Raw genomic sequence first — 57671 nt, 5'->3', positions numbered from 1 at the left:
ACGAGCAGCTCACCGCCAAGGGCTACACCGGTTCGGTGGTGGCCATCGAGCCGAGCACCGGGCGCATTCTCACCATGGTGTCCACCCCCAGTTACGATCCGAATCAGCTGTCCAGCCATGATGGCGCGGCAGTCACTCGCACCTGGAACGAACAGTTGCAGGACCCGCGGCAGCCGATGCTCAATCGCGCTGTCTCGCAGACCTATCCGCCCGGTTCCACCTTCAAGGTGGTGGTCACGGCGGCCGCGCTGTCGGCGGGTATCGCGAGCCCGAATGACCAGTTCACCGCCCAGTCGAGGATCACCCTGCCCGATACCGCCACCACGCTGGAGAATTACAACGGCAGCCACTGCGGTTCCAGCGACAGTCAAACCGTCACGCTGACAGAAGCATTCAAGTACTCGTGTAACACCGCCTTCGTGGAGCTCGGTATCAAGGTAGGTGCGGCGAACCTCAAGGACGAGGCCGCCGCGTTCGGTATCGGCCAGCACGACGGTATTCCGATTCCGGTACAGGACAGCACCGTCGGCACCATCCCCGACGGCGCGGCGCTCGGCCAGAGCAGCATCGGCCAGCGCGACGTATCGGTGACGCCGCTGGATAATGCGGTCATCGCGGCAACCATCGCCAACGGTGGAGTCCGGATGCGGCCTTATCTGGTCGACCAGCTGCAAGGCCCCGATCTGAGCGTTCTCAGCACGACCAAACCGATGTCGGTGGGTCAGGCGGTCAACGCCCAGGTGGCATCCCAACTGACCAACCTGATGATCGAATCGGAGAAGAACACCCAGGGTGGGGGTCAGCGCCCCTACTCGATCGCCTCCAAGACCGGCACCGCCGAACACGGCACCGACCCGCGCAATACCCCGCCGCACGCCTGGTACATCGCCTTCGCCCCGGCGCAGAACCCGAAGATCGCGATCGCCGTGGTCGTGGAGAACGGCGGTGACCGCGCCCTGGCCGCGACCGGCGGATCCGTCGCAGCGCCCGTCGCGCGCGCGGTGCTCGACGCCGGATTGCAGGGGGGCTGAAGAATATGAACGTGCTAGCTAGACGGGGGCTGGAATGCTGACCAACGGTGCATTGATCGCCGACCGGTACCGGCTGCACCGACTGATCGCCACCGGCGGTATGGGCCAGGTCTGGGAGGCACTGGACACCCGGCTCGATCGCCGGGTCGCGGTGAAGGTGCTCAAGGCGGAATTCTCGGCGGATCCGACCTTCCGCCACCGGTTCCGCACCGAGGCCAAGACGACCGCTCAGCTGAACCATCCCGGTATCGCCGGAATCTACGACTACGGCGAGACCATGGACCCGGCCGGCGGCGAAACCGCCTACCTGGTCATGGAATTGGTTTCGGGCGAACCGCTCAACGCGGTCCTCAACCGGATGACCCGACTGTCGGTGGTCCAGGGTCTCGACATGCTCGAGCAGACCGCGCGCGCCCTCCAGGTCGCACATGCCGCGGGCGTGGTGCACCGCGATGTGAAACCCGGCAATATCCTGGTCACCCCGACCGGACAGGTGAAAATCACCGACTTCGGCATCGCCAAGGCCGTGGACGCCTCACCGGTCACCAAGACCGGCATGGTGATGGGCACCGCCCAGTACATCGCGCCCGAACAGGCCACCGGCGAGGACGCCACCGCCGCCTCCGATGTGTATTCGCTCGCCGTGGTCGGCTACGAGGCCTTCGCCGGAACACGGCCGTTCACCGGTGACGGCGCGCTCACCGTCGCCATGAAGCATGTGCGGGAGACCCCGCCGCCGCTGCCCGCCGACCTGCCGCCGAACGTGCGGGAACTCATCGAGATCACGCTGGCCAAGGAGCCGACGCAGCGCTACACCAATGGCGGCGAATTCGCCGACGCGGTGGCCGCCGTACGCGCCGGAAGGCGTCCGCCGCCACCCAACGGACTCGCCACCACCGCAATGACATCCGGGGCCGGACGCATCATGCCGCCGCCCGGGCCGACCATGGTCATCCCCACCCCGCTCGCCGATCAGGCGACGGTGCGCTACCCGTCGAATCCGGCACGGCCGCAACAGCCGCCGCCCACTTCCGCCACCGCCATCATGGCGGGTCCGGCCACACCGCCCCCGGGTCTACCGCCGACGGGTGCCCATACCGCGAACTCCGGCGGCAGCCGCTTCACCAATGGCCAGAAGGCCCTCGCCGGTCTCGGCGTCGGCGCGCTGATCCTGGGTAGCGCGGCGGCTTTCGCGCTGCTGGGCGGCGATCCGCCGGAACCCCCGGTGCCGACCAAGACCAGCGCGGTCGTGGTACCGCCGCCGGTTCCGTCGACCAGCGACACCACCACGGAAGCGCCGACGACCACGCAGTACGTACCGCCGCCGCCGACGGTCGCGCCCACCATCGAGCCGGAACCGACCACCACCGAGCCGGAACCGACGACGACCACACCGCCACCGACCACCACCTCGCAGAAGCCGACGGTGACGGCGACGACCAAGCCGGAACAACCGACCACCACGGCACAGAAGCCGACCAAAACCACGCCGGGACTGCCAGGGATTCCAGGGGTGGAAATACCATCGACATGGACGCCGGGACAGCTTCCCGGAGTCCGCGGGAATACGACCAGCAACGCCTCAGCAGCCATCCCCCAGCAAGGACTGCCATGACGACCCCGAAGAACCTGTCCTCTCGTTACGAGTTGGGCGAGATCATCGGGTTCGGCGGCATGTCCGAAGTCCACAAGGCACGGGACGCCCGGCTGGGCCGCGATGTGGCGATCAAGGTGTTGCGCGCCGACCTGGCCCGCGACCCCACCTTCTACCTGCGGTTCAAGCGCGAGGCGCAGAATGCCGCCGCACTGAACCATCCCGCTATCGTGGCCGTCTACGACACCGGTGAGGCCGAGGTGGACGGCGGTCCGCTGCCGTACATCGTCATGGAGTACGTCGAGGGCGACACGCTGCGCGATATCGTGCGCGGCAAGGGCCCGCTGCCGCCCAGGCGCGCCATGGAGGTCATTGCCGACGTCTGCGCGGCACTGGATTTCAGCCATCGCAATGGCATCGTGCACCGCGATATGAAGCCCGCCAACATCATGATCAATACCGCGGGTGCGGTGAAGGTGATGGACTTCGGCATCGCGCGCGCTATCGCCGATAGCGCCAACCCGATGACCCAGACCGCGGCGGTTATCGGTACCGCCCAGTACCTGTCCCCCGAACAGGCCCGCGGCGAACAGGTGGACGCCCGCTCCGACGTGTACTCGGTCGGCTGTGTGCTCTACGAAATCCTCACCGGGGAGCCGCCTTTCACCGGCGATTCGCCGGTCGCGGTGGCCTATCAGCATGTGCGGGAGGATCCGCGGCTGCCCTCGCACGTCCATTCGGGCGTACCGCGCGAACTCGACTCCGTCATTCTCAAGGCCATGAGCAAGAACCCGGCCAACCGGTATCAGAGCGCCGCCGAGATGCGGGCCGACCTGATCCGGGTGCTGGGCGGGCAGAAGCCGACCGCGCCCATGGTCATGACCGAGGAGGAGAGCACCAACTTCCTCGACGACGAACCCACCCCGCGCTACCGCACGGTGGAACGTCGCGACGACACCACCGAACAGGAGATCGTCGAACCCGGCGGTTCGCGGCGCACCGTCTATGTCGCGCTCGCCACGGCGGCCGCGGTCGCGGTGGCCTTCGCGCTCTTCTGGGTACTGGTCGGTCCCGGCGCCCGCCCCGATCAGGTGGCGGTGCCGGATCTGTCCAATAAGTCGGCGCAGCTCGCCCAGCGGGAGCTGGAGCGGCTCGATTTCTCGGTGGGTATTCAGGAGAAGCCGGACAGCAAGGTGGCGGCGGGCAATGTCATCGCCACCCAGCCGCTCGGCGGCTCCCGCGTCGACAAGGGCAGCACCGTCACCCTGCAGGTATCCACCGGACCGGCGCAGGTATCGGTACCGCGACTGGCCGGACTCACCCAGCAGCAGGCCGAACAAAAGCTCAATGCCATAGGGCTGCGGCTGAATTCGGATGTCAACCACGATGCGTCCAGCGTCGAGGAGAAGGACAAGGTCATCGCGCATAGCCCGGTCGAAGGTGCGAAGGTCGACGCGAACGGCACCGTCACCATCACCCTCGGCAAAGGACCGGAGCAGGTGCGCGTCCCCAACGTGGTGGGGCAACCGCTGGATGTCGCCGAACCGAACCTGGTCGAGAGCGCCGGATTCAAGATCACCATCCAGGAAGTGGAGAACTCACAGCCCAAGAACACCGTAATCGGCACCAATCCGGCGGGCGGCAGTATGGCCGACAAGGGCTCCACGGTCATTGTGCAGGTCTCCACCGGCGACGCCATCGCCATGCCCGACCTGCGCGGTATGACATCCGCGCAGGCGGCGGATATGTTGCGACAGCGCGGCTGGAACGGGCAGATCAGCCAGAACACGCAGGCCACCCTGGACGCCGGCAGCGTCGGACGCGTCATCGCGCAGCAACCGGCGGTGGGATCGTCGCTGGGGAAATCCGCCACCGTGACGATTACGACCGGAGTGCTGTCGCTCGGGCCGCCATGATCGGTCGTCTCCCTCGTCTTCCGACGTGGACCGGATAATTAGCCCTAAGCGGTAAGTGGACCGGTCGATCACGGGATCGAGCAGTGAACGCCACCTACGAATCCGGTCTGCACTATCTCGGTCCCCCAAAGCTCGATGGCACGCTGATCGAACCGCTCGTGGCGTATACGAAGCCATTGTTCACCGTATTGCCCCGAAGCGCTGGGGGATGTGTCTGTTAGCGTGTTCTGAAGTTTGGGTTTGATGGCCCCGCGTAACAGGGGGCGAGGGGGTAGTCGTGTTAGTAGATCCGGCCATTCTGCGTTCGTTCGCCACTTCAATCGGTACGGCGTCACAGAGCATCGGCGATGTCAATCTTGCGGGGAAGATCGCCGCAGTCTTCGACGGACTACCCGGTTCCCAAGCTCAATGGGCGGCCCGTCGGGCCGGAAACGTGGTGAGAACCCCACTCGACACCTTCGCGAGCGATATCTCGGCCATCGGTGATGTGGTTCGGGGCGCCGCGGGGACCTACGAGGTGACCGACGCCGATATCGCGGAGGACTTCCGAAAGCTGCAGACCGAAGACCCCCGCGCGCAAGGGCGGGGGGCGGACAAATGAGCCAAATGCAGTACATCCCAACACGATCGGTATTCGCCACCTGGGATATCAGCAGTCTGCCCGACAAGGCCAAGGAAGTCTTGCAGGCGGGACAGGATATCGAGATGGCAGTGCACACCTTGCGTGACAACTGCACGAACATGCCGGAGATGCGGGCCTGGGAGGGTGAGGGGCACACGGCGGCAGTGGACATGCTGACGCGCACCGCGAACCACGCTGGCGAGTTCGCCGATATCGCCTACGACAGAAACACTTTCGGTCATCAAGGCGTGGGGAACATCGTCGACCTGGCGTTTCATTCGCTGTCGTCGGTGAAGACCCGGTTGGACTCTATGGTCGAGACTATCGAGAAGGGACCGCTCGAGGTCGATGACCTCTGGGTTGTGGTCCTCAAGTCCGCATCGATGGATGATGCCCGCTTTCAGGTACTGAAACAGGCCCAGACGGCGATGCAAAACCAACTCAATCCTTTGGTTACCGAGCTTGGGGCGGCCGACTCCAAGGTGCGAAGCATGCTGGCATACCTTGTCGGGCAGATCAACAAAGATGTTGAGATGGATCCTACGAGGGTCACCTTTGGCCCTGACTTCCTGCAGCCCAGCGGTGTACCGGACCCGAGCACGGAGCAGGGGCGTGCTGACCAAGAGCTACTTCAACAGCAAGCGGCAGCGACTACGGTCAGTGATACCCAGGTCAGCGGACCTGATGAGAACTACATGACCACTACGAAGCTGACCATGCAGGACGGCAGTGTGATGGTTGTAGAGCACACGCCGTCATATTGGGATACCACTGTTGTCCGCCAATACGATCCGACTGGAAAGCTCGTGTCAACGTCGACCACGAGCAGGGAGACTACTGGCAGCGGAATCGTGCGGACTACAAACGAGATTCCAGGTGAGATGAAGGTCGAAGTCTGGCAACGTGGCGATCAGACGGGCGGCACAGTTACTGACCTGGCTACAGGAAAGACATATCCAATACCGGATAGCAAAGCGATCTTCGATCCGAGTAGCGGTAATAGTGAATTCTTCACGCACCCATATCTGACGTCACTTGGCGGCGGGATGAGTGCGCTTGAAACCTACTCCGGCGAGGCCCTCAAGAACGGTCGTGGTGTCCCAATGTTGGATGCTTCACAAACCGGTAAGCTTCACATCGGAGCGAAGGCAGTAGGGCCGGGATTGAGTCTAGCTGTGACCGGATGGGATGTGATCAACGCCGGAACTGCGCATGAGAAGTGTGTCGCTGGAACGTCTGGGCTCGCTGGCACTGCAGGCGGTTCACTGGGCGGTTTCGTGGGCGGAAAGTATGCTGCATGGCCGGGTGCGCTTATTGGTGCCGCGTTTGGCACGTGGACATTCGGCGCTGCCGGGACATATCTTGGAGAGAATGTGGTATGCAAATGAGCGATAGTAAGAGTTCGGAATATCCGATACCTTACCAGTGGCAATCGTCCCGCTGGGTCTTCTACCTGGGCGGATTTGCCTTCGGCGGCTTCGGGTCCTTTCTCTGGCTCCAGCTCCCGAATTCCATTGCCAACAATGAATGGTTACGATCCTCCTTCTTTTTGTTCGCCGGGTTGTCCGCATGGTTCCTGGGCCTACTGGGCGCTGCTTCTATATTCCAAGCCAAGCAGACGCAGGTTCATTCTTCCAGTATGAAAAACGCTGACGGAAGGACAGTCATCAACGCCGCGCTAGGGATGAGACTGTCCCAGTATATTTTCACGATATCGACTGTAATTGGCGGATCAATTTTCTGCCTCGGATTATGGTCCAATACACTCGATCTTCCACTCAGTGGCGGCCAGCGCGTTTTCTTTCCGCTGGTGATATTGATCGCCGTAATTTTCTCATTGGTCGACACTGTGCGGATTGTCGTCCAAGCTCCCATCGGAAACCTGGTCCTTGCTCCGGATAGCCTGTCATTCAAGCAGACCTTCAAAGGGAAATCGACGGTGGCCTGGCGAGACATCGTTGACGTCGCTATCGCCTCTCACAAATCAAGTAAAGACCGGTGCGACGTACTTGTGACGTTCCGAACCGATGAGTCCGTTACGCGAACAGTCAGTCTCGATGCCCATTGGCCGTCGATTGGTGGCGCCGCAACTTACTGGCTGGTCCGATTCTATTTCACGCACCCGGAGTTGCGCGAAGAGCTGTCCGACCATCGGGCGATCGACCGCATACGCTCTTATCGCGTGCTGGACCCGAACGAGCCGATTGTGCGCAGGATGGGAGGTGATCGAGCATGAGCGATCCGTATGCTGACCTTCCACCGGAGTATCTCGAGGCGATGGGCCTCCCGTCGCCGGGAGGCGACGTGGACAGCACGGCCCAGCAGGACCAGTCGGAGTTCAGCGGTTCCGAGAGCTACGAGGACTGGCAGCGGGAGGCATCAGGCCCGACCATTACCTTCACGCTCTACGGCGATAGCTGACTCGCTCGACGAGCTTAGCTCCTCAAACGCCACCTCGCGTAACTGTTCCGGGCACGGATTTGCTCTTGGAACCATTCCCGGCGTAGTGGTTTCGCTGTCGGTCCGCGTAGTTGGTCCGGTCGGCTGCTTGTTCCGTGTGAGCGCGCGTCGTTTCCTTCTGCTGGGGAGCGCGTTCTCGCTGGTGTGTGGTGGACCCCGTGAGAAGTCCATGAAATTCTCCTGACAATCGGTCTTGTCGCCGCAGTGGTTTTCGGAGTCAGCAAACTGCGCCAGCGCAGTGACACGGACCTCTGGCACGATGACTGTGGGGTGATGAATGGGCAACGTGCCGGGGACCTTCCCGTGCTCCCGTCGGATCTGAGTGTCCAGTACATCGAACTTCCGCAGCAATGCAACGCCGTCCAGTGCGGTCTGGCGGTGGTCCTCAAGGCCACTTGGTACTACACGACGGTGAGCCCTGTGCGACGGCGGCGCTTGAGCGCGAAGCCGATGCGTTCGCCTCGGAGTTCCTCATACCGACCGCGAGCCTGGTCGAGTATCTGTCACCGACCCCGTCGTCCCGGCTGACAAAGCAGTTCGTTCACGCAGTTGCCGGACGGTCAGCCCTTCGGTAGGTGTCAATCCGGCGAGCGCGCCGAGCACCTTGGCTTCGGATTCGGTGAATGCCATCTGATCCCCGTTCGCCGTCGTCGCCGTTGCTGAGAGGTTTGGGCGTTGTCGGCTGCACCGGCTTCGAACGCCTGGACTTGACGCTAGGGAAGCCGCAGCCCAGTCCACAGCCTGATTGCAGGAGATTGCGCGCGGATCTCTAACGTCGAGAGGGCGATTGCAGCAATAATTGCAATACTCACGTTTCTCTCAAAGCAATAGGAGAGCTCCATGACGATCTTGCGATTGCTCGGGTCAGGTTCGGAGAACGGCGGATGTCCAGCCCTCTATGTCACAGAAGCGAATGGGCTTATTGCCCAGGGGGATTCGCTCCGTAACGGTACTGCGGTGCTCGTTCCTCACGAGCTGCTGAACTGGGCTGAGCCTGGTATGCAGCTGATGGTGGAGACCACCGAAGTTCCTGGAATGGTGGTGATCACGGGTGAGCCTGTTTCGGACGAGGTTCGAATGCAACTCACCTTGGATCCAACCGAAACCGCGGTGGAGGTGCCCGCGTGCGTGCGTTGAGTGGCCCCGGCATCTTTGATGACTTCTTCCGTACTGCGAAGAAGTCGGCGTTCCACGTCGAAACGAAGGACTCCTACTCGGTGTCGAGCGAGGATGATGCATTGCGCCGATTTGCAGCCGGTGAACCACCACCGACTGAGCGGCCAGCGGCCTTTCATGCCTGGAATGGGTTGATCCAGGAAACGACCGGCCGGGGCGTATCCGTAGCGCGCGTGCGCGTGGTGTCGGTTCCGCACACCACCTACGTTCGCTGGCTGATGTCCGTGACGGATCGGACGATCGCCAACGGTGAGCAGGTGCGCTGGTTACCTCGGAACCTCGCCGCTGACAGCGGACACGTGCCGATGGATGATTACTGGGTGTTCGATCGCGAGATGGTGGTCTTCAACACCACCGACCCCGCCGGGGGTACCACAGGAGTGGCCGTTACCACTGACCCCGAAATAGTTGCGCTGTGCGCTGGGTCGTGGGATCGGTTGTGGGGACTGGGTATCGACCATTCCGAGTACATCGAGTCGGAGTTCGCTGCCAGGTGAGTAGCAGCGCTGGACAGGCAAGGGCAGCTCTCGGAGTTCGGTTGCGTGAACTCCGCAGGGACGCCCACCTGTCCGGTAAGGAACTCGCTGCCGTCTGCGGATGGCATCCATCAAAGGTCTCGCGGATCGAATGGGCCAAGCAGCAGCCCACCGAAGACGACCTGCTTGCCTGGTGCCGTGCGGTCGGCAAGCAAGCGGCCTATGACGACCTGGTCGCGGCGTTGCGCAATCTCCGGTCGATGTACCTCGAATGGCGGCGGATCACCGCAGGAGGACACGCGCCGAGGCAACGACGGTCCATCGAGATCGAATCTGTCGTGAAGGGCCTGCGCTGGCATGAGGTCAATGTCATTCCAGGTCTGTTGCAAACCGCTGACTACGCCCGAGGCATCCTGCGCGCCTGTATCGACATGACCGGAGGCCGCAACGATCTGGACGATGCCGTCGCTGTCCGCATGGCGCGCAAGAAGGTGCTGCACAGCGGTGCCAGACGCTTCACGTTCCTGATCGAGGCAGCAGCGCTGTACCGCACCGTCGCCTCTCCCGAGGTGATGGTTACCCAGATGGACACCTTGCTGGACGCGAGCCATAACCCTCGCGTGAGCCTGGGCATAATTCCGCTGACGGCGCTGTATCGGTGCCCAGCGCGAGGGTTCATAGTGTTTGACGACGCGATGGTGATGGTCGAGACACCGAGCGCTGAGCTGACAGTTACCAGTCCGTCTGAAATACGCACGTACGAACGGACTTTTGAACTGCTGGCCAAGTCGGCGGTGTTCGGCGACTCTGCCAGGGACTTGATTGCTGAAGCGCGGTCGGTTCACGCCGGTTCGCTAGATATGGGGGATGGGACCATCTAGCCGTGCTGTGCCCTACGGTCAGGCACAGCGGCCAGTATCCATCCGAATCGACCCCGGCCTGTTGACCACCGATGATTGGTGGTTGATGGACGATGAAACCCGCGTTCACCGTGTTCGAGCCGACCGGCCGATTCGTCGGTGGCGCTGTCGCCACCGTTGCCTCAGAGCTTCAGGTGCCGATTCATCGACATGGCCTCATCGGCCAAATCGGGTAGTTCGACCACCTCGATGCCGCGTTCGCGCAGCTTCTCCACTCCTACACAGTTCTCCACAAAGGTGCCGGGTTCGCGCCAGGCAATGACCACCTGCCGAATTCCGGACCGCAGAATGCGATCGGTGCAGGGCGCCCGGTCCACGCTGGCGCGTTGGGAACACGGCTCCAGCGTGCTGTAGAGGGTGGCGTGCGGCAGCCGCGGATCGTCCGGGTCGAGTTTGTTCAGCGCCGATTCCTCGGCGTGCACCTTCTCATCGGTCTCCCGCGACCAGCCGTGCGTGATCTCCACGCCGTCCGCGCCGACAATGACCGCGCCCACCGAGAACGCGGTGGGACTGATCGGGCACAACCGGGCCAGACCGATGGCATGGCGCATCCATTGACGGTGCAGGCGGTGCTCATCCATCTTCGTCGACCTCCTCCTGTGGCAGGTAGCGCAGGAGCGCCATATCACCGACCCGGCCGACCTCGGCCAATCGCATCCGACGTTGCGGGCCACCGGGATACGCGGCGGGCCCGAGGAAGCTGGGTGCGGCCGGATCGCCGATCAGGATGGGCGCGACGGCCATCAGGATCTCGTCGGCCAGGCCCCCGGACAGGAAGGCGGTGTGGATGGTGCCGCCGCCCTCCACCATCAGGTGCTCGATACCGCGCGCGCCGAGCTCGCCCAGCAGCGTCGCGAAATCGACCGCACCGCCGAGAGATACGACGTCGGCCAGACCGGTCAACGAATTCCCGATACGTTCCGCTCCGGCATCGGTCGTATAGACGAGCCGATCGCCGCCGTGGTGCCAGAACCGCAGGGCGGGATCGAGCTCACCCTTGGCGGAAACGATTGCCCGAACCGGATTTTCGGGTTTCCCGGCGGCCACCCGGGCCGCCCGGCGTGCGGCGTTGTTGACCAGCAGCCGCGGATTGTCCCGCCGCAGGGTCTCGGCACCGATGAGAATGGCATCGGAATCGGCGCGCAGCTGATCCACTCGATCGAAATCGGCGTCATTGGACAGCAGCAGCCGATTCGGCCCCGCATCATCCAGGTAGCCGTCGATGCTCACCGCCACCGACAGCACTACCCGCGGTCGGCGGTTCGGCGCACCGTCGGCGTGGCTCACACCAGCGCCGCGACTTCCGCTTCGAGCGTCCGCACCAGGCCCTCCGCGGGACGTGCACCGCATACCCCGAGCCAGTTGGCCAACATGCGGTGCCCACCCTCGGTGAGTACCGATTCGGGATGGAACTGCACCCCGTGGATGGGCAGCGTGCGATGCCGCATCGCCATCACGATTCCGGTTTCGGTGCGGCCGAGCACCTCCAGCTCTGGCGGGATGGTCTCTTCGAGCACGGTCAGCGAGTGGTAGCGCGTCGCGATGAACGGATCCGGCAGACCCGCCAACACGCCCGCGCCGATATGGAAAACCTCCGAAGTCTTACCGTGCAGCAGCTCCGGCGCGCGCGTCACGGTCGCGCCGAACGCCGACCCGATAGCCTGATGCCCCAGGCACACCCCGAGCAGCGGCACCTCGTGTCGCGCACAGGCGTGCACCAGATCGATACTGGCTCCGGCCCGCTCCGGCGTCCCCGGACCGGGGCTGATCAGCAGTCCGTCGAATTCGGTGACCACGGCGTCGACGTCGGCGAGCTGCGGATCGTCATTGCGCCAGACGGTCGCGTCCACACCGAGTTGCCCGAGATACTGCACCAGGTTGAATACGAAGCTGTCGTAATTGTCGACGACCAGAACACGCATGCATCGAGAGTACGTGCCCGCTGGTCAGCCTGTCGCACGCAATACCCTGCCCCTGACTCACCTGGGCTAACCTTTACCCAGACCTGCACGCCGAAATCGAGGACGTCATGCCCAAGTCGAAGGTCCGGAAAAAGTCCGATTACACGATCAATCCAACCAATCGCACCCCGGTGCGGGTGAAGTCGGCTGGTCCGTCGCCGGTCTGGTACGTCTCCGTCATGCTCGGTTTCATGCTGGCCGGTCTGGTGTGGCTGCTGGTGTACTACCTGGCGGCTGAGGAGATCAGCTGGATGAGCGAGCTGGGTCCGTGGAACTTCTTGATCGGGTTCGGCCTCATGGTCGTGGGCCTGATCATGACCATGCGCTGGAGGTAGTCGGGCCGGGGCACCTGCCCCGCCCCGGAGGAGATCATCTCCCGCTTGGCAAGCTCTGCGAAGTTCATCCCCAGCCCACACAAGATGAGCGGGGTTCGGACCGGGGCTACCGCTACATATTGCGGCCGACAGTGAGCTTGATCGCCTTACAAACGTGTTATTCATACACACCTGTGGATGAGCCTGTGGACAACTCGAGGAGGGTTTGGGGAATGACACCGACCGACTCCCGCGCACTGACGTGGTCCACCCCGCCGGCGGCCCTGGCCGTCTGTGCCGCGGGCGGCATTGTGCTCGCGGTCGCGGCGGTGCTGTCGAAGGATTCCGCTGGGCGGCTGCTCATCGGGTTGGCCGCACTCGCACTGCTGGTCATGGCCGGTGTGGGGCTGCGACAGCGTCCCCGGCTGGCCATCGAACCGGGAACCGCGGACCCCATCGTGGTACGCGGTGTGTCCGGTCCCAAGCGGTACACACCGCAGCAGGTGATTCGAGCCCGCGTGGTGAATTACCGGCGTCTCGGACGCAAGATGCCCATGCTCGAGTTGGACGTGAACGACGACGGCGATGAGCGCCTTTTGATCTTCGGGCGCTGGGATCTGGGCGCACATCCCGAGGATGTGCTCGAGTCTTTGCGTACCCATCTCGCCCGATAGCGCGATTCTGCTAACAGCCCTGTGGAATGTGGATAAGCGGCGGTTGAACCGCCGCCATCCGGCTCAGTACATGATCGTCGGCGCGGCTACCACGGTGATGGCGAGCGCGGCCAGGGCGACCACGGCCACCGAACCCCAACCGATCGCCGAGGCGGCGGATTGGTTCTTCGCACGCAGCCAGCGGGGCAGGTACAGAATGCCCGCAGCGGCGATGGTTCCGGCCGTCAGACCACCGAGGTGTCCCCAGACCGAGATTCCCGGCACCGACACACTGATGAACAGGTTGATCGCCAGCAGTACGGCGATCTGGGTCATGTTCTGCCGGGTACGCAGCATGATCACCGCGACCGCGCCGAACAGGCCGTAGATCGCGCCGGAGGCACCGACGGTGGCGGTCAGGGGATCGACCATTGCCATGACCGCGGCGGAACCGCCCAGCAGTGCGGCGGCGTACACGGCCAGATACCGGGCGCGCCCCAGGGCCGCCTCGCAGTAGGGGCCGAGCAGGTACAGCGCGAGCATATTGACGGCCAGGTGGATCAGGCCGAAGTGCAGGAATCCGGAGCCGATCACCCGGAACCATTCGCCGTCGCCGACGAACGCGGGCACCAAACGCCATTCCCGGAACAGATTCGAGGCGCGGTTATCCATCACATTGCCCGCTTCGAACGCGGTAATGGCGTAGATGATCACATTGATCGCGATCAGCGCGTAGGTGACGAACGGTCGCGGGTTCTGCGATATCGCGGCCCCGCCCACCGTGCGGGCCTGGCGAATATCCTTCTGGCCCTGATTCACACAGTCCACGCAATGCTGGCCGACCGCGGCCGAGCGCAGACATTCCGGACATGCGGACCGCCCGCACCGCGTGCAGGCCAGACCGGTAGGTCGGTCGGGGTGGCGGTAACACGACAGTGCGGGTGGCTGCGGATTCATCTCGACTGCTTTCCGGTTCAGCTGATGGTGATGCTGTCGATCACGATCGGGTCCTTGGGACGATCGTTGCGATCGGTCGCGGTGGTGGCGATGGCATCGACGACCTTGCGGGAATCCGGGTCCACCACCTCCCCGAAAATGGTGTGCTTGCGGTTCAGGTGCGACTGTGGACCGACGGTAATGAAGAATTGCGAACCATTGGTGCCCGGACCGGCATTGGCCATGGCCAGCAGGTAGCCGCGGTCGAAGCGCAGCTCCGGATGGAATTCGTCCTTGAACTCGTAGCCCGGTCCACCACGGCCGGTGCCGGTGGGGTCACCACCCTGGATCATGAAGCCATCGATAATGCGGTGGAAGACCGAGCCGTTGTAGAACGGGCCGGACGTGCCATCGGAGGCGTTCTTCGTGGTGTACGGGGCCGAACCGTCGGCCAATGCGATGAAGTTCCGCACTGTCACGGGGGCGTGGTTACCGAAAAGCGCGATCTTGATATCGCCGAGGTTGGTATGCAGCGTCGCCACGGCGGTCTGATTCGGTGAGGTCACGCGCCCATGTTATGCGGTCGCCCCGGTGTACCGGCTCAGTGACCTACCGTCGGACCCGCGACGACCTGCGGTCATGACCCCTTGCTGCGCGAAATCCCCTGCTGTGCCACAGTGGTCGCATGGAGCTGGGGAGTTTTCGCAACCGAATGATCGCGGCGGCACTACTCGGAGTGGCCGGCAGCATTGTGGCCGCCATTCTGAACCGGCGCCCCCAACCACCCGCCCCGGCGGCCGAACCGCCGCGCCTGGGCTATTCCCGCAACGGTTCCGCACCCACCCCGCTCGCCGAGGCGGGCACGGAAACCGCGCGCTGAGAAAATAATTCGTACCTAGCGGCTCACCGAACGCTTGTACTGACGTACGGCCAGGGGTACGGCGATCACCAGGATGATGACCACCCAGACCAGGGTGGTGATCACCGGGTGCCGCATCGACCAGGTGTCCGGCGGCGGCATCGCAGCATTGGTGTTGCCGAACAGATCGCGGCACGCCTGCGTCAGCGCCGATACCGGATTCCATTCCGCGAACAGCTTCAGCGGAGCGGGCAGCTTATCCATTGGTACGAAGGTGTTGGCCAAGAAGGTGAGTGGGAAGATCACCATGAAGACCGCATTGTTGAACACCTCGGGCGCACGCACGATCAAGCCGATGATGGCCATAATCCACGAGATCGAGTAGGCGAACAGCAGTAGGAGCAGAAACGCCAGCACCGCGTCGACGAACGATCCGCGGATCCGCCAGCCGACCAGCAGACCAGCGAGCGACATGACCACCAGGCTCACCACATTGATCACGACATCGGCGCTGGTGCGTCCGATGAGCACGGCCGCGGGCTCCATGGGTAGCGAGCGGAACCGGTCGATAATCCCCTTCTGAATATCCTCGGCCAGGCTCAAACCCGTGAAGGTGCCGCCGAAGATGACCGTCTGGGCGAAAATGCCCGGGATCAGGAATTCGCGGTAACCGCCCTCCATCCCGGGAACCTGAATGGCTGTGCCGAATACGTACGCGAACAGCAGTACGAACATGATCGGCGACAGCGTGGTGAAGATCAGTACGTCCGGAACACGCTTGATCTTGATGGCATTGCGCTTGGTAATGGTCAGACTGTCGCTGGCCAACATCACCGCCCGCTGTGCCAGCGTCGGATTCTCGACGGTCGTCAGGGTCGCGCTCATCGGGACTGTCCTTCCGTCGCCAGTTCCGCCGCCTGCGAGCCGTTCACCAATTCCTCGGCCTCGTGCCCGGTCAGCGATAGGAAGACGTCATCGAGCGACGGACGCCGCAAACCGACGTCATGGATCGCCACCTCATGTTTGACCAGCTGCCCGATCGCATCGACCAGGGCCTGTGAGCCATTGTCGACCGGGACGATGATGCGCCGCAGGCCCGGCTCCAGCCGAATCTCACCGCACGCCAGCCCGGCCAGGGCCTGCTGGGCGATACCCAGGTTGTCCACGTGGTCCACGGTGAGTTCGATGCGGTCACCGCCGACCATGGACTTCAATTCATCGGAGGTGCCCTCGGCGATCACCTTGCCGTGGTCGATAACCGCGATGGAATCGGCCAGCCGGTCGGCCTCCTCCAGGTACTGGGTGGTCAGCAGCAGTGTGGTGCCGCCCGCCACCAGTTCTTCCATGACATCCCAAAGGTCCAGTCGCGCACGGGGATCGAGACCGGTGGTCGGCTCGTCGAGGAAGAGCACCGGGGGATTGGCGACCAGCGCACCCGCCAGGTCGAGCCGCCGTCGCATACCGCCCGAGTAGCCCTTCACCGGACGGTCGGCGGCATCGGAGAGCCGGAACCGCTCCAAGAGTTCGCGCGCTCGCTGCTTACTGCGCTGTGTCCCCATGTGGTAGAGCCGACCGACCATTTCGAGGTTTTCGAAACCGGTGAGGTATTCGTCAACGGCCGCGTACTGACCCGAAGTACCGATTTTCGATCGCAGCAACCGTGGATCTTTCAGTACGTCGACGCCCGCGACGATGGCGCGACCGGTATCGGGGATGAGCAAGGTGGTCAGGACGCGGACCGCGGTGGTCTTGCCCGCACCATTGGGGCCGAGTAGGGCCGTGACCGTTCCTTCGGGCACCGTTAGATCGAGTCCGTCCAGTGCGACCACTTGGCCGTACCGTTTGACCAGACCCTCGGCGACGATTGCGTCGGGCATGATTCTCCTGGTGTCTCGTGGTTCCGAGCTGCTGTCTCGTGGGTTCTGAGCTGCGCAGATACTGTCGACCATGACCAGTTGCCTATTGCCCCAGTATTGCCCAGGGCCTGGGTGATTTCATCCTAATTAGGTGGATCTGAAATACCCGTGAGGCAAGACCGCGGCGACAGCTCGTGCGCGAACACATGTTCGCACCGGGGTACGACAGGTTCCGGCGGAAAATTCTTGGAAACCGATCGCCGCCGTGCACACGCAAATACGAATCGTCGCGTAGGATCGTTCCCGTCGGCCCCCTCCCCCCCGGGGCCGACCTACTGCGGGCCTCGGCTAACTCCCCCCCTTCGCCGAGGCCCGCCCCTATTTCCAGGGGACGCCGTCGGCCGGTGGCGAATTCGCGGCGCAGTGCCGAAATTCTCAGATCAGTGGACGAATCTCATTGCGGCGCAGCACATGCCCGCGCAATCGGGTAATTCCCCGCACCCGCACACTGCGCAGATGACGCAGGACGAATTCCGGATCGCCGTCCAGCTGTGCCGCCGCGCCGTCGTCGATCAGTACGGTTCCCGGACGCGCTACACCGGTGAGCCGCGCGGCCACATTCACCACCGATCCGTACAGGTCGCCGAACCGTTGCAGCACCTCGCCGTACGCCACTCCGATCCGCAATTCCGTGGTGATCCCCGACGAGGCCTCGGCGGCCTCCTGGATGGCGAGCGAAATGCGCGCACCCTGCCTGGCCGTATTCGCCGCGTACATGACCTCGTCGCCGACATTCTTGATGACCCAGCCGCCATTGGCGGTAATGGCATTGCTGGTGACCGTCTCGAAGGATTCCAGCAGCGCCGACAGCTCCTCCGGATCCAAATGCCGGGTCAGGCGGGTGTAGCTCACCATATCGGCGAATCCGACTGCCAGCTGGCGCATCTGGTCCCCCGCCACCGCACCGCCGTCGAGCGAACGTGCCAGCGAGGAGGCCAACTGCCGCCGCCACGCGTACGACAGCAGCTGTTCGAGTTCGGAGACGACCTCCTCGGTCGCGGCCCGCGCCACCGTCTCCGGATCGGCGGCCGGATTGGCGGTGGTGATGGCGGCGATCCGGTCGAGGATCTCCTCGGTCACCAGATCCACCTGCCACTCCGCCAGCCGCGCCATGGACTGTCCGAGCTGTCGCGCGGCGGCCGTCTGTCGTGGGACATCCGCCCGCGCAAGCACATTCAACTGGGTGAAGGTCCGAACGGCCTGCACATCGGCATCGGTGAATTCGACGGCGCTGTCATCGGGATCGGCGGGAAAGCCCAACGAAACCCACAGCCGCCGCGACAGTGTCGACGGCACCCCGGTCAGGTCGGCCACCTGCCGCCGGTTGTACTTACGCGTTCCGCTCAGCAGATACGGCTCCACCACCGACTGGACCAGCTTGGATATCTCGGTGGAAGCCATGCCCGCCACCTTACGACGCAAGCTCCCGACACCCACACGCACGCGCCGTGCCTGTGCACCCTCACATACCCCGCACGTCCAAGCCCTGGACTTCTCACGGTGGACAACGCTCAGCGGCGGTTGCCGGCACGAACAGAGGACAGCGAACGGAGACGAAACGACAACGCGGGGTGAGGGTCCGGGGCGAAGCCCGCCGGGAGGGGTTCGGGCGAAACAAACCCCTGACCTTGCGAATCACGCAGGCCGGAAACTGGTCCGCGCCAGCCGCAACGGGCTGGCGCGGACCGGTGCCGTTTCGCACCCGCGCGCTCAGACGGTCTCGACCGAGGCCGCCGCGCCGGTCTCGACCCGGCGACGCCGGCTCGGCGCCAACAGGGTCGGGTGCCGCACGCACCAGGCCGCGATCGAGCAGATCAACTCCTTCATGCGGGCGGCCTTGCGGCCCACGTCGACCTTCGAGGTCGGCTGATCCTCCTTGGTCACCTTCTGCAGGATGGCATCGCGGCGGCCGAGGCTGATGCATTGGCTGTTGTAGCCGATCGGGGCATTGGGGACTTCACGTCCGGCCAACCGGGCGGCAATGGCGTCGGCACCCAGCCAGGCCATCGGGGAGGCGGTGGCGCAGCCCATGCGCAACGTCTTGCCGCCCACTCCCGCAGCGTGCGCGGCATCGCCGATGGCGTACACATCCGGGTGCGAGACCGAGCGCTGGGTGGCGTCGACGACGATCCGCCCGGTCGCGGAGACGGTGAGCGTGCTGGCGGCCGCGATCGGGTGCACGTCGAATCCCGCTGTCCAGACGGTCATCTGCGCGAGGATCTTCGCGCCCGACCGGGTGGCAACGCCATCTTCGGCGACCCGGGTGACGTCGGCCTGCTCGTGGACGGTGATACCGAAGCGTTCGAACGCGCCGCGCAGGTGGCTCTGCGCCTTCTCGTCGAGCCAGTCGCCGACACCGCCGCGCGCGGCCACGGCGACCTTCAGATCCGGGCGCGCCTCGGCGATCTCGGTGGCGATCTCGATGCTGGTCAGGCCGCCTCCCACGATCAGCACGGTCTCGTCCGCCCGCAGCTGGTTCAGACGTTCCCGTAGCCGTAGCGCGGCCTGCTTGCTTGCCACCTGGTGGGCGTGCTCGACGACGCCGGGCGCACCGAAATCGGCGACCGTACTGCCCAGGGCGTAGACGAGTGTGTCGTAGGCGAGGGTCTCGGCTCCCTGCTCGCCGATCAGTTCGACGGTCTTGCGGTCCGCGTCGACCGAATCCACCCACGCGATGCGCACCTCGACGCCGGTGCCCGCGAACATCTTCCGCAGTGAGCGGACCGGCAGGTCCTGCCCGGCGGCGAGCTGGTGCAGGCGCACCCGTTCGACGAAGTCGGGATCGGCGTTGACCAGCGTGATCTCGACGTCGTCGCGGTGCAGTCGCTTGGCCAGGCGGCCGGCGGCTGTGGCTCCGGCGTACCCGGCTCCGAGGATGACGATGCGGTGCTTCATGGTGTTGCTCCTGTCTCGGTGGGTTCGGAACTTGAACCGGACAGCCGCACGAATGCTGACAGGAATCGACTGTGATGCGCGTCACCACAAATCGGGCAGGGGTGCTCCCGGCGCGTACGTGGCCCACTGGCGATTGGCGTACGCCAGCTTGTCGGGGTTGGCGTGGGCGTGCACGGCGGCGATGCCGTCGACGGTCGCCTCCAGCACCACGACGCCGACGATGCGATCCTCGGCCACCACGACCAGCGCCGGCCTGCCATTGACGATCGCGGCGAACGCCGTGGGCTTGCCGCCGAACCTGTCCCGCTTGGCATCGGAAGGTTTGAAGGCGAGCCGCAGGAACTGCGCGATGCGCTCGGCGCCGACGAGCGGCCGGTTCAAGGTGGCGTAGAAGGCGCCGCCGTCGCCGATGATGGTGGCGTCATCGGTGAGCAACCGCACCAGCTTGTCGGTTCGGCCGCTGATCGCCGCGGTGAGGAATTCCGCTACAATCACGCGGGCGGCGGCCTCGTCCACCTCGATGCGCGCCCGTTCCACGGCCAAGTGCTGTTTGGCGCGGCGATAGACTTGCTGGCAATTCGATTCGGTGATGTCGAGCAGGTCGGCTATCTCGTGGTGCGGGTAGCCGAAGGCTTCGCGCAGCACGTACACCACGCGCTCCTTTGCGGTGAGCCGCTCCATGAGCGTGAGCATGGCGATCGACACCGATTCACGCTGTTCGACGGTGTCGGCCGGGCCCAACATCGGGTCGCCGGCCAGCACCGGCTCCGGAAGCCATTGCCCCACATAGGTTTCCCGGCGCGCGGGCCGAGGTGAGCTGGTTGAGGCAGAGATTGGTGAGCACCTTGGTCAGCCACGCATCGGGCGTCTCCACGTATTCACGGTCGGCTGCCTGCCAGCGCAGATACGTCTCCTGCACGGCGTCCTCGGCATCGCCGGCCGAGCCGAGTAGGCGGTAGGCGATCGCCTCCAGGCGCCCCCTGGAGCTTTCGAACAGATCAGCCTCGCGCGTGAGCAACATGTCAGCCATAGTCGGCCATGCACATCGGTCGCGTCCAGCCGTACCGGGCTTCGCATCCACGCGGATCGGTTCCAAAAGAAAATGACCAGCGTTTCCGCTGGTCATCTGTGGAGCCTAGGGGAATCGAACCCCTAACCCCTGCTTAGCGGACGGGAACCGGTGAGGATTTTCACTGGTTCCCGTTTCTGCGTTCTACCTGCCCCGACACTGCTATCAAGCTTCCCATTGGTTCCCGGAAAATTCGGTCGATCTTCACTGAAAACGTGTCGTTAGCGTGTCAGCGTCAAGTCACTCCGCACATCGCGAGTCACCGTGCACCGCAAACCCTGGCCGCCCCACCCCTCCCCTCCCGTCTGGTCTCGCACCGCAACGCTCCGTCGCTCGGGATGTATACGGATTCCCAGGGGTATTTTCTCCGGCGGTGACACGACGAGTGGGCTTGAGGATGCGCTGCCAAACCGTCACATCGAGGAACGTCTGATCCGGTTCTCCGGAAAGAATGCGTTGGGATACGTGCCGGGGACCTTCCCGCGCTCCTGTCGGATCTGGGTGTCCAGTTCATCGAACTTCCGCAGCAGTGCGACGCCGTCCAGTGCGGTCTGACGGTGTTCCTCGAGGATGTCAAGGAACGCAACCCTTGGATCGCCGTTGCGGAGGATTTTCGCCGCCTGGTGCATCGCCCTATTGCGGGTCCTAGCCCATTCCCAGATTTCGTCGATGACAACACGGAAACGTGGATCGCTCTCCACCTGAGGGGCTGCGAGCTTCGGGTCACCGTTAAGGAGCCGCTTGCAAACTTCTCCAACTGCGACGGGCACGATCGACTCTGCCCGCAGGATGTGGGTGTACCGGCTGGAGAGACGATCACCGAGCAAGGAGTCCAGAACGGCAATGGCTTCCAGGTAGTGGCAGGTGTCGATGCATTTCACAGCCCAGTCGTATGCGGCCGTGTACCGGTCAAGGCGCTGATGCCCCAGCTCGGGACCACGGGCCTTTTCTCGTACCGGTTTGGCCACGACTCCCCCAATTCGATTGTGGTGCTTGATCATCGCCATGGTACTGAGCGGAACCACGCGGCGACCCTGGAACCCGTACAGGCTGGGTTCTGCTATGCGAGACGCTGTTGCTGCACGGGGGTAAGGGGTACCTCCCTACCTACGCTTCTCCACTTCGGCCTGGATCAATACGCGGGCCGCTTCGCCGTAGACCGCCTGCGCGGCAAGCTGGGTGAACAATTTGCCGTACAAGGCGATCTCACGCGGCTGGCTGATCGACAACTCGGCGGTTACCGTCTCCGCCTGCACCAGCCGGTTGTCATAGATCACGAAGCCGTTAGGTGCCAGCGCCTCAATCACGTTGCGGCGCGGCACAATCCCAATGCTCACCCGTGGCAGCGCCATCACCGATAGCAGACGATCCAGCTGCCCAAGCATCACCGAGTCGTTGCCCAACGTGGTCTGTAAGACCTGCTCGGCAATCACGAACGAGAACCGACGCGTGCCGTGGTACAGCACTTGTTGCCGCTCAATTCGCGCGGTCAGTCCCTGTTCAAGGTCGTCAGGTATGGCATTGAACCTGATGACGCAGGTTAAGACTTCCTTGATGTACGCGGGGGTCTGGAGCAGTCCCGGCACCAATGATGGCTCGTACCAGCGCATCGCGCGGGCTTCAGCCTCTAGCTTCACTTGTACTTTCTGACGGCGCTTCGTACCGGTGCCGAGAATGCGCCGCCACTCCATGTACGCAGCCTGAAGGTTCCGCAGCGTCGCGATCAGATCCGGCAAGTGGTCACGACTGTCGGTGTGCTCGCACCAGGCGCGAAGGTCTGCCTCAGAGGGGGTTTGCTTGCCGTACTCGATGCGGCTCGTCTTCGATTCGTGCCAGCCCGCGAGTTCAGCGAGCCGCCGACCGGTCAGCCCGGCATCGCGACGAAGCTCCCGGAGCCGAATACCGAGAGCTTCGCGTGCCTCATGAGCTGCGCTTGTCACTTAGAGTTCTGGCTCCCGTAGTCAGCGAGCGGAATAGCCCGCTCCCACACCCGGTCTCGCACCTCCCTGATATAGCTTGCGATCCGTGGATCGGTGGTGACCGCACCCCCGACGAACTGTCCAGTCGGCTCGAACACTGTGAATGCCACGGTTTTGTCGTCCATCAACCACCAATCATCGGTGGTCAGGAGATCAGCGTCGATCAAGTGCCGAGGCAGGTACTTGATTTCTTCTCCTGCAACAGCATTGCAGTCGATAGCAACCTTCAGCGCGAAGCGGGTGTAGTCGGTGTGCGGAACGGTGATCACGCGGGCTCTGCGAACCTGCACCCCTCGCACGGTCATCGACCGCACCAGATCCAGCCAATCCTGCATCCATGAGTAGTCGTCGGGCTGCCCAGCGAGGTACCGCTGAAACGGCTCGGACTCCTCCGGTGTCTCGTAGGTATCGAGCACCTCGAGATGGAACGCCTCCCGCTGGCAAGGATCGAAGAACGGCTCCATGAATTCCTTACCTTGCAGCAGCAACACCGTAGAACGTCCTCTCGCGCAGCGGCACCTCGATGGCAGTCTCATCTTCGTACAGGTCGAGCTGCGCCAGCGTCTCAGGTTCGGTCACCGCGCGCCCGGTCAGTCGGAAGGTCCCGCGTCCGGTGTCTGCCAGATGGACACCGATGAAGGTGTCCGGCTCGACGAAACCTATTAGTAGATGGGGAATTTCAACAGTCTCCGGTTGATCAGTGACCCACCCTTGTATGAGAAATGTGCCGTGGTCGGTGACGTAGACGGATGGGCACCCGTTGCCAGTCGTACCGCCTTTGCCTAGAAACCGAATTGCGTTGGCCTGTTCAGGATTCATGGCCATTCCTCCTGTTGGTATGCAGCACCTTGCGGATAGCACCTCCAATGGTCCGCTGCCATTGTCGGTCTTGCAGTAGTTCGGAAGAACATGTGCAAGTTGCCGCAAGCTTCTGGAATTGCCGCGATGTGGCCGTTTAGCGTCAGGTCAGGCGCTCGGGGCCGATGCGGTCGGCCCGGTCCCGATCACCCAACAACGGCTCAACCGCGAACGGGGATCAGATGGCGCTCACCGCATCCGAAGCCAAGGTGCTCGGCGCGCTTGCCGGATTGACACCTACCGAAGGTCTTACCGTCCGGCAGCTGCGTGAACGAACTGCGTTGTCAGCCGGGACGATCCGCGCTGGGTTACACCGGATGACCTACAACGGATTCACAGTCAGCACCCGCCAAAGCCCGGTGGTGTGGAGAGCATCCGATCTCGGCCGATCCCTCGTTGCCAGTTACCCGGCGCTGCGGGAATTCATGCCACCGAAGGTCATGCGATGAGACCGCGACCGACCGCTGTCGGCTACATCTGTCGTGAGGTGTCCGGTGTCCGCCAGGAATGGGATGAATTCAGGGTCCGCAGTCTCGCAGCCAGATTCGGCTACGACTACGCCAAAACCATCGTGCTCGGCTCAGGTACCGCTGACCGTATCGACCAGTTGATCGTCAGTGTCCGGCGTGTCGATGCCGAGGCCGTATTCGTGCCCAGCGAAGCGCATTTCATCGCTGGTCGTGTCCCGACCGAGCTGATTCGGATAGCTGATGTGAACACCGTCGACAGCGAGAACACCTACGCCCGCTGGATCGACACCGACGAGGCCAATGCCGCGACGTGTGGCAACGCGGTCCATCTCGAAGTGGGAACCGAGCAACGGAGGGAGGTGCAGAGTGGATGAACTGACCGAGCCCGGCCCGCAGGGACAGGCTCACGACAACTGGAACGTCGCGGTGAACGGCGATGACGACGGCCAGGACGACAAGCCGCGCGGCACACGGCGGCGCTAGCAGCTCGGATCGACCCGGGCGACAAACCTCAGTTCCAGTGCGTGGGCCAATCGCTCCAACATGCCGATAGTGGGTGTGCCGCCGCCGGATTCCAACCGGGACACCTCGGGCTGACGCAGCCCGGCACGCTGGGCCAGCTGCGTCTGGGTGAGTCCGAGTTCGAGGCGGCGTTCGCGGATGGCGTTGGCGAATTGAATTCGATTGCCAGCCGTGCTTCCGCACGCCCGGCGTTGTACTCGTCGGCGTCGAAGTCCGCTCGGTTGACCCTCGAGCTCCGTAGCTCGTCCATGGACGTGTGCTCAGCCATCTCCGTCTACCTTCTTTCTATCGAAGCTGACTCGGGCATGCTCATGCTCGACTTCGCACACCTTCTGCAGCACCTTCGCCCGGCTCACCTCCGCGGTCTCTCGGATGCAGGTGGAGCCCGGAGTTCCCGCACCCCGTCGCCAAGACTGGGGGACCACGGCTCGCCCAACGTTTCCGCGTTCTCCGCAAGCATCCCCACATACGTGTCGACGCGACAGCGCCAGACATTCACGGGGGCGGTCGCCTTTACAGAATAGGTCCGAAATGGGACATTATCTGTCATGACCGAGAGTGACTTCGTCAGCCTGGAAGCTGCGGCAACAGCGCTTGGGATTTCCATTCGGCACGTTCGTCGCCTCGTGAATTCTGGAAACTTGACCCAGGTCGCCCGTGGAGTGCTAGAACGCGACTCGGTGGATCGCTACCTGATGTCGCAGCGCCAGGGTCGAACTCGCTCGTGGGCCGAGCATACGGCGTGGGGAGCAATCGCAGTCCTGTCCGGCGGAGAGGCCGACTGGCTCGGCCCGACCCAGATCTCGCGGGTCCGACGTACGCTCCGGGAACTGGTAGACCCGAGTGAACTGGTTTCACGGGTCCGCGACCGCGCGCACGTGCGAACATTCACGGCCCACCGCGCCGCGCTGCCTCGGCTTCGCGCAATTGTCCTGCGCCCCAATATGAACGCTCTCGGCATCGTAGACAGCGGAGAAGACCAAATCGACGGCTACATCGCCGCACAAGAACTCGACAATGTGATTCGGACTCTTGGGCTCCGAGCCGAGCCCTCCGGTGACATCACCCTGCGTGTTACCGAATTCGACTTCGACCAGGTCCGCAAGCTCGTTTCCGCCAGCGCCGTCGTCGCGGCGCTCGACGCCGCGACCGCACTCGATCCGCGTATCCAGGGAGTCGGACAACGCGCTCTCACCGAGATGCTGGAGGCATACCGATGAGCGATCAACCACAGCGACCAACAATCGACATCGCTTCCCTGCCCGGCGGCTGGCCACCACCGTGGCCCAATGTCGCCGAACTGGCCGACACGCTCCCTCGTGACAACTGGACTCTGGTCGGCGGGCTCATGACCCAGCTGCACACAATCCATCACGGTATCGGCATCGTCCGCCCGACCAATGACGTCGACATTGTGCTGCATATCGAGACCCGGCGTGGCATTCCGTCTGCTTCGGCGACCGCACTCGAAAGCCTCGGCTATCGACTGCAGCCATCGATCGACCCACGCAATAACACCGCGCACCGGTTCGTTCGCGGAACGACAACCGTCGATCTCGTCGCGGGTGCCCCGACAGAGGAACACGTCGACGTCCTAATCTCCGACCATCCGGCACCCAGGGTTGTCGAACGACTCCGCGGCCGCGAAATGGTTCGCATCGAAGGTGGTACCCAAGCGCTGCGCCGAACCATCAACGCACGCATCGAGATAGCAGCAGGCGTAGTCGCCAACATCTCCGTGCCGCGCCCATACGGTGCCGTCATTCTCAAAGCAGCGGCTTATACGACGGATTCCCGAGATCGGGACCGGCACCTTTACGACGCCGCCGCGCTGCTGGCATGCATCGAGGATCCGTTCGCGGAACGTGCAGACTTCGCCGGCTCTGACCGACGCCGAATCGCCATGCTGGCCACCCACCTCGTACCCGAACACTCCGCGTGGCGCGCACTGCCACGCCAGCATCGAACTCAGGGCGAGACCGCCTTGGCCATCTTGGCCAACCAGGACCCAGCAATGGGGCTTTGATCGAAAGCAGAACCGACTACACGCACCAGCAGCGGACCGGCAGCGAAACCACCACACCGAGAGGGGTCCGGGGGCGAAGCCCGCCGGGTGGGGCTTGGGGGCTCCGCCCCCAAAAAACACGCGAAACGAGAAAGAGGCCCACGCCCTCCGTGGGCATGGACCTCCATCGAGTGGAGCCTAGGGGAATCGAACCCCTAACCCCTGCCTTGCAAAGGCAGTGCTCTGCCAATTGAGCTAAGGCCCCGAGTGGGGACAGAATCCCCGTGGGGAATGAATCCCCGAAACTTGTTCAGCGGGTGGTGACCTCGTGCCAGAGATCCGCATCACTGCGCTGGCGCAGTTTGCTGATTCCGAAAACCACTGCGGCGACAAGACCGATTGTCAGAAGAATTTTCATGAATCCCACCCTACAGAGATGTTCGGGAGTGGGCCTAGGAGGACTTGAACCTCCGACCTCTTCGTTATCAGCGAAGCGCTCTAACCGCCTGAGCTATAGGCCCTCATCTCGGTCCCGAGTGTGTAACTCGAACCGAGGCAGAAGGTTACCGTACCACTGCTGGGATAAGCAAAACGGCCGGTCACGGGCTCGGGAGAGCTCGCGGGACCGGCCGTTTCCACAGCTGTGGAAAATGCTGATCTAGTCCGGATCGGCCAGGGTCACCTGGACGCCACCGACCAGATCGGTGCAGTTGTTGTAGACGAACACACCGACCGTGGACAGTGCGGTGAAAAGCACCACATTGATCAGGCCGATCACGCCCGCGTAGCCGAACACCGTGCCCGCGTCCACGATCGCCGAGGACGAACCGCCGTCGGACACAATGTCGGTGAAGGTGGAATTCATTCGCTCCCAGACGCCCATGCCCTGCAGCACCAGATAGAGCAGACCCACGGCGAGCATCCACACGAAGAACAGCGCGACGCTGATTACCAGCGACACCTTCAGGGTGGACCACGGGTCGATATGGCGCAGCTGCACGGTCGCCCGCAGCGGCTCGCCATTGGAGACGGCCTGCTGCACCGCTGCCGGAGCCGACGGTGAGACCGGACCCGGTACCGCCATGGCCGGAGCCTCGATATGAGGCGGCAGTGGGTGCCGCAGATCCGAGAGGTCCGGCATGTCCTTGACCAGTTCCGGCCGGGCGATGCTGCGGGTCGGTCCGTCGATACCGACGGACTTCACCATGGCGGCCTCTTTACGGGCCGCCTTTGCCGCCAGGTCGGTGGTGGTGCGGGCATTGGACATCCCGGAATTGAGGCCGCCGCCACCTGAGGTGTTCGGCCGCCCCGCCACCGGCGCCTGTCCCGGGCGATACAGGTTGGACTGCGGTTCCCGCTGCGGTAGCTGGGACCAGCCCCCCTCGTCGTAGCGGGAGTTGTCCCCGGTGGCCTGGTCGGCCGCCTGCTGCTGCTCGGGTGCGGTCACATCGTTCGGATCGTTCAGCCGTCCGGAAGTCTGGCCGTCCGGCGTGAAATCGCCCGACTGACCCGACATTTCGGGCGTTTGCGGCTGCCCTTCCGCCGATCCCGGCCGCGGAATGGGGCGCGGCGGAATCGGGGACGGTGCGATCCTCTCGGTCACACCGTTGGCATGCTGCCGCTGGTCATTCGGCTGATTCGGAGTGGTCAATGGTGAATCCTTCGATCCGTTGTGCCGCCGCTGCTGTCGAGAAAACTACTGCTTCGTCGAATCACTGGCATCGTCTTCGCCGGAAAGCTGGTCTGGCTCATCGGCGTTGCGCGCGATAGCAAGCAACGTATCGCCCTCGCCGAGGTTCATCAATCGCACGCCCTTGGTTTGGCGTCCGGCTTTGCGAACCTGGTTCGAGATGGTCCGGATGACACCGCCGCCCGACGTGATGGCGTACAGCTCGTCATCGTCATTGACGATGAGTGCTCCCACCAGACTGCCACGTTTCGGGTCGTACTGGATGGTCAATACGCCCTTTCCACCACGACCCTGCGCCGTGTACTCCTCGAGCGCGGTGCGCTTGGAGTAGCCGCCGGACGTCGCGACCAACAGGTACCCCTCCTCACCCTCGTGAACCACGTTGAGCGACAACAGTTCATCGTCGGTATTGAAGCGCATGCCCTGCACGCCGGAGGTGGCGCGGCCCATTGGACGCAATATCTCGTCATTGGCGGCGAAACGGATGGACTGGCCGTGCGCGGAAACGAGGAGCAGGTCATCGTCTGCGGCGCAGAGTGCCGCACCGACCAGTTCGTCGTCTTCGCGCAGGTTCACGGCCACGATGCCGCCGCTGCGGTTGGAGTCGAAATCGGTCAGCTTGGACTTCTTCACCAGGCCCTTGCGGGTGGCCAGCACCAGATAGGGAGCGTCCTCGTAGGTCGTGATCTGAATGACCTGAGCAATCTTCTCATCCGGCTGGAACGCCAGCAGGTTAGCCACGTGCTGTCCGCGCGCCGTGCGCATGGCCTCCGGCAGCTCGTACGCCTTCACCCGGTACACCCGGCCCTTGTTCGTGAAGAACAGCAGCCAGTCGTGGGTGGAGGTGATGAAGAAGTGCTTGACGATGTCGTCCTGCTTGAGACCCGCGCCCTGCACGCCCTTACCGCCGCGCTTCTGCGAGCGGTAGAGGTCGGTCTTGGTGCGCTTGGCGTAGCCGGTCTCGGTAATGGTGACGACCACGTCCTCGCGGGCGATCAGATCCTCGTCGGCCACATCGCCATCCGCCGAGATGATCTTGGTGCGGCGATCGTCACCGTACTTGTCGACAATCTCCTGCAGCTCGTCGCGCACGATGGCGCGCTGCCGCTCCGGCTTGGCCAGAATGTCCTTGTAATCGGCGATCTCGGCCTCGATCTTGGCCAATTCGTCGAGGATCTTCTGCCGTTCCAGGGCGGACAGGCGACGCAGCTGCATATCGAGAATGGCTGTCGCCTGGATCTCGTCGATATCGAGCAGCTGCATCAGGCCGGTGCGAGCGGTATCGGTATTGGCCGAGCGGCGGATCAGGGCGATCACCGCGTCCAGCTGATCGAGCGCCTTCACCAGACCACGCAGGATATGAGCGCGTTCCTCGGCCTTGCGCAGCAGGTACGTGGTCCGTCGGATAATGACTTCCAACTGGTGGTTCACGTAGTACCGGATCATCTGATCCAGGCGCAGCGTGCGGGGCACCCCGTCCACGATGGACAGCATGTTCGCGCCGAAGCTGGTTTGCAGCTGGGTGTGCTTGTAGAGGTTGTTCAGCACCACCTTGGCGACCGCGTCACGCTTGACCGTGATGACGATGCGCATACCCACGCGGTCGGAGGACTCGTCGTGGATATCGGAGACGCCGGCGATCTTGGCGTCCTTCACCTGCTCGGCGATCGAGTTGATGAAGTTATCGGTATTGACCTGGTACGGCAGTTCGGTGATGACGATGGTGGTGCGCCCGCGGGCGTCCTCCTCGATCTCCACCACACCGCGCATCTTCACCGAGCCGCGGCCGGTGGTGTACGCGTCGTGAATGCCCTGCGTGCCCACGATCAGACCCGAGGTCGGGAAGTCCGGACCCTTCACGCGCTCCATGCACGCTTCCAGGGTGGCTTCCTCGTCGGCGGTGTGATTATCGAGGGCCCAGTAGATGGCGTCGGCCAGCTCCCGCAGATTGTGCGGCGGGATATTGGTGGCCATACCGACCGCGATGCCATTGCTGCCGTTCATCAGCAGCACCGGAATGCGAGCGGGCAGGACCACCGGTTCCTGGGTCTTACCGTCGTAGTTGGGGACGAAATCGACCGTCTCGTGGTCGATTTCGCGCAGCAACTCCATGGCCAGCGGTGTCAGGCGGCACTCGGTATAACGCATGGCGGCCGCGCCGTCATTACCGCGCGAACCGAAGTTGCCCTGGCCGTCCACCAGCGGGTAGCGCAGCGACCACGGCTGGGCCATGCGCACCAGGGTGTCGTAGATGGCCGTATCGCCGTGCGGGTGATAGTTACCCATGGTGTCGGCGACCGGGCGGGCCGACTTCACATAGCTGCGGTCGGGGCGGTACCCGTTGTCGTACATCGCGTACATGATGCGGCGGTGCACCGGCTTGAGGCCGTCGCGCACCTCGGGCAGCGCGCGGCCCACGATCACGCTCATGGCGTAATCGATGTAGGAGTTCTGCATCTCCTGCTGGATGTCGACCGGCTCGATGCGGTCGCCACCATGCGGAGGCAGCGAAGTCTCAGTCATGAATTGGTCTCCATGGGAAGTCTGTCGAGTTGGACCTCGGGCACGTGCCTCGCTTACACGTCGAGGAAACGAACATCCTTGGCGTTGCGGGTGATGAAGCTGCGGCGCGCCTCGACGTCCTCGCCCATGAGGATCGAGAACAGTTCGTCGGCCGCGGCGGCGTCATCGAGGGTGACCAGGCGCAGGACCCGAACGGTCGGGTCCATGGTGGTCTCCCACAGCTCCTTCGGGTTCATCTCACCGAGACCCTTGTAGCGCTGGATACCGTCGTCCTTGTTGATCTTCTTGCCCGCGGCCAGACCGGCCTCCACCAGGCCGTCCTTCTCCCGATCGGAGTAGGCGAATTCCGGTTCGCTGCGCTGCCACTTGAGCTTGTACAGCGGCGGCTGCGCCAGGTACACGTGCCCCTGCTCGACCAGCGGGCGCATGAAGCGGAACAGCAGGGTCAGCAGCAGGGTCGAGATGTGCTGACCGTCCACGTCGGCGTCGGCCATCAGCACGATCTTGTGGTACCGCAGCTTGGCGAGGTCGAACTCGTCGTGGATGCCGGTGCCGAACGCGGTGATGATCGCCTGGACTTCGTTGTTCTTGAGCACCTTGTCGATACGGGACTTCTCGACATTGATGATCTTGCCGCGCAGCGGCAGAATCGCCTGGTACATGGAGTCCCGGCCGGATTTGGCCGAACCACCGGCGGAGTCGCCCTCCACGATGTAGATCTCGGACTTGCTCGGATCCTTGGAGCGGCAGTCGGCCAGCTTGCCCGGCAGACCACCCAGATCGGTCGCGCTCTTGCGGCGCACCAGCTCTCGGGCCTTGCGGGCCGCCATCCGCGCCTGCGCCGACGAAACAGCCTTGGTGACAATGGTCTTGGCGTCGGCCGGATTGGCCTCGAACCAGTGCCCCAGGTGCTCGTTGCAGGCACGCTGTACGAACGACTTCACCTCGGTATTGCCGAGCTTGGTCTTGGTCTGACCTTCGAACTGCGGCTCGGAGACCTTGACGCTCACAATGGCGGCCAGGCCCTCGCGGATGTCGTCGCCGGTGAGGTTGCCGTCCTTCTCCTTGAGGAGCTTCTTATCCTTCGCGTACTTGTTCACCACCGTGGTGAGCGCCGCGCGGAAGCCCTCCTCGTGCGTGCCACCCTCGTGGGTGTTGATGGTGTTGGCGAAGGTGTGCACCGACTCGGAGTAGCCCGAGTTCCACTGCATGGCCACCTCGAGCTCGTGCCCGGTGCCCTTACCGGTGAACGCCACGATCGAATTGTGGATCGGGGTCTTCGTCCGGTTGATGTGCTTGACGTAGTCCTCGAGCCCACCCGGGTAGTGGTAGGTGCGGGTCTTCACCTTCGGCGTGGCGGCGGCCGCGGCGGTCTCGTCGGCGTGCTTGGGCGCCTCGGCGGTATCGCTGACCACCTCGTCGGTGACATCGCCCTCGGAGACCCGCTCATCGGTGAGGGTGATGGTGAGTCCCTTGTTCAGGAACGCCATCTCCTGCAGGCGGCGGGCCACCGTCTCGAAGTTGTAGGTGGTGGTCTCGAAGATATTCGGATCCGCCCAGAAGCGGATGGTGGTGCCCTTGCGCTTGGTCGTGTCGCCCTGGACCAGCTTGCCCGGCTTGGAGTCCTTGTACTCCTGGCTCCAGTGGTAGCCGTCGCGGTCGATCTCCGCCTGCAGGCGGGTCGACAGCGCGTTCACCACGGAGATACCGACACCGTGCAGACCGCCGGACACCGCGTAGGAATCGGAGTCGAACTTGCCACCGGCGTGCAGCTGCGTCATGACGACCTCGATGGTCGGCACACCCTGGGCGTGCATTGCCACCGGAATACCGCGGCCGTCGTCGACCACCTCGACGCCGCCGTCGGCCAACAGCGTGACATCGACGCGGCTGGCGTATCCGGCCATCGCCTCGTCGACGGAGTTGTCGACAACTTCCCAGATCAGGTGGTGCAGGCCGCGCTCACCGGTGGAACCGATGTACATACCGGGGCGCTTACGGACGGCCTCGAGGCCCTCCAGCACGGTGATATTGGAGGCATCGTAATCCCCCTGGTTCCCTGCCTTGGCCGGGGTCGAGCCACTTGCGTTGGAGTCGTTGGCAGCCACTGCTCGGTAGCTCTCCTTACTTGCTGATCCTCCGGTGCAGCGCGAGCAGCACGCGTGCGGCACCAACTCGGGTCTGCTCGAGAATTACGGGTGCACGCGCGGGCTCTGCGGAACGCGCCGGAGGTATCGCCGCTAGTTACCCCACCATCCTACTGGTAGACCCGACACAGAATGCACCTATGACACCCCTGAATGGAACGCAGGTGCGTGAAATCGACCATCAATATGTCGGGAGATAGGCGGCAGCGCTCGAGTGAGCCTCAGCGGGCGCGTGCCATATCGCCACAGAAGACGCCACAAAGTTCACCAGCAACTCGCTGGAACGTCGGGGGTTCGCTGGCACGCACGACGGTGGCGATCTACCCCGAGCCTAGTCGCACCCACCGACAGGTTCCACGTGAAACCGCCGCCTGAACAGCAGGTTTCGATCTTCGGACGCTCGCGCCCACTGCTGAGGGCGGTGGCCTACCCGTAGGTGTCGCGGGGACCGCGGCCCTTGATGTGGCGGTCACCCTTGCGCCAACTGGGGGCGGCCGGGCCATTGATGCGCAGAGAGGTCACCACGCCGTGGCCGACCGCGCGATTGATCTTGGCGAGAATGTCGGACTGCAGCATCCGCAGCTGTGTAGCCCAGGCGGTCGACTCGGCCTGGATATTGAGGATGCCGTCCTTCAGCGTGACCGGCTCGGCATGGGCGGCGATATCCTCACCGACCACCGCGGCCCAGCGGCCGAAGACCATCCCCTCGGCGACCTTGCCCGACCAGCCTCGACTCTTGGCGAGTGCTCCGGTCAGCGCGGCGAAGGTCTGGGGATCACGGTCGTCCGGACCCGCTCCCGACCACCCCGAGCGACGACGACGGAGAGCTCGAACCCCGCCCTTACGCGGCGAGGCCCGCCCCTGGCCGACCGACTTTCCGGCCGCCCGTGCGGCGGCGCGAGCTTCTTCCAAGGCCCGACGCGCGAGATCGACGCCACGCAATTCACCGTCCGGCCCCGCACCGCCCGACTGTCCGGCAGACTGCTCCGGCTGTTCGGCCATGCTTGTCCGCCTCTCCGCGACTTCAGCGCGCGGCTCCGAGCCGCTGACCGTCGTGCACGCGCGCCGCCTGTTGGGTGCCAAATCTACTTCAGGGGTACCCGACGAGTTACCCCGATCCTTACGAGATCAGATGTCGCGTCCCGAGCGTCCAGACTAGAGCCGCCGACCGACAAGTACACGCCAGTGGTTGAGGCTGGCCGACTGATTTCGTGAGGTTCGGGGTAACTCGCCGGGTACGCCCAAAATCGGCTCGGCTCCCAACCGGCGGCACGCGTGCATGCCGGGCAGCGGCTCGGAGCCATGCGCTAAAGACTCGGGGAGGCGGACAAGCGGGAGGCGCGGTGGTCGGCCTCGCCCGTGGTTTCCACGCGCAGTGGATTGGCTTCGAGTTCGGCGGGCACATCCTCGGCGACGGCCGCGGTGATGAATACCTGTTCGGCGGTGGCGGCGACGGTGGCCAGGGCGGTGCGGCGGCGGCGATCGAGTTCGGCGAAGACGTCGTCGAGGATGAGCACCGGATCGCTGCCCTCGGCGCGCAGCAATTCGAAGGCGCCCAGGCGCAAAGCCAGTGCGAAGGACCAGGATTCGCCGTGACTGGCGAAACCCTTGGCCGGTGCCGAACCGAGCATGAGATCCAGATCGTCGCGGTGCGGGCCGACCAGGCAGACCCCGCGATCGAGTTCCTTGGGACGGGCTGTGGACAACTCGCGCAACAGGATTGCCTCGAGAACGTCCACATCGTCGCTCTGTGGCACGCGGGCGGGGTCCAGGAATTCCGGCGGCAGGCTGGAACTGCGGTAACCGATTGTGGCGGGCCGAGATTCGGGCGCGATGGCCGAATACGCCTGTGCAAGGTGTGGATAAAGTTCGTGGACCAGTCGCAGCCGCTGCGCGAGCAGCACACTCCCGTGCGTCGCCAGGTGACCGTCCCACACGTCGAGGGTGCTCAACTCCGCGCCCGAACCACCGCGACCACTCGAACGCCCGTGGCGACCGGCGGTCTTCAACAGTGCGGAGCGCTGCCGCAATACCTTGTCGTAGTCCGCGCGCACCCCGGCCAGGCGCGGCAGGCGCGCGGTGGCCAACTCATCCAGGAAGCGCCGACGCTCGGAAGGATCACCACGTACCAGCGACAGATCCTCCGGCGCGAACAGCACGGTCTGCAGAATCCCCAGGATCTCCCGCGTCCGCCGCACCGGGGACCGGTTGATCTGCGCGCGATTGGCGGTGCCCTGATTCAGCTCCACATCGATGCGCAGCTCGCGGCCGGTATTGACCACCGTGGCCCCGATCCGGGCGCGCTGGGTGCCGATCCGGATCAGCGGCGTGTCCGCCGATACCCGGTGTGAACCGAGTGTGGACAGGTAGCCGACCGCTTCGACCAAGTTGGTCTTGCCATTGCCATTGGAGCCGAGGAAAACCGTTCGACCCGGGGGCAATTCGAGTTCAGCCTGCTCCCAGGAGCGGAAATCGAGCAGCGACAGCGCCCGAATGTACATCTACTCCACCGCGTCCGTCGCGCCAGAAATATCGCTGTCCGAGATATCTCTGTGGAAAACCCGTGTGGCACGGGGGAATCCGCTGAAAGATGACGAACTCCCCGCTCGCACCGACTTTTTCACAGAGTTGTCAACACTGTGCACAGACTCTCAGCCCGGAAGCCGGACCGGCATCAGCAGGTAGATGTAGTTACCGACCAGTGCCGGGAAAGCGCCCGAATCGAGCGGCTCGGGATCGGCCTCCGGCGCCGGCAGCAGCACCGCGGGACGGCTGGGCGTGGTGAATCCGAAGATCACCCGATCCGAACGCAGCGCGGACAGACCGTCCACCAGGTAGCCCGGATTGAACGCGATGGTCAGCGCCTCACCACGGAAGTCGGCCTCGATCCACTCCTCGGCGCGACCGGCATCGTCACCGCCCGCCGACAACAGCAGGCCCTGATCGGAGAACTCCATTCGCACCTGTGCGCCACGCTCTGCCACCAGCGCCACACGCTTGATGGCCTCGGTGAGCGCGCTGACCGCCAGGGTGGCGATGGAGGTGTGCTCCTTGGGGAGCAATTGGCGGAACTTGGGGAACTCCGCGTCCAGCAGCCGGGTCGTGGTGCGGCGCCCGCCGTTCACGATGCCGAGCAGGCCGTCGGAGCCGGTCCCGAACGCCAACTGCACCGGCTGATCGGAGGCACCGAGCGTCTTACCCGACTCGGACAGGGTGCGAGCCGGGACCAGCACCGCGGTCTCCACATCCGCGCGGCCCGGATTCCACTCCAGTTCGCGCACAGCGAGCCGGAAGCGGTCGGTGGCCGCGAGAACTACCTTGGGGCCTTCGATTTCGACCCTGATGCCGGTGAGCATGGGCAGCGTGTCATCGCGTCCCGCGGCCACGGCTACCTGGCCGACCGCCTCGGAGAACACATCGACCGCGAGCTCACCGGTCTGGGGAGGAAGTTCGGGAAGTTGGGGATAGTCCTCGACCGGCATGGTGGGCAGCGAGAACTTCGCACTGCCGCACTGGATCAGTACGCGAGTGCCGTCCACCGAGACATCCACCGGCTTGTTGGAGAGCGCCTTGGTGATATCCGCCAGCAGGCGACCCGATACGAGAACCTGTCCGCCGCCCGCGACTTCGGCCGCCACCCGCATCTGCGCGGAGACCTCATAGTCGAACCCGGAGACCGTCAGGCCGTCTTCATCCGCCACGAGGAGCACGCCGCCGAGTACAGGCACTGGAGGTCGCGAGGGCAGGCTGCGAGCCACCCACGCAACGGATTCGGCGAAATCCTCGCGAGCGACCCGAAACTTCATGCTTGCCAGTTCCATCGCCCGGTGTGTCCTCTCCCAATCTCGGTCGTGATCTGCATCGGCTCGTCCAGCGCGGCTAGTGCACAGGGCTGCTGGTGAATCGGTGCCTACAAAAGTCTGGCACAGGCAACCGACACCAAACCGTACCCGCGCAAGGGCTAGTCGCCAACGTCGACCCTCCGAGCGGTTTTCCGGTGTCGAGCATCCGAGGACCGAGCGGGACGTGGCACGAGGCACTGCGACCGATGCGCGATGGCTATGGGTTGCAACGCATGGGGCTCCGTGAGCGATGTGCCTGTGCACGAGAGACCACTTCGTCTTGTCCAGGCCGCTGTTCGAGTGTGGAGTGCGCTGGGTCGAACCGTGCGCTCCCAAACCGAGTTTCCACACACCCTGTTTTAAAGAAGAGTTCTCTAGGAGAGAAATCTAAGTAGTAATAGGTCGTGTGGAATCTGTGGACTTCGCCCATTTCCGCAGGTGAGAGCGCGCGGTGGCGTGTGGATGTCCGTGGAGTGACTCGAGGATGAATGCGGAGCGACTGTGGAGATCCGAAGTTGTCCCACATTCATCCTCGAGTCGTCCTCGAGTTGTTCCACCGTTCTGGCCCAGTCTGCCCACATGGGAGCGAATCCGGGGACAACTCGAGGATTCCTCGAGGACCTGACAGGGAGTCCTCGAGGAATCCACAGGGCATAACTCGAATCCTGGCCGGTCAGGCCCCGTGCATGAATCTGCCTGTGGGAACTGTGCACTACCGGCCGTGCACAGCTGTTAGCGGAGGCCTGGTAGCAAACCGGTGGACAACAGTGGGATTCCTCGAGGAATCCACAGAGTTTCCTCGAGGAATCCTCGAGGAATCCACAACCCCGAAAACACAAGACCCCCACGTCAGAAGACGTGGGGGCCTGTGGACTGTGGATCAGCGCGAACGCTGTTTAATTCGGGCTGTTAGTTCTTGAACCTGGTCGTAGACTCGGCGCCGTTCGGTCATCTCCTTGCGCACCTTCTTCTCGGCGTACATGACCGTCGTGTGGTCACGACCGAAGGCCTGACCGATCTTGGGCAGCGATAGGTCGGTGAGCTCTCGGGACAGGTACATGGCGATCTGCCGGGCCTGCGCCAGCGGCCGCGCCTTACCCGGACCGGTCAGCTCCTCGAGGGTGGTATTGAAGTACTCCGCCGTCACGGCCATGATCGTGGCCGCGGTGATCTCCATGGTGGCGGTATCGGGCATGAGATCGCGCAACACCATCTCGGCCAGGGGCAGATCCAGCGGCTGACCATTGAGCGAGGCGAATGCCGTCACCCGGATCAGCGCACCCTCCAGCTCCCGGATATTGCGCTCCACCCGGCTGGCAATGAGCTCCAGCACGTCGTGCGGTGCGTCGAGGCGGTCCATCCGGGCCTTCTTGCGCAGGATCGCGATTCGCGTCTCCAGCTCCGGCGGCTGCACATCGGTGATGAGGCCCCATTCGAAGCGGGTGCGCAGCCGCTCCTCCAGGGTGGCCAGCTGCTTGGGCGGGCGGTCCGAGGACACCACGATCTGCTTATTGGCGTTGTGCAGCGTATTGAAGGTGTGGAAGAACTCCTCCTGGATGCCTTCCTTACCCTCGATGAACTGGATGTCGTCCACCAGCAGAATGTCGGTCTCCCGGTAGCGGCGTTTGAACGCCACCTTCCGGTCGTCGCGCAGACTGTTGATGAAGTCGTTGGTGAACTCCTCGGTGGATACGTACTTGACCCGCATCCCGGGGAACAACCGCTGGGCGTAGTGACCGGCCGCGTGTAGCAGGTGCGTCTTCCCCAAACCCGAAGCGCCCCAAACGAACAGCGGATTGTAGGCCCGCGCCGGAGCCTCCGCGATGGCCACCGCGGCCGCATGTGCGAACCGGTTCGAGGCACCGATGACGAAGGTTTCGAAGGTGTACTTGGCGTTCAGGCTGGCCGAGGACGACGAGGGCGTGTCGCGCTCGGGGGACTTATTGAAGTAGGTCGGCCACGAGTTGCGGGCATTGACGACCGGCTCGTCGTCATCGGTCTCCACCGGCCGCCGCGCGGCGGGCATCGGATCGGGTTCGGATTCCGGCTCTGCCGGGAACAGTGATTCCTGGCCCGGCGGCAGCTGCTGGGAGCGATGCGGGGCTTCCCGTCGCCGCTGCTGGGGCTGCTGCTGCGGCGACATCTGCTGCGGCATCGGCTCGGGCATGCGCTGCATGGGTTCGTTCATCGGCTCCGACATGCGCTCGGGCATGCGCTCCGGCATCGGCTCCGGCAATTCCTCGGCCATCTGCGGCTGACCGTAATCCACAGGTGCATAGCTATCCCGGTCCGAATACTCCGGAGGATCCAGGTAGCGCGGCGATTCGGCGTACTCCTGCTGGGCCTGGAAGCGCGGAGCGGGACGTTCGGCCATCCGGGGTTCCGGTGCCGACGAATACTGCGGCGGTGCCTGATGCGGCTCGCGCGGGCGCTCCGGACGGGAGGTCATCCGGGCGTGGCGAGGGTTCGGCGCGCGATCGGCGGGCGGGTGCTGCGGTGCGGCGATCCGCACCCCGAGGCCCTCCACCTGGGGGCCGAGCCGACGCGCCAGAGAACGCAGAATCGGCTCTCTCAGATCGCGTTCCACGACCTGCTGCGCCAAGGGTCCGGATACCGAGAGCAGGGCGAACCCCTGCGCGAAGGTGATCGGCGTAATGAGCCCCAGCCAGGCTTTGAGCGCCTTGGAGACGGGCTGGATCTCACCGTCGGTGGAACCCGCGGTGAGTTCGGCCACGACATCGGGCCATACGGCGGTCAACTCGTTCTGCTCGGCGTCCACGAACGTCGTCCTCCCCGGAGTAGTCGATAGGAGCAGACGGTCGGCGCTGCTCGGATCCCCCACAGTCCGAGCGTCGGCAAAGCACCGTCGGCCCTACGAATATGCCACTCCAGGGGTCTTTCCACACAATTATCCACAGATGTGGACAACCTGGGGATATGCGGGGCGACGCGGCGGTTCCCCCGAATCGGGCGTATACCTGCGGTTCTTCAGCAACCGTCGAGCAACCGACGGGTGATTCGCTGGGCAAGCCGTGTGAAGGACCGTACACGAGGACCCGCCGCGAGACGAATGCCCTGGAAAGACGTGTCGCGCAGTGGCGCTGGGCCGAATAGGCTGAGGTGGCGGTAGCGGTGGGCTGTCGATCTGGACCGCTGACCAGCAGCGCGACGGTCATCACCCCACCCCGAGTTTGACCCTCGATCACGTGATCAGTACCCTCGTACAGTCACCCTATGGTGCGGTGGCGGCTGTCTGCTGCCCGTGCCTGACAAGGGTCTTGCGCGCGAGTCCATCGCGAACATGTTTCACCGAATAAGCTTCGGGCGTCATCAGACGTCCACCACCTAGAGGAGTGTTGACCGTGGCCAAGGGCAAGCGGACGTTCCAGCCGAACAACCGTCGTCGGGCGCGCGTCCACGGCTTCCGTCTCCGGATGCGGACCCGTGCGGGCCGCGCCATCGTTTCCGCGCGGCGCGGCAAGGGCCGCGCGAAGCTCACGGCCTGATCCGATAACACCCGGATTCGGCGTCGCATGACCGGCTCGCCGTACGGATCGTTCTTCCGGACTCCCGCCTACTCCTTCCCGCTCGGACGCTCAGGTGTTGCCTGAGTCCTATCGGCTGCATCGTCGTACCGACTTTTCCCGGACGGTGCGCCGTGGCCGGCGGATCGGGAGGCGGGATCTTGTCGTGCACGTGCTACTAGATGGCGGCGGGCGCGACAGTGAGCAGGACGTGGCGAACCAGCAGCTGCCGACCGTTCGGGTAGGCGGGCCGCGATTCGGATTGATCGTCAGCAAGGCGGTGGGAAACGCGGTGGTACGCCACCGGGTGGCCCGCCGCCTGCGTCATATCTGCTCGAGCCTGGCCGCGGAGCTACCCGACGGCGCCGACGTGGTGCTTCGTGCACTGCCCGGCGCCGCGGACGCATCGTCCGACGAACTGCGACGGCAGCTACACGCCGGACTACGTAAACTCGGCGTTCTCACCGGCAGCGACGCATGACCGCCCTGCGTGCCGCGGCGCGCCTGCCGGCCCGGGCCTTGATCTTTCTCATCGAGCTGTATCGGACCTACATCTCCCCCACTCGTATGCCGGTGTGTCGTTTCACCCCCACCTGTAGCGAGTACGCGGTGACAGCGTTGCGCACCCGAGGACTTTTCATCGGACTCGGATTGGCGGCCGTGCGACTGGCCAAATGTGCGCCCTGGCACCCTGGTGGGTGGGACCCCGTTCCGGAGCGCAAGCCCAGGCAAGCCTGGGCATCTCCGCCGGCTGGCGATGATCTGTCGTCTCCGACGGCTGAACACGACTTGTCGTCTCCGCCGAGCGAGGCATCGACTTGTAAAGGGTCACCGCCCGCGGTGACCGGCGATACGACCGACGGGAGTGCATAGCGCCGTGCTCGACATTATCTATTACCCGGTGTCTTGGATCTTGTGGTTCTGGCACCGCGCCTTCGGGTTCGTGCTGGGCTACGACAATGGTTGGGCCTGGACCCTGGCTGTGGTGTTCCTCGTCTTCACGCTGCGAGCGGTGCTCTACAAGCCCTTCGTGAAGCAGATCCGCACCACCAAGCAGATGCAGGAATTCCAGCCGCAGATCAAGGCGCTGCAGGCCAAGTACAAGAACGATCGCCAGAAGATGGCGCTCGAGATGCAGAAGTTGCAGAAGGACAACGGCTTCAACCCACTCATGGGTTGTCTGCCGGTGCTGCTGCAGGTTCCGGTATTCCTCGGTCTGTTCCATGTGCTGCGGTCGTTCAACCGCACCGGCCACGGGTTCGGCCAGCTCGGCATGTCCGTCGAGGAAAATGCCAATACGGCGAACTACGTCTTCAGTGCCGCGGACGTGCAATCCTTCCTGGGCGCCCGTATTTTCGGTGCCCCGCTCTCGGCATTCATGACCATGCCGGAAAGCGTGATGCAGGCCTACACCGTCTCCGGTGGTTTGCCGTCGAAGATCGCCATCGGCGCCGTCGCTATCCCGCTCATGATCATCGCCGGTGTGGCGACGCACTTCAATGCCCGCGCCTCGGTGGCCCGGCAGAGCCCGGAAGCGCTCGCCAACCCACAGGCCGCCATGATGAACAAGCTGGCGCTGTACGTGTTCCCGCTCGGTGTGATGGTCGGTGGTCCGTTCCTGCCCGTCGCCATCCTCATCTACTGGGTCGCCAACAACATCTGGACCTACGTGCAGCAGCACTACGTATTCGGTCGGATGGAGAAGGAAGAAGAGGAGAAGAAGGCCGCCGCCGCCGAGCGTCGCGCGCAGAACGCTCCGAAGCCGGGTGCCAAGCCGGTCGAAATGCGGAAGAAGTCGGGTGCCGCCGATGACTCCGCGGATGCGTCCGAAGCCACTCCCCCGGCGGCGCAGAACGGCGCCAAGCCCGTTGCCAAGTCGACCGCCAAATCGACCGGCAATAAGAAGCGCTCCGGCAACCGCGGTCGCCCCAATCAGAAGAAGCGGCGCTGAATCCCGCGTGCGCCTGCGCCGGACAATTGCAGAAGAAGGAAATGACCATGACTGTTGAGACCGATGGAGGGGACCCCACTGTGACGGCAGCTGCGGCGGACACGGATGTCGTGCAGGACGCCGAGGAAGCGCTCATCGAAGAGGGTGAGATCGCCGGTGACTACCTCGAGCAACTGCTGGATGTGCTCGACTTCGATGGCGATATCGATCTCGATGTCGAGGGTGACCGCGCGGTGGTGAGCATCGATGGCGGCAAGGACCTCACCAAGCTGGTGGGCCGGGGCGGTGAGGTGCTCGACGCCCTGCAGGAGCTGACTCGTCTGGCCGTGCAGCAGGCGACGGGTGTCCGTAGCCGGCTCATGCTCGATGTCGCGGGCTGGCGCGCCAAGCGCCGCTCGGAGCTGAGCGCACTGGGTAAGGAAGCGGCCGAGCGGGTGCTGAAGTCCGGCGAGCGGGAATCGCTGACCCCCATGACTCCGTTCGAGCGCAAGATCGTGCACGACGCCGTGGCGGCCGTCGATGGCGTCGAGAGCGAGAGCGAAGGCGTGGAGCCCAACCGCCGCGTTGTGGTGCTTCCGGCCTGACACGCGTACGGCAACAGCCATAGGGCCCCCGGTTCGCAAACCGGGGGCCCTACGCTTATCCGTAAGTCCCCTCTCCCGTCACGCATGTGCTCTTGCCCGCCGCCTCGAGGCGGATCTCCCAAGTCCCGCAGGTGGGTTCCGGTCGAATTCCCCGGGACCGTCGATGAGTTCGAATAGTTCGGAAGGATGTTTCACGTGGAACCAGGTGCCGATCTGACCGCTCCCGATCTCGAGCCGCCCGCTGAGGCCGCGGTGATCTTCGGTGATCGATTGGTCCTCGCCGAGCGCTACTGCGACGCCCTCGCGAGTGCGGGCGTGGAGCGCGGGCTCATCGGGCCGCGCGAGGTGCCTCGGCTGTGGGACCGCCACATCCTCAACTGCGCCGTGATCGGTGAGCTGATCGGTGAGGGGGCCACCGTGGTCGATGTCGGCAGCGGTGCGGGGCTCCCGGGCATCCCGCTCGCCATCGCCCGACCGGACCTCCGAATCACCTTGGTGGAGCCGCTGCTTCGCCGCACCGTCTTCCTGGCCGAGTTCATCGAGTCCGCCGGACTGAATGTCACCGTGGTGCGGGGCCGGGCCGAGCAGTCCGGTGTGAAGAAGGAAGCCGGCGGAGCCGATGTGGTGACCTCCCGTGCGGTGGCTCCGCTGGCGAAGCTGGCGGGCTGGTCCATGCCGCTGGTCCACGAGCACGGGCGGATGCTCGCCCTCAAGGGTGTCAGCGCGGCCGAGGAGTTGGAGCGCGACCGCGATGAACTGACCCGGGCCGGAGCCGGTAGGGCCGAAGTCCTGGAATGTGGTGTGGGCATACTGGCGACCCCCACGGTGGTGATCAGTGCTGAGCGACTCCCCCGCTCCGAGCGCCGGAAGTCGCGCGGCCGCTGAAATCGGCTTGCTTTTCGTGTTTCACGTGGAACAAGCTCGGGCAGTGAATTTTCTGAATGTTGATGTGGAGGTCCGCGATAGCGCGGGCCTGACGGATCTCCGCGAGGCGCTCGAAGCCGTCGCCGAGAACCTCTCCCCGCTCTATTGCGGTGCGGTCGGCGACGGCAGCTGGCTGCTCTCCTTCGAGGTGTCCGTCGATCCCGCGGACGATCCGGATGCGGTGGCCGCCGCCTGCTGCGCGGTGCTCGAGCGCTTGCCCGCCGAGGCGCGAGCCCGATGGGATGCCGTCGAGGATCGAGTGTTCGACTTCGGCTACGACGCGGTCGCTGAGAGCCGGACCGCGCAGCCGATGCTCTCGGTCTCGACGCTGGGCCGGCTCGCTGATCTCGGTGCGCGGCTGGCAGTCTCGGTCTACGCGCACGACATTGTTTCCCGTGAAACAGGTTCCCCGGCCTCGCTGCCCATACCGGCGGAGCCACCCGTGCCGTCACAGTGACGACAGGGCGTGGTGCCTCGGTCTGGTTCCGGGGTCGCATGTTTCATGTGAAACATTGTGAAAACGGCGCGGGAAAGCGAAGTTCGAGACCGGAACTGCGTGTCGTAGCGTGATCGACCCCGTTCAGCTTCCGTATTGTTCTCGGTGCTGGCAAGCTAGGAGCGTCGAGCGTGAGCGCAGACCCGCGATCCCCGGCACCCGGCTGGAAGCGGCTTCGGAATGGGTATCGAACTCACATCACGCACCTCGGTGACAACGCAGCGTTGCGTGGGCAGCGGTTGCGATCGCCGAGGTCGTTGGCGGATACACAAGGGTGCGCCTCATCAGCTCGACCACGTGTCTTGAAGTTCTCGGGGTTAGGAGCCTGTATGTCGAACGGTCCAGCGAAAGCGAATGTTTCACGGGAAACAACGTCGCGGGTGCCGGGGTTGCTGGATACCGAAATCCTGGGGGCTGAGGAGTTCGGCCGCACCTCGTTCGGAAATATCTCCCCCGCCGACACCCCCATCGCGGCGGAAGCTCAGCGTGCCAGCCAGATTCTGCACCCGGGCACGGCCGACATTCCCCGCCCGCGCGAACAGCGCGTCATCACCATCGCGAATCAGAAGGGTGGCGTCGGTAAGACCACCACCACGGTGAACCTCGCCGCCGCCCTCGCCATCCAGGGCATGCGGGTATTGGTGATCGATCTCGACCCGCAGGGCAATGCCAGCACCGCGCTTGGCGTCGAGCACCACTCCGGGGTGCCCTCCAGCTACGAACTGCTCATCGGCGAGGTCAAGGTCGGCGACGCCATTCAGCAGAGCCCGCACAGTGAACGGCTCATGTGCATTCCGGCCACCATTGACCTCGCGGGCGCGGAGATCGAACTCGTTTCGATGGTGGCGCGCGAGAGTCGATTGAAGACCGCCATCCAGGAGGCCAACCTCGCCGGGTACGACATCGACTACGTGATGATCGACTGCCCGCCGTCGCTGGGTTTGCTCACCGTCAATGCGATGGTCGCCGCCAAGGAGGTGCTGATTCCCATTCAGTGTGAGTACTACGCGCTGGAGGGTGTGGGTCAGCTGCTCCGCAATATCAGCCTGGTGCAGTCGCATCTCAATCCTGAATTGCATGTCTCCACCGTCGTTCTCACCATGTACGACGGCCGCACCAAACTGGCCGACCAGGTGGCCGATGAAGTACGTACCCACTTCGGTGACGCGGTACTGAAGTCGGTCATCCCCCGCAGCGTCAAGGTCTCCGAAGCTCCCGGCTACGGCATGACGGTGCTCAATTACGATCCTGGTTCCCGAGGTGCGATGAGCTACCTCGACGCCGGGCGCGAGCTCGCCGCGCGGGCCGTCCTCGAGGGGTCGGCAGCCGCAGGCGAAACCACTGAGGAGAGGGGTCGATAGGCCGATGAGTCAGGCGAAGAAAGGTGGATTGGGACGCGGTCTCGCCGCGCTGATCCCGACCGGACCCGCGGCCACCGAGGGACTCGGCGCTACCCAGGGACTCGGCAGCGCCGCCGCCAATGTCGTCATCGGCCTGGATCCGGTTGGGCCGCAGCCCGCTACGGCGTACCTGCATCGCGTCCCCGATCCGGCCGATGGAGACGGACCGGGAGCGACGTACAAGGAGATCCCGCCGGATCAGATCGAGCCCAACCCGAAGCAGCCGCGCTCGGTTTTCGAGGAAGAGGCGCTCGCCGAACTGGTGCACTCCATCAAGGAGTTCGGCCTCATGCAGCCGATCGTGGTGCGTCAGGTGGAGACCCTGCCGACACCGCGGTATCAGCTCATTATGGGCGAGCGGCGGTGGCGGGCCAGCCAGGAGGCGGGACTCACCGCTATCCCCGCCATTGTTCGTGAGACCGCCGATGAGTCATTGCTCCGGGACGCGCTCCTGGAGAATATCCATCGCGTTCAGCTGAACCCGCTCGAAGAGGCGGCCGCCTATCAGCAACTGCTGGAGGAATTCGGCGTCACCCACGAAGAATTGGCAGCGCGAATCGGCCGCTCCCGTCCGGTCGTGACGAATATGATTCGCCTGCTGAAGTTGCCCATTCCGGTGCAGCGTCGGGTCGCGGCCGGAGTGCTATCCGCCGGACATGCCCGCGCCTTGCTCGCACTGGAGGCCGGCGCCGAAGCGCAGGAGGCGCTCGCGGCACGGATCGTGGCCGAGGGTCTGTCGGTTCGGGCTACCGAGGAAGCCGTCACCCTGGCCAATCGGAACCCGGATGTCGCCGCCACTCCCCCGGCGCCGAAGCGGAAGCCGATCCAGATGCCAGGTCTACAGGACGTGGCGGAACGGCTATCGGAATCCTTCGACACCCGGGTCACAGTGGCACTCGGTAAGCGCAAGGGCAAGATCACCGTCGAGTTCGGTTCCATCGACGATCTGGAGCGAATTGTCAGTCTGATGGAGCAAACAAAGCTCTAACCCTGGGCCTCGAGGAGAAACGTCACTGTGACGGCATGATTGAGCGGTGGGTTCCGGCGAGCTGTCTCACCCCATGGATCAGAATGGACGCGAGGCGATGTTCGCCGATGACCCAGCGGAAAGGTTCGGTAGGTGACAGCTGATTTCGTAAGGGTCGGGGTAACTCGTCGGGTACGCCCAGAATCGGTTCGGCACTCAACCGCCGGCACGCGTGCGGGACCGGCAACGACTGTCGGCCGGGCGCTGAGTTCACGGAGAGGCGGGCGAGCCGGGGTAACTCGTCGGGTACGCCCAAAATCGGTTCGGCACTCAACCGCCGGCACGCGTGCGGGACCGGCAACGGCTCTCGGCCGGGCGCTGAAGTCTCGGGGAGGCGGGGGAGTTCGGCACTCAACCGCCGGCACGCGTGTGGGACTGGCAACGGCTATCGGCCGGGCGCTGAAGTCACGGAGAGGCGGATGAGCGCGGTGTCGACCAGCGTTACCGCACTTACCCTTGGCGGACTCGACAAACTTCCGGGCCACGCCCGGCGGTGTGTGTTCTGGGAGATCGATCCGGCGGTCGCGGCGGATTCCTACTCGTTCAGCGATCCGGTCTTCGAGAAGGAGGCCTGGCTGTCGACGGTCCTGCTCGAATGGGGTTCGTGTGGGCAGGTGGCTCTGGTGGACGGCCAGTCCGCCGGATGCGCGCTGTATTCGCCGCCGAGCGCTTCGCCGCGGGCCGGACTGTTCCCCACCTCACCGGTGAGCCCGGATGCTGTCCTGCTGACCACGCTGCGGGCCGAATCCCCCTATCAGGACGCCGATATAGCCCAACAGCTGATTCAGGCCGTGGTGGGCGATCTGATGCGTCGTGGGGTACGGGCCATCGAGGCCTTCGGGATTCGGAAGGAACCACCGAGCAATTCGATGGCCGATCGGGCCCTCGGATCCATGCGGTTGATGGAGCGCATCTCCACTCCCCCACGCGGTACGGACGGATGTACACCGGACGCCTGCATGATCGAGGCCGACTTCCTGGAGGATGTCGGATTCAAAGTCGTTGCCGCCCATAACCGATTCCCGCGCTTGCGCCTGGAACTCGATAGCGACCACCTGTGGAAGGAAGATGTCGAGCGTGCCCTCGACCAGCTGCTGGCGGAGGCGGCGATGACCCAGCCGAACCGCGTCCTCTGCTTCTGACCCCTGATAAGAAGTCGAGCCCCCCAGGTTTCCCTGGGGGGCTCGTTTTTCGCTACCGGCCTACATACGGTCGGCGGCGGCCAATTCCTCGGCCAGCAGTTCCGCGAAGGTGTACGTGCCGGTGGGTTGGTCGTCCTGGCCGAGCAGGTAGAGCCGCTTCACCGAGATGAGAATGGCTTCGGCGATCACGTCGCGCATCCGCGGGTTGGTGAGTACCGAGGAATCGTAATCGTTTGTGAGATAACCGATATCGACCTGGACGGTTGGCATCTTGGTGAGCCGCAACAGGTCCCAGGTACGGGCGTGAGTGCGACAGTCCTGCAATGACGTTCGCGCCACGATCTCGCGCTGGATGAACCCCGCCAGCACCTGGCCGATCATCGAGGTGGAACCGTGCGAATTGCCGAAGTGGAAGCTCGCCACCCCACTCGCCGATGAACTCGGATTGCTGGCACAGCGCAGCGAGATCATCAGATCCGCATCGAAGGTATTGGAGGTTTCGGCGCGCTCGGCATCGGAGGGATTGGCGCCCCACGGCCGCGACAGGAAGGTCTCCATACCGGTGGCCGCCATTCGGCCTTCGAGCCGAGATGCCAAGTCCCACAGTATTTCCGACTCGTACACATCACCGAATTCGGTCGGCGCTCGAAAGCCCTTATCGGGTCCGCCGAGGCCGGGATCGATGACGATGCGCTTACCGGTCAGCTGCGGCCCGGCCCGGTGCACCACCTCTTCCTCGGCAATGCGGTGCGGGTTGCCTCCGGTGACACGTGCTCCCAATAGATCCAGGGAGCGCAGCGTATCCGGTCCGCAGATGCCGTCGGAGGCCAAGCCGATCTCACGCTGGAACGAGGTGAGCGCGTCATGGGTGTGCGGTCCGAAGAAGCCGTCCACCCGATGCACATAGAAGCCCAGATCCTGTAGCCGCCGCTGCAGGGTGGCGACATCGTCCCCATACAGCGGTGCCGACAGCTGGTAGATGAGAGTTCGGGCGCCCAAGCGGTAGGACGCTTCTTTCAGCGACCGATAGGTTGCCGGACCGACGACTCCGTCGACCAGGAGACCGCGGTACTGCTGAAAAGCACGTATCGCGGAATCCAGATCGTGATCGAAGACAGCGTCCGAATCCTTCCAGTACTCACCTTGCATATCGCCCGAAACGACACCGCTTGCGACTGCTCGCAGGTCGTTCGAAACAACACCGCTTGCGACTGCTCGCAGGTCGTTCGAAACGACACCGCTTGCGACTACTCGCAGGTCGCTCGAAACAACACCGCGACCGAGCGGTTCGCCATTGGGGTGAGTATGTAGGAACCCGAGACTTGCGAGGGTGCTCCGAACCTCTGCTACGGCTGGTCCAGTATCGCCGTGACGAAGTCGGTGCATGCGTGAGAGCCCTTTCCTTCCGCCAACCCGGGTACCCACTCATGCGAGATCTCAACCTTCGCACGACCGGAGCGTCGGCTGATTGTCTCAGACCCGGACCGAATTTCGGCAATTCCGAGGGGTCCAGGCATCCTACGGCGCGTCGTCAGATGACACCGTCGAGTTCACGCAGAAGGGCCGCTTTGCCCTTTGCGCCGACGATCCGCTTGACCTCTTTGCCGCCTTGGAACAGCACCATCGTAGGCAACGACAAAATGCCGTAGTGCTTCGAGGTCTCCGGATTGGCGTCGGCATCGACCTTGGCAATGGTCAGCTTGTCGCCGTGGGTGGCGGCGATCTCCTCCAGCACCGGGGCCACCATCTTGCAGGGACCGCACCAGGCTGCCCAGAAGTCCACCAGTACCGGCTTCTCATTGATGAGCACCTGGTCGGCGAACGTCTGGTCGGTGACCGTGATGGTCGCGGTGGTCTTGGCGTCGGACATCATTTCTCCTAGTTGCTGACTTCAACCGGCTGACCGGCGTGTTCGAGAGTGTTGCTGGTGATATCGCCCTGGTCGGCGAGCCAACGTTCGGCGTCGATGGCCGCGCGGCAGCCGGTGCCGGCGGCGGTAATGGCCTGCCGGTAGGTGTGGTCGACGAGGTCGCCGGCGGCGAACACACCCGGCAGCGAGGTGTAGGTGCTCTGGCCCTGGACCCGCACGTAACCCTCGCCGTCGAGGTCGACCTGGCCGCGCACCAGTTCGCTGCGCGGATCGTGGCCGATGGCGACGAACAGGCCGGTGGCGGCCAGTTCTGAGGTCTCGCCGGTCCTGGTATCGCGCACGGTCAGGCTGCTGACGCTGTTTTCGCCGTTGACCTGGGTGATCTCGGAATTGAGCAGGAAGCGGATCTTGTCGTTGGCCTTGGCGCGCTCCAGCATGATGCGGGAGGCCCGGAACTCCTCGCGGCGGTGCACGATGGTGACGCTGGAGGCGAACTTGGTGAGGAAGGTCGCCTCCTCCATGGCGGAGTCGCCGCCGCCGACCACCACGATGTCCTGGCCCTTGAAGAAGAAGCCGTCGCAGGTGGCGCAGGCGCTGACGCCGCGGCCCAGCAGCTGCTGCTCACCCGGGACGCCCAGGTAGCGGGCCGCTGAACCCATGGCGAGAATGACGGCGTAGGCCTCGAAGGTCTCGCCGCCGACCACGACCTTCTTGATGCGGCCGGTCAGGTCCAGCTCGTCGACATCCTCGGTACGGATATCGGCGCCGAAACGCTTGGCCTGCTCACGCATCTCCTCCATGAGGTCGGGGCCCATGATGCCGTCGCGGAAGCCAGGGAAGTTCTCGACCTCGGTGGTGGTCATGAGCGCGCCGCCGAACTGGGTGCCCTCGAAGAGGATGGGTTCGAGTTCGGCGCGCGCCGCGTAGACGGCGGCGGTGTATCCGGCAGGCCCGGAACCGACGATGATCAGGTCGCGAACTGACGTGCTCAATGGGCCCTCCGAGGCAGTGTGAAACTCAGCGTGTCGGTCAACAACAGGGTAAACGCTGTTGTTCCCGCCCCCTCGGAGCGGGCGTGACGGGGTGTGCCGGATCTCAGTCGTGATCAGCCGAGATATCGCCCTCAGCCGATATCCGCACGCGCGAGCAGACGGGGATCGCTTGGACCGCAAGCGGTATCGACCACGACGGCGGTGATCTGGGGGGCCTGCGGTCCGGTGAGGAGAACCAGGACGGCCGCCTGGCCGGCGAAGGTGACATTGCGGGAGCCGAGGATGGCGCGGTCCAGACCGGCGGCCGTCAGGCAGCCGCTGAGGGCCTCGCGGGTGGCGAGGGGGCCGGTGACGTCATTGCGGCCCATGGCGGTGAGGACGTCGGTGGGCGGGAGCTCGGTGGACAGTTCTATGGGGGCCGGGGCGGCGACGGGGGTGGCTTCCCGGCTGCGAACGGCGTCGACGGCCACCAGGGTGCCCGCGATCACCGCTATGGCGGCGGCCGCGGCGGTGATCCAGCGCAGCGGGCCGGACCAGGTCGCCGGTTCACGGACGGTGTCGTCGAACTCCGAACCAGCGTCGAACTCCGAGCTGTCGGTATCGAATTCGTGGTTGTCGAATCCGCTGCCCTCGATATCGGCGGCCGAGAGTTGGCCGGTATCGAAGGCGGAGAGTGCGGGCATGGGCGCGGTGGCCGCGGGTGCGCGGTCGGGATGAATGCGGTGCACGGTGGCTGTTCGTTCGTTCTGATCGGAGGCGGTGGCGGCGGCGAGGTCATCGATCAGGTGATCGAGCCGGGCGGTTACCTCGAGGGGCATGGGGTGGATGATGCGCTCGTCACGGCCGAGCGCGTGCAGATCGGTATTGACCCGGTCGAGTGCGTGCAGATAGCGCATGGCGTCGGGATCGCGACGCACCTGCGGCCACAGCCGTCGGGAGAGGTGGTCGGGCATATTGCCGGCGTGCAGGTCGGCGAGCAGTTCGGTCGAGTATGGAGGCTGCGGCACGGTGTCGGTAGCCATCACTCCCCCCGTCCTCTCGGGGATCTCGCTCCCCCATTCGTCGGCCCGTGTCGGCCGTCGACGTGCTGCTGGCCTGCCTTGCTCGTCCATAGCCCCTCCGGGTCGGGCCTGCCACGGGAATTCGCGGACCCGTATCGGTGGGTCTGCGGGAATATCGACATTCACTTCGCTTCTATTAGTGACGCATATGCGCTACTGACGGTTCCCGCCATCGCGCAACGATTTCAGTTGTTCTTCGAGTCGCCGCCGTCCACGGGAGCACCGGCTCTTGATGGTGCCCTCCGGGACGCCCAGCAGCTTTGCGGCATCCGCGACCGAATAGCCTTCCAGCTCGACGGCGACCAGGGCGGTGCGCTGATCAGCGGGTAGTACGAATAATGCCGCGTCTACGATCAGGGTCATTTCCACGGCTGCGAAATCGTCTCGGGCATAACGGGGTTCGGGCAGCGTCTCGTCCGATAACGGTACCGTGCGACGCAGCTTGTTGCGGCGTATCCGGTCGAGACACGCGTTGACAACTATGGTGTGCAGCCAACTGCGCACTTCGGCGTCGCCGCGGAAACCAGCGGCCTTGCGGTGTGCGGAGAGCAGCGCTTCCTGGAGTGAGTCGGCGGCATCCTCGGGGGTGTACGACGCGCGTACGGCGGTCTGCCACAGATGGTCTCGGTGGCGGCGCAATAGTTCGGCGAACGCGTGCCGGTCGCCCCCGGCGTGGGCGGTGAGCAGAGCGTGATCGGAGGTTTCCCCGAGGTGATTATTCGGTTGAGAGGACAATATGAACCCCTAGTACCGGCGCTCCCGACAGCGGCGAGAATAGGCATGATCATATCCAAGATAACGATTCGGTAGCAACGATCCCGGCAATAAATTCGCAGCTAGGGGCCGGTTCGGGCGAATCGGGCGGGCCGGTGCGGTCACGGCCGGAGGTGGATCTGAGCGAGACTCCGCTCTTTCCATGAACACTGTCTACGCGAACCTGTGGGCGGAGCTGCGCGAGCCTGGTGGCCGCTGTCCGGCGCGACTAGGGCGCGGCTTCGAAGTACACGTCGGCAATGGCCGACTGGAACTGTCCCCCTGAATTACCCAGTGCTGTGATCCAGATCAGAACGTAGCGAGCCGGTTGGTCACCCTGAACCGGAATTTCGGTGACGCCCTGGCCGAGCGCCGCCGACCCGATCAGCTGAGTCTGATCGATGGTCGGCGCCGCGGTCGGTGAGGTGCGGATCTCCACCTGCGTGCCGGGGGTCGGTGAGTCGATGACCACCTTGGTGAGCTTGCTGGGGCTGCCCAGGGTGGCCAGCACCCCGACCCCCTTCTTGAGGGCCGGGAACTGCTGGAAGTACTGGTCGGTGCGCCAGACGGTGGCCGGATCATTGTCCAGCACACCGGAGACGCTGCCGATACCGTCCGGCGTGCCCTCCGGTGAGAACACCGACATCCCGGTGACCGGCACCGGCACTCCGCCCGCCACCGCGGGGGCGTCGGACGTCGGGGCCGCGCCCGGGACGGCAGGTGCCGAACTGGGCGTGGTGAGACCGATATTGCGCTGTTCATTGAGCGGTTGATCGGAGGCGCCGGGCGCGAAAATGCTCAGCAGCCACCAGATTACGACGCCGACCACCAGCGAGGCGAGTACGCCGAGACCGACCAGAATCCACATCATCCGCTGCGAGCGTTCCTTCTCGGCGGCGAGCAGTTCCGGATCTGCCAGGGTCTCGTCGGGCACGGAGGGTGGCCGTTGCCCGAGTCTGAGTACCGGGATGAAGTCGGTCTTCTGATCGACCACCGACGCCTGTTCCAGCACGTGCTGGACGGTCGCGGCGGTGCGCACACCCTTATTGGATTCCAACGACCGCACCGCGACCGCGGAGATCTCGAAGGGCACCTCGGGCCGAATCTGCCGGGGCTCCACGGGAGTTCCGTCCGGCCCGAAATCGGCCAGCCGGAGCCCGCCGACGGTAGCCGCGCTACCCGTCACGCCACCGGTCCGAATGGGCCAGCGGGCGACGGTGAGGGCGTAGAGCATGGCGCCGAGGCCACGCACGTCGGACTGGGCGTCCGAATCGCCGAGGGTGCCGGGGAACGCGAGTACCGCGTCACCGGAGGCACTGATCCGAATTCGGTCCGGATGGTCGATCGATAGCGATCCGCCGCCGCGATGCGCCATTTCGGCCGCCGCGGCCAGCGCCCGGATGGCGCGTGCGGCTCCTATCGGTGAGGGTTGGGTCTCGGCCATTTCGCGTAGCGATCGGCCCGGGGTCCATTCGGCCACCACTATGCCGCCGGACGAACCACGCACCACGTCGAGGACGCGGGCCAGGCCCGGTGAGTTGATCCGGCCGAGTCGCAGCGTGCGCGACAGAATCGCCTGCGGCCCATCGTGTCCGGAGTTCTCGGCGGCCTGTTGGTCGGCGTCCACGAAGGTGAGCGCGACCTCGCGGTCGAGCTTCACATCCAGGGCCTGCCAGAACCGCAGTCCGCGAGCGCCGCCACAACCGGCCAGCAGTCGGTACCGCCCGCCCGCCACGGAGGCGCCCGGAAGCAGCTTGGGGCCGCGCTGAATTCGCTTGGATGGCGCCTCCACCCGTAGGGGTGGCATGGGCATCACACCGGTCTGGGTTGGATCGGCCGGAGCCTCGGAACTCGAATCCGGTTGCCGCTCTTGCTGGTCCGGGCCGGACTCGGCGTATTGCTCCGAGTCTCTCTCCGATGCGTCTCCGGCCGAATCCTGCGCCGGGGGAACATCGGTCGAGAGTCCGCCTCCGGACGCTGAAGAGTCGGCGGCCGGTACGCCCGCCGCGTCGTCGCTCACCCTCGTTCCTCCTTCGCCGTAATAAGTCGAAGTCCGATGTGTCGGCGCCGGACTCACCTCGCCGGGGACGCGATCATCGGCCTCCGACATTGCGCGAGTACCCGAACCGACCTCGCCGCGAACGCCGGATCCGGCGGTTGCGTTTCTCTGCGCAACAGGGTACGGGAACTGTCCAGTCCCGGTGATGTCAACCGCATCGGACCGAATCGCGGGCAGCACCATGGTCTGCGCGTCGAGGTAGGGGTCGTACCGGTAGTAGTACGGCGAGGCTCGCAGATCCGCCCTCGGCAGCATGGTGGTCGGGTCGATGTCGTCGCCCGGACCTTCGAGATCGAGGTCGGGTGCGGGCGGGGTGAAGCCCAGACGGCGCGAGATGGCGACGGTAATGGCCACGACCTCCGGAATGCCCGCCAGTCGCATGAGTCCGAGTGCGACACCGAACATGATGATGGCGGTGAAGCCGACCCGGACCAGCGAGCCGGTGCCGCCGAACGAGTCCGAAAGCCGGTGCAGCCCCAGCACTTTGTCCACGATCAACATGACCGCGCCGCCCGCCAGCGAGGCCAGCACGACGCGCGATACGGTGCGCCCGACATTGGTCATGCGCAGGTCACCGAGGCTGCGGTGCAGCAGCCAGCCGCCGATTACCGCGCCCGTGATGAAGCCGATGCCATTGGCCAGGCCGAGCCCCGCGACCACCTTGTCGGCACCCAGGACCATGGGCACCAGCGCCGAACAGATGACCTTCACGGTGGTGATGCCGAGGATGATCCAGGTCGGCGTCCACGCCTGTTCGCGGGCGTAGAAGACCCGCAGGTGAATCAGCACCAGGGCGTAGGGGATCAGGGTGAAGGCCGACCAGGACACCGCTTCGCCGAGGCGTTGCGCGTCGCCGCTGAAATTGCCGTAGCCGAAGAGGGCCTCGCCGATCTGTGATCCGGCCAGGGTCAGGAAGGTGACGACCGGAACCAGAGCGATCATGGTGAGGCGGGTCGCCGCACCCAGGTCGTCGACCACGGCGGGGGTGTCGTCGTCGGCGGCATTGCGGCTGAGCCGGGGCATGATCGCGGTCAGCACGGTCACGCCGAGCACGCCGTACGGCAGTTGCAGCAGCATCCACGCGTTCTGGTAGATCGCCGGACCCGCGATGTCGTAGTGCGAGGAGATGCGGGTGGCGATGGTCCAGCCGATCTGGCTGATTCCGACGTACAGGATGATGGCCGCGCCCATTCCGGCGAACATCTTGAGCCGGGCGTCGATCCCCCACAGCGGTCGCAGATCGATGCCCTGGCGACGGATGGCGGGCAGCAGACTCGCCGCCTGCACGATCACACCGAATGTCACACCGAGGCCGAGCAGCAGCAGTTTCGGCTCGCCCATCCGCACCGGATCGAGGCTGATCTCACCGGGTGTCACCACGTACAGGATGAGGACGACCAGCACCACGACGTTGTTGAGTACCGGTGCCCAGGCACCGGGTTTGAACACCTGATGGGTATTGAGAATCGCGGTGAGCAGTGCCGTAATGCCGTAGAAGACGATGGCGGGCAACAGCATGAAGGTCAGCGCCGTGGTCAGCGCGGTATTCACCCGGCCGTCGTCGGACAGGAAGACATGGCTGGCCAGCAGTGGTGCCGAGATCGTGGCCAGGGTGGCGCCGATGATCAGGACCGTGAGGGCGGCCGTGAACAACCGCCGGACGAAGGCGGCACCGCCGTCGGAATCCTCCTTTTCGGCGCGGACCAGGGTGGGCACCACGATGGCGGTGAGGACCGCGCCGACCAGCAGTTCGGAAATCATGGTCGGCATGGTGGCCGCGACCGTGTACGCACTGGCGATGGCCGGGCCGAGCACGGTGAGCAGCAGGAGCTGTTTACCGAAGCCGGTTATCCGGCTGATCAGGGTCGCGAATGCGATGGACCCGGATTCCTTCACCAGGCGGGAGTTCGAATTATCGTTCTTCGTCGCCGTTCGGACGGCTGCGGCGGTGGGCGGCACCCGCGGTGGCGGTGGCTGGCCGACCGGGCGCTGCCGATCCGACGCCGGGGTCGGGTAGCGCTGTGGCCCCGGTCCCGGCGGTCGTTGTCCCGACTGATTCTGATGTCCCCAGTGGAAGCGCTCCTCGGGCGGCACACCGGCCGGTGGTGCGGGCCGTGGTCGCGGTGGGGGCTGCTGCGGGGGTTGGGATCGCGGTCGTGGTTGCGGTTGTGGAGGTGGTCCGGCGGGCCGCCGGATAATCGGCCCGTCCTCGGGCGGTCGCGGCCGCCCCGGCGGCGGACCGGACGGTTGACCCGGTTGCGGCTGAGGTGGACCCGGTTGCGGTCGACCGGGCCGGGGCTGGCGGCCCGGCGGAACTCCGGGCCCACCGGGTTGTCGTCCCACGCCGCGCTCCCAGGGTGCTGACGGGGCGCGCCGCTGTGGCGTCCCCTCGGGTTCTCGGCCCGATGAGCGTGGCGGTCCACCATGCTCGCTCATCGGTCCTCCTGTCTGTGCATCTCCCGCTTACGCGCCCGCCGGAACCTGTTCACCCGGCGTCGCGTCTCGGGGTCGAACCCCTCGTCCGCCGGGTCCGCCTCCCCGCGGAACCGGTGCCAGAGACGACGACCGGCCAGCAGGAGCAGCAGTGCACCAGCGCACGCGGTAATTATTGCCAACGCCTGACCGTAAGCGTTGGAACGCACCGATACCGTCACCGCATTGCCCAGCGGCACGCCGTCGGGTGTGGTAAGCGCGATGGGAATCACCAGGTTTCGGCTGTCGCTCACCTCCGTCGGGATCTGGAAGGAGCGAGTTCCCTTGGCGGGTAGCACCTGTTCGCCGATTTCGGTGATCTTCGTCTCGGCGGGCGCGTCGATGCGGAATTCGACGCGAATGGCGACGGGCAGGTCGTTGCGGGCCACCAGCAGCAGCGGGCTTTGTTCGGAGGCGAGGGTGTACACACCGCCGGGAGGCAGCACACTGACCGATTGATACAGCTCGTCGACGGTGTGGGTGGTCTGTTCCAGGCGGCGCTGCGCCATGGTGTCGGGTTGGCCGCCGCTGCGCCGGTCGGAAAGCGTGAGCGTCCGGATCAGGTCGTCGCGCAGCGGCGTC

Annotated in this window: 58 protein-coding genes, 2 tRNA genes and 1 pseudogene (2 of these 61 cut by a window edge); 28 read left to right on the top strand and 33 right to left on the bottom strand. The window is 64.6% G+C overall.

The genetic code is table 11. From position 1 onward, the window contains the following. The 11 genes from NU1_RS01525 to NU1_RS01480 all read left to right on the top strand — a co-directional run. On the top strand, positions 1-1031 hold the 3' portion of the coding sequence (locus NU1_RS01525) for a peptidoglycan D,D-transpeptidase FtsI family protein (protein WP_067516534.1). It extends 442 nt beyond the left edge of the window; 1031 of the gene's 1473 nt are visible here — the last part of the coding sequence; its start codon lies beyond the left edge, outside the window; it ends in the stop codon at positions 1029-1031. Positions 1032-1065: 34 nt separating this feature from the next. Then, entirely contained in the window at positions 1066-2646 is a 1581-nt protein-coding gene (locus tag NU1_RS01520) for a serine/threonine-protein kinase (protein WP_067516532.1), read from the top strand. Then, positions 2643-4541, top strand: a complete 1899-nt coding sequence (gene pknB, locus NU1_RS01515; protein WP_067516530.1) for a Stk1 family PASTA domain-containing Ser/Thr kinase — start codon at positions 2643-2645, stop codon at positions 4539-4541. Before NU1_RS01520 ends, pknB begins: the two co-directional genes overlap by 4 nt. 277 nt (positions 4542-4818) lie before the next feature. Further along, entirely contained in the window at positions 4819-5142 is a 324-nt protein-coding gene (locus tag NU1_RS01510) for a type VII secretion target (RefSeq protein WP_067516528.1), read from the top strand. After that, the gene (locus NU1_RS01505) at positions 5139-6551 is read left to right on the top strand and encodes a hypothetical protein (protein WP_067516526.1); all 1413 of its coding nucleotides are present in this window, start codon (positions 5139-5141) and stop codon (positions 6549-6551) included. Before NU1_RS01510 ends, NU1_RS01505 begins: the two co-directional genes overlap by 4 nt. Further along, positions 6548-7399: a hypothetical protein gene (locus tag NU1_RS01500; protein ID WP_157551928.1), complete on the top strand. Its 852-nt coding sequence runs from the start codon at positions 6548-6550 to the stop codon at positions 7397-7399. The genes NU1_RS01505 and NU1_RS01500 overlap by 4 nt, the downstream gene beginning before the upstream one ends. Next, positions 7396-7584: a hypothetical protein gene (locus NU1_RS01495; RefSeq protein ID WP_067516522.1), complete on the top strand. Its 189-nt coding sequence runs from the start codon at positions 7396-7398 to the stop codon at positions 7582-7584. Before NU1_RS01500 ends, NU1_RS01495 begins: the two co-directional genes overlap by 4 nt. Positions 7585-7973: 389 nt before the next feature. Beyond that, the gene (locus NU1_RS44100) at positions 7974-8198 is read left to right on the top strand and encodes an ImmA/IrrE family metallo-endopeptidase (protein WP_371859749.1); all 225 of its coding nucleotides are present in this window, start codon (positions 7974-7976) and stop codon (positions 8196-8198) included. A gap of 265 nt (positions 8199-8463) precedes the next feature. Beyond that, positions 8464-8760, top strand: coding sequence for a hypothetical protein (locus NU1_RS41045; protein ID WP_157551927.1), 297 nt, complete (start codon positions 8464-8466; stop codon positions 8758-8760). Further along, on the top strand, positions 8757-9296 hold the full coding sequence (locus tag NU1_RS01485; protein WP_157551926.1) for a DUF6879 family protein: 540 nt from the start codon (positions 8757-8759) through the stop codon (positions 9294-9296). Before NU1_RS41045 ends, NU1_RS01485 begins: the two co-directional genes overlap by 4 nt. Continuing rightward, a complete protein-coding gene (locus NU1_RS01480; RefSeq protein ID WP_067516516.1) occupies positions 9293-10156 on the top strand; it encodes a helix-turn-helix domain-containing protein in 864 nt (287 codons plus the stop codon). The genes NU1_RS01485 and NU1_RS01480 overlap by 4 nt, the downstream gene beginning before the upstream one ends. Positions 10157-10317: 161 nt before the next feature. On the opposite strand, the gene NU1_RS01475 is transcribed toward NU1_RS01480, so the two are convergent. Genes NU1_RS01475 through NU1_RS01465 form a run of 3 tightly spaced genes read right to left on the bottom strand, consistent with a single transcriptional unit; the run spans position 10318 to position 12117 of the window. Further along, complete coding sequence (locus tag NU1_RS01475; protein ID WP_067516513.1) at positions 10318-10776, bottom strand: dCMP deaminase; 459 nt, start codon at positions 10774-10776, stop codon at positions 10318-10320. Further along, the gene (locus tag NU1_RS01470) at positions 10769-11482 is read right to left on the bottom strand and encodes a RibD family protein (protein WP_067516511.1); all 714 of its coding nucleotides are present in this window, start codon (positions 11480-11482) and stop codon (positions 10769-10771) included. Before NU1_RS01470 ends, NU1_RS01475 begins: the two co-directional genes overlap by 8 nt. After that, entirely contained in the window at positions 11479-12117 is a 639-nt protein-coding gene (locus tag NU1_RS01465; protein ID WP_067516509.1) for an aminodeoxychorismate/anthranilate synthase component II, read from the bottom strand. The genes NU1_RS01470 and NU1_RS01465 overlap by 4 nt, the downstream gene beginning before the upstream one ends. Before the next feature lie 107 nt (positions 12118-12224). On the opposite strand from NU1_RS01465, the gene crgA reads away from it, so the two are divergent. Together crgA and NU1_RS01455 are read left to right on the top strand one after the other, a co-directional pair. Then, complete coding sequence (crgA, locus tag NU1_RS01460) at positions 12225-12491, top strand: cell division protein CrgA (RefSeq protein ID WP_067516507.1); 267 nt, start codon at positions 12225-12227, stop codon at positions 12489-12491. A gap of 212 nt (positions 12492-12703) precedes the next feature. Next, on the top strand, positions 12704-13144 hold the full coding sequence (locus NU1_RS01455; RefSeq protein ID WP_067516505.1) for a PH domain-containing protein: 441 nt from the start codon (positions 12704-12706) through the stop codon (positions 13142-13144). 63 nt (positions 13145-13207) lie between these two features. On the opposite strand, the gene NU1_RS01450 is transcribed toward NU1_RS01455, so the two are convergent. Beyond that, positions 13208-14080, bottom strand: a complete 873-nt coding sequence (locus NU1_RS01450) for a rhomboid family intramembrane serine protease (RefSeq protein ID WP_067516503.1) — start codon at positions 14078-14080, stop codon at positions 13208-13210. A gap of 17 nt (positions 14081-14097) precedes the next feature. Beyond that, a complete protein-coding gene (locus NU1_RS01445) occupies positions 14098-14625 on the bottom strand; it encodes a peptidylprolyl isomerase (RefSeq protein ID WP_067516501.1) in 528 nt (175 codons plus the stop codon). A 119-nt stretch (positions 14626-14744) separates the two neighbouring features. Between NU1_RS01445 and NU1_RS01440 the strand changes: the two genes are divergently transcribed. Continuing rightward, positions 14745-14939: a hypothetical protein gene (locus NU1_RS01440; protein ID WP_067516499.1), complete on the top strand. Its 195-nt coding sequence runs from the start codon at positions 14745-14747 to the stop codon at positions 14937-14939. A gap of 15 nt (positions 14940-14954) precedes the next feature. On the opposite strand, the gene NU1_RS01435 is transcribed toward NU1_RS01440, so the two are convergent. The 10 genes from NU1_RS01435 to NU1_RS01395 all read right to left on the bottom strand — a co-directional run bounded on the left by NU1_RS01435 (position 14955) and on the right by NU1_RS01395 (position 23596). After that, positions 14955-15749 carry an ABC transporter permease gene (locus NU1_RS01435; RefSeq protein ID WP_067516589.1) on the bottom strand — a complete coding sequence of 265 codons (795 nt, stop codon included), beginning with the start codon at positions 15747-15749 and terminating at the stop codon, positions 14955-14957. 50 nt (positions 15750-15799) lie between these two features. Continuing rightward, positions 15800-16795 carry an ATP-binding cassette domain-containing protein gene (locus tag NU1_RS01430; protein ID WP_067516497.1) on the bottom strand — a complete coding sequence of 332 codons (996 nt, stop codon included), beginning with the start codon at positions 16793-16795 and terminating at the stop codon, positions 15800-15802. Positions 16796-17209: 414 nt separating this feature from the next. Continuing rightward, positions 17210-18235: an adenylate/guanylate cyclase domain-containing protein gene (locus NU1_RS01425; protein WP_067516495.1), complete on the bottom strand. Its 1026-nt coding sequence runs from the start codon at positions 18233-18235 to the stop codon at positions 17210-17212. 309 nt (positions 18236-18544) lie between these two features. Beyond that, positions 18545-19729 carry an NAD(P)/FAD-dependent oxidoreductase gene (locus NU1_RS01420; protein ID WP_067516493.1) on the bottom strand — a complete coding sequence of 395 codons (1185 nt, stop codon included), beginning with the start codon at positions 19727-19729 and terminating at the stop codon, positions 18545-18547. Between the two features lie 81 nt (positions 19730-19810). Further along, complete coding sequence (locus tag NU1_RS01415; RefSeq protein WP_245719894.1) at positions 19811-20491, bottom strand: sigma factor-like helix-turn-helix DNA-binding protein; 681 nt, start codon at positions 20489-20491, stop codon at positions 19811-19813. After that, positions 20439-20750, bottom strand: a complete 312-nt coding sequence (locus tag NU1_RS42955) for a sigma factor (RefSeq protein WP_245719893.1) — start codon at positions 20748-20750, stop codon at positions 20439-20441. The genes NU1_RS01415 and NU1_RS42955 overlap by 53 nt, the downstream gene beginning before the upstream one ends. A gap of 461 nt (positions 20751-21211) precedes the next feature. After that, complete coding sequence (locus NU1_RS01410; RefSeq protein ID WP_157551925.1) at positions 21212-21805, bottom strand: hypothetical protein; 594 nt, start codon at positions 21803-21805, stop codon at positions 21212-21214. 96 nt (positions 21806-21901) lie between these two features. Next, positions 21902-22738: a helix-turn-helix domain-containing protein gene (locus tag NU1_RS01405; RefSeq protein ID WP_067516490.1), complete on the bottom strand. Its 837-nt coding sequence runs from the start codon at positions 22736-22738 to the stop codon at positions 21902-21904. Then, the gene (locus NU1_RS01400; protein ID WP_084520877.1) at positions 22735-23268 is read right to left on the bottom strand and encodes a DUF6879 family protein; all 534 of its coding nucleotides are present in this window, start codon (positions 23266-23268) and stop codon (positions 22735-22737) included. Before NU1_RS01400 ends, NU1_RS01405 begins: the two co-directional genes overlap by 4 nt. Beyond that, positions 23249-23596, bottom strand: a complete 348-nt coding sequence (locus NU1_RS01395; RefSeq protein ID WP_067516587.1) for a hypothetical protein — start codon at positions 23594-23596, stop codon at positions 23249-23251. Before NU1_RS01395 ends, NU1_RS01400 begins: the two co-directional genes overlap by 20 nt. A 221-nt stretch (positions 23597-23817) precedes the next feature. On the opposite strand from NU1_RS01395, the gene NU1_RS41040 reads away from it, so the two are divergent. Both NU1_RS41040 and NU1_RS01390 read left to right on the top strand, forming a co-directional pair. Further along, a complete protein-coding gene (locus tag NU1_RS41040; protein ID WP_157551924.1) occupies positions 23818-24084 on the top strand; it encodes a hypothetical protein in 267 nt (88 codons plus the stop codon). Next, positions 24081-24479, top strand: coding sequence for a hypothetical protein (locus NU1_RS01390; RefSeq protein ID WP_067516488.1), 399 nt, complete (start codon positions 24081-24083; stop codon positions 24477-24479). Before NU1_RS41040 ends, NU1_RS01390 begins: the two co-directional genes overlap by 4 nt. 105 nt (positions 24480-24584) lie before the next feature. On the opposite strand, the gene NU1_RS39920 is transcribed toward NU1_RS01390, so the two are convergent. After that, positions 24585-24785 (bottom strand): helix-turn-helix domain-containing protein, encoded by a 201-nt coding sequence (locus NU1_RS39920; RefSeq protein ID WP_084520876.1) that lies wholly within the window; start codon positions 24783-24785, stop codon positions 24585-24587. A 720-nt stretch (positions 24786-25505) separates the two neighbouring features. Here NU1_RS39920 and NU1_RS41035 point away from each other — a divergent pair. Together NU1_RS41035 and NU1_RS01375 are read left to right on the top strand one after the other, a co-directional pair. Beyond that, positions 25506-25847: a hypothetical protein gene (locus NU1_RS41035; protein ID WP_157551923.1), complete on the top strand. Its 342-nt coding sequence runs from the start codon at positions 25506-25508 to the stop codon at positions 25845-25847. Then, positions 25844-26653, top strand: coding sequence for a nucleotidyl transferase AbiEii/AbiGii toxin family protein (locus NU1_RS01375; RefSeq protein WP_067516482.1), 810 nt, complete (start codon positions 25844-25846; stop codon positions 26651-26653). Before NU1_RS41035 ends, NU1_RS01375 begins: the two co-directional genes overlap by 4 nt. Before the next feature lie 171 nt (positions 26654-26824). Here the strand turns inward: NU1_RS01375 and NU1_RS01370 are convergent. The 10 genes from NU1_RS01370 to dnaA form a co-directional block, all read right to left on the bottom strand. Beyond that, positions 26825-26897, bottom strand: a tRNA-Ala gene (locus NU1_RS01370). Positions 26898-26942: 45 nt separating this feature from the next. Continuing rightward, positions 26943-27050, bottom strand: a complete 108-nt coding sequence (locus NU1_RS42655) for a DLW-39 family protein (RefSeq protein WP_212761990.1) — start codon at positions 27048-27050, stop codon at positions 26943-26945. A 29-nt stretch (positions 27051-27079) separates the two neighbouring features. Next, positions 27080-27153: transfer RNA gene (locus NU1_RS01365), tRNA-Ile, on the bottom strand. Between the two features lie 137 nt (positions 27154-27290). Continuing rightward, the gene (locus NU1_RS01360) at positions 27291-28283 is read right to left on the bottom strand and encodes a DUF3566 domain-containing protein (RefSeq protein ID WP_067516480.1); all 993 of its coding nucleotides are present in this window, start codon (positions 28281-28283) and stop codon (positions 27291-27293) included. A gap of 45 nt (positions 28284-28328) precedes the next feature. Then, the gene (gene gyrA / locus NU1_RS01355; protein ID WP_067516478.1) at positions 28329-30845 is read right to left on the bottom strand and encodes a DNA gyrase subunit A; all 2517 of its coding nucleotides are present in this window, start codon (positions 30843-30845) and stop codon (positions 28329-28331) included. Between the two features lie 53 nt (positions 30846-30898). Then, on the bottom strand, positions 30899-32953 hold the full coding sequence (gyrB, locus tag NU1_RS01350) for a DNA topoisomerase (ATP-hydrolyzing) subunit B (protein ID WP_067516476.1): 2055 nt from the start codon (positions 32951-32953) through the stop codon (positions 30899-30901). A 465-nt stretch (positions 32954-33418) separates the two neighbouring features. Further along, entirely contained in the window at positions 33419-33994 is a 576-nt protein-coding gene (locus NU1_RS01345; RefSeq protein WP_067516474.1) for a DUF721 family protein, read from the bottom strand. A 305-nt stretch (positions 33995-34299) separates the two neighbouring features. Continuing rightward, complete coding sequence (gene recF / locus NU1_RS01340; RefSeq protein ID WP_067516472.1) at positions 34300-35493, bottom strand: DNA replication/repair protein RecF; 1194 nt, start codon at positions 35491-35493, stop codon at positions 34300-34302. A 150-nt stretch (positions 35494-35643) separates the two neighbouring features. Next, positions 35644-36813, bottom strand: a complete 1170-nt coding sequence (gene dnaN, locus NU1_RS01335) for a DNA polymerase III subunit beta (protein ID WP_067516470.1) — start codon at positions 36811-36813, stop codon at positions 35644-35646. Between the two features lie 901 nt (positions 36814-37714). Beyond that, positions 37715-39613: a chromosomal replication initiator protein DnaA gene (dnaA, locus tag NU1_RS01330; RefSeq protein WP_067516468.1), complete on the bottom strand. Its 1899-nt coding sequence runs from the start codon at positions 39611-39613 to the stop codon at positions 37715-37717. A gap of 583 nt (positions 39614-40196) precedes the next feature. Here dnaA and rpmH point away from each other — a divergent pair. The 10 genes from rpmH (at position 40197) to NU1_RS01285 (ending at position 47882) form a co-directional block, all read left to right on the top strand. After that, positions 40197-40340 (top strand): 50S ribosomal protein L34, encoded by a 144-nt coding sequence (rpmH, locus tag NU1_RS01325; RefSeq protein ID WP_033085250.1) that lies wholly within the window; start codon positions 40197-40199, stop codon positions 40338-40340. A gap of 94 nt (positions 40341-40434) precedes the next feature. Continuing rightward, positions 40435-40839, top strand: coding sequence for a ribonuclease P protein component (gene rnpA / locus NU1_RS01320; protein WP_084520874.1), 405 nt, complete (start codon positions 40435-40437; stop codon positions 40837-40839). After that, positions 40836-41231: a membrane protein insertion efficiency factor YidD gene (gene yidD, locus NU1_RS39910; protein WP_084520873.1), complete on the top strand. Its 396-nt coding sequence runs from the start codon at positions 40836-40838 to the stop codon at positions 41229-41231. The genes rnpA and yidD overlap by 4 nt, the downstream gene beginning before the upstream one ends. A 4-nt stretch (positions 41232-41235) precedes the next feature. Further along, positions 41236-42309 carry a membrane protein insertase YidC gene (gene yidC / locus NU1_RS01315; protein WP_067516467.1) on the top strand — a complete coding sequence of 358 codons (1074 nt, stop codon included), beginning with the start codon at positions 41236-41238 and terminating at the stop codon, positions 42307-42309. A gap of 47 nt (positions 42310-42356) precedes the next feature. Then, positions 42357-42893: a Jag family protein gene (locus tag NU1_RS01310; RefSeq protein ID WP_067516581.1), complete on the top strand. Its 537-nt coding sequence runs from the start codon at positions 42357-42359 to the stop codon at positions 42891-42893. 186 nt (positions 42894-43079) lie between these two features. Continuing rightward, positions 43080-43778, top strand: a complete 699-nt coding sequence (gene rsmG / locus NU1_RS01305) for a 16S rRNA (guanine(527)-N(7))-methyltransferase RsmG (protein WP_067516466.1) — start codon at positions 43080-43082, stop codon at positions 43776-43778. A 43-nt stretch (positions 43779-43821) separates the two neighbouring features. Continuing rightward, entirely contained in the window at positions 43822-44274 is a 453-nt protein-coding gene (locus NU1_RS01300) for a hypothetical protein (RefSeq protein ID WP_067516464.1), read from the top strand. 368 nt (positions 44275-44642) lie between these two features. After that, entirely contained in the window at positions 44643-45674 is a 1032-nt protein-coding gene (locus NU1_RS01295) for a ParA family protein (protein ID WP_067516462.1), read from the top strand. Between the two features lie 4 nt (positions 45675-45678). Further along, positions 45679-46701: a ParB/RepB/Spo0J family partition protein gene (locus NU1_RS01290; RefSeq protein ID WP_067516461.1), complete on the top strand. Its 1023-nt coding sequence runs from the start codon at positions 45679-45681 to the stop codon at positions 46699-46701. A 467-nt stretch (positions 46702-47168) separates the two neighbouring features. Further along, positions 47169-47882 (top strand): GNAT family N-acetyltransferase, encoded by a 714-nt coding sequence (locus NU1_RS01285; protein ID WP_170264316.1) that lies wholly within the window; start codon positions 47169-47171, stop codon positions 47880-47882. Between the two features lie 60 nt (positions 47883-47942). On the opposite strand, the pseudogene NU1_RS01280 reads toward NU1_RS01285, so the two are convergent. The 7 genes and pseudogenes from NU1_RS01280 to NU1_RS01250 all read right to left on the bottom strand — a co-directional run. After that, positions 47943-49010, bottom strand: a pseudogene (locus NU1_RS01280) (N-acetylmuramoyl-L-alanine amidase); the annotation flags it as partial. A gap of 403 nt (positions 49011-49413) precedes the next feature. Then, positions 49414-49752, bottom strand: coding sequence for a thioredoxin (gene trxA, locus NU1_RS01275; protein WP_067516577.1), 339 nt, complete (start codon positions 49750-49752; stop codon positions 49414-49416). An 8-nt stretch (positions 49753-49760) separates the two neighbouring features. After that, a complete protein-coding gene (trxB, locus tag NU1_RS01270; RefSeq protein WP_067516458.1) occupies positions 49761-50744 on the bottom strand; it encodes a thioredoxin-disulfide reductase in 984 nt (327 codons plus the stop codon). 131 nt (positions 50745-50875) lie between these two features. Continuing rightward, positions 50876-51766 (bottom strand): RsmA family anti-sigma factor, encoded by an 891-nt coding sequence (locus NU1_RS01265; RefSeq protein WP_067516457.1) that lies wholly within the window; start codon positions 51764-51766, stop codon positions 50876-50878. 192 nt (positions 51767-51958) lie between these two features. After that, entirely contained in the window at positions 51959-52540 is a 582-nt protein-coding gene (sigM, locus tag NU1_RS01260; protein WP_067516456.1) for an RNA polymerase sigma factor SigM, read from the bottom strand. 247 nt (positions 52541-52787) lie between these two features. Further along, on the bottom strand, positions 52788-56576 hold the full coding sequence (gene murJ / locus NU1_RS01255) for a murein biosynthesis integral membrane protein MurJ (RefSeq protein ID WP_067516455.1): 3789 nt from the start codon (positions 56574-56576) through the stop codon (positions 52788-52790). Positions 56577-57049: 473 nt separating this feature from the next. Beyond that, positions 57050-57671 carry the 3' end of a DUF6049 family protein gene (locus NU1_RS01250; protein ID WP_371859748.1) on the bottom strand. Its footprint extends 1916 nt past the window's final position, so 622 of the gene's 2538 nt are visible here — the last part of the coding sequence; the start codon falls outside the window, past its right edge — the gene reads right to left on this strand; its stop codon occupies positions 57050-57052.

The organism is Nocardia uniformis NBRC 13702 (assembly GCF_001613345.1).
In the GTDB taxonomy this organism is placed as follows: domain Bacteria; phylum Actinomycetota; class Actinomycetes; order Mycobacteriales; family Mycobacteriaceae; genus Nocardia; species Nocardia uniformis.
This window is presented reverse-complemented; position numbering and strand designations above follow the sequence as displayed.

Bases quoted from the DNA above. Each gene is read 5' to 3' on its own strand.
- NU1_RS01290 (WP_067516461.1), top strand. From the start codon at position 45,679: ATGAGTCAGGCGAAGAAAGGTGGATTGGGACGCGGTCTCGCCGCGCTG.
- gyrA (WP_067516478.1), bottom strand. From the start codon at position 30,845: ATGACTGAGACTTCGCTGCCTCCGCATGGTGGCGACCGCATCGAGCCG.
- NU1_RS41040 (WP_157551924.1), top strand. From the start codon at position 23,818: ATGGCGCTCACCGCATCCGAAGCCAAGGTGCTCGGCGCGCTTGCCGGA.
- NU1_RS01505 (WP_067516526.1), top strand. From the start codon at position 5,139: ATGAGCCAAATGCAGTACATCCCAACACGATCGGTATTCGCCACCTGG.
- NU1_RS01420 (WP_067516493.1), bottom strand. From the start codon at position 19,729: ATGAAGCACCGCATCGTCATCCTCGGAGCCGGGTACGCCGGAGCCACA.
- NU1_RS41045 (WP_157551927.1), top strand. From the start codon at position 8,464: ATGACGATCTTGCGATTGCTCGGGTCAGGTTCGGAGAACGGCGGATGT.
- rsmG (WP_067516466.1), top strand. From the start codon at position 43,080: ATGTTTCACGTGGAACCAGGTGCCGATCTGACCGCTCCCGATCTCGAG.
- yidD (WP_084520873.1), top strand. From the start codon at position 40,836: ATGACCGCCCTGCGTGCCGCGGCGCGCCTGCCGGCCCGGGCCTTGATC.
- NU1_RS01430 (WP_067516497.1), bottom strand. From the start codon at position 16,795: ATGCCCGACGCAATCGTCGCCGAGGGTCTGGTCAAACGGTACGGCCAA.
- NU1_RS01310 (WP_067516581.1), top strand. From the start codon at position 42,357: ATGACTGTTGAGACCGATGGAGGGGACCCCACTGTGACGGCAGCTGCG.
- NU1_RS01295 (WP_067516462.1), top strand. From the start codon at position 44,643: ATGTCGAACGGTCCAGCGAAAGCGAATGTTTCACGGGAAACAACGTCG.
- recF (WP_067516472.1), bottom strand. From the start codon at position 35,493: ATGTACATTCGGGCGCTGTCGCTGCTCGATTTCCGCTCCTGGGAGCAG.
- NU1_RS01425 (WP_067516495.1), bottom strand. From the start codon at position 18,235: ATGGCTTCCACCGAGATATCCAAGCTGGTCCAGTCGGTGGTGGAGCCG.
- NU1_RS01520 (WP_067516532.1), top strand. From the start codon at position 1,066: ATGCTGACCAACGGTGCATTGATCGCCGACCGGTACCGGCTGCACCGA.
- crgA (WP_067516507.1), top strand. From the start codon at position 12,225: ATGCCCAAGTCGAAGGTCCGGAAAAAGTCCGATTACACGATCAATCCA.
- NU1_RS01440 (WP_067516499.1), top strand. From the start codon at position 14,745: ATGGAGCTGGGGAGTTTTCGCAACCGAATGATCGCGGCGGCACTACTC.
- NU1_RS01390 (WP_067516488.1), top strand. From the start codon at position 24,081: ATGAGACCGCGACCGACCGCTGTCGGCTACATCTGTCGTGAGGTGTCC.
- NU1_RS01345 (WP_067516474.1), bottom strand. From the start codon at position 33,994: ATGGCCGAACAGCCGGAGCAGTCTGCCGGACAGTCGGGCGGTGCGGGG.
- NU1_RS01465 (WP_067516509.1), bottom strand. From the start codon at position 12,117: ATGCGTGTTCTGGTCGTCGACAATTACGACAGCTTCGTATTCAACCTG.
- NU1_RS01450 (WP_067516503.1), bottom strand. From the start codon at position 14,080: ATGAATCCGCAGCCACCCGCACTGTCGTGTTACCGCCACCCCGACCGA.
- NU1_RS01495 (WP_067516522.1), top strand. From the start codon at position 7,396: ATGAGCGATCCGTATGCTGACCTTCCACCGGAGTATCTCGAGGCGATG.
- NU1_RS01375 (WP_067516482.1), top strand. From the start codon at position 25,844: ATGAGCGATCAACCACAGCGACCAACAATCGACATCGCTTCCCTGCCC.
- trxA (WP_067516577.1), bottom strand. From the start codon at position 49,752: ATGTCCGACGCCAAGACCACCGCGACCATCACGGTCACCGACCAGACG.
- NU1_RS42655 (WP_212761990.1), bottom strand. From the start codon at position 27,050: ATGAAAATTCTTCTGACAATCGGTCTTGTCGCCGCAGTGGTTTTCGGA.
- NU1_RS01395 (WP_067516587.1), bottom strand. From the start codon at position 23,596: ATGAATCCTGAACAGGCCAACGCAATTCGGTTTCTAGGCAAAGGCGGT.
- NU1_RS01500 (WP_157551928.1), top strand. From the start codon at position 6,548: ATGAGCGATAGTAAGAGTTCGGAATATCCGATACCTTACCAGTGGCAA.
- pknB (WP_067516530.1), top strand. From the start codon at position 2,643: ATGACGACCCCGAAGAACCTGTCCTCTCGTTACGAGTTGGGCGAGATC.
- NU1_RS01435 (WP_067516589.1), bottom strand. From the start codon at position 15,749: ATGTTGGCCAGCGACAGTCTGACCATTACCAAGCGCAATGCCATCAAG.
- NU1_RS01410 (WP_157551925.1), bottom strand. From the start codon at position 21,805: ATGGCGATGATCAAGCACCACAATCGAATTGGGGGAGTCGTGGCCAAA.
- dnaN (WP_067516470.1), bottom strand. From the start codon at position 36,813: ATGGAACTGGCAAGCATGAAGTTTCGGGTCGCTCGCGAGGATTTCGCC.
- NU1_RS01475 (WP_067516513.1), bottom strand. From the start codon at position 10,776: ATGGATGAGCACCGCCTGCACCGTCAATGGATGCGCCATGCCATCGGT.
- NU1_RS42955 (WP_245719893.1), bottom strand. From the start codon at position 20,750: ATGTTGCTCACGCGCGAGGCTGATCTGTTCGAAAGCTCCAGGGGGCGC.
- NU1_RS01265 (WP_067516457.1), bottom strand. From the start codon at position 51,766: ATGGCTACCGACACCGTGCCGCAGCCTCCATACTCGACCGAACTGCTC.
- NU1_RS01455 (WP_067516505.1), top strand. From the start codon at position 12,704: ATGACACCGACCGACTCCCGCGCACTGACGTGGTCCACCCCGCCGGCG.
- NU1_RS44100 (WP_371859749.1), top strand. From the start codon at position 7,974: ATGCAACGCCGTCCAGTGCGGTCTGGCGGTGGTCCTCAAGGCCACTTG.